The organism is Photobacterium sp. HL06, assembly GCF_059552575.1.
On sequence record NZ_CM183915.1, the window covers coordinates 57,672 to 115,342 of the forward strand.

A 57,671-nucleotide genomic window follows, 5' to 3' on the forward strand; every position below is an offset into this window, starting at 1 on the left:
GCCCTGAATGGCCGGGGCTATTCCCACTGGCGTCAGTCGGAAGATGGCAAAGCCATGATCCTCGCAGCAGCCTATCCTATTTGGCTGGGTGACAATGTCATGGGAGCTGTGATTGCCGAAGAGTCGACAACGGGGATTCAAACCCTGAGAAACCGGGCGCTTGAACAGCTGTTCAATGCCATTTTGGCCATTATTGCTATTGGTACCATCACTTTGTTCTTGTTTGCATCAAAAATCTCGTCCCGTATTCGTCGTTTACGTGATGAAGCCGAGCTGGCCATTGATAGCCAGGGGCGAATCCAACAGCCTATTTCACCCACACAAGATACCGATGAAATTGGTGATCTATCACGTAGTTTAGCCTCCATGGTTGGCCGGTTGGGGCAATACAATCACTACCTGGAAAACCTCTCCTCCCGCCTGTCGCACGAGCTAAGAACGCCAGTTGCTGTCGTTCGGTCATCAATAGAAAACCTATCGATGCAAAATCAAGATGAAGACTCACAGCGCTATATTGCCCGGGCACAGGACGGGGTACAGCGGTTGAGCACTATCCTTTCAAGCATGACTGAGGCAACACGCATCGAGCAAAGCCTGCAGGGGGCAGAGAAAGAACAATTCCCGCTCAATGAACTTGTGGCAGGCTGTATGCAGGGCTACCAAATGGCTTATCCCCATCAGGCTTTTGATGTTAAAACAGGAAAGGCGGATACCTTCATTTACGGTGCCCCCGACTACCTTGCCCAGCTGCTAGACAAACTGATCGCCAATGCAGAAGATTTCAGCAAGGATCAGGATGCTATCGAGGTCTCTTTGAGCCAACATGGCCCATCAGCCATTTTGACGGTAAGTAACTACGGGCCATTACTGCCCGATAACATGTCGGACCAACTCCTCAACTCGATGGTATCGGTTCGAAGCCAGCATAAGCAAACCAAGCCACACCTTGGCCTAGGCTTATTTATAGCCAGGCTGATCACTGAGTATCATCAGGGTAAAATTCAATTAAAAAACCGAGTCGATCGTAAAGGTGTAGAGGTAGTGATTACGCTACCAAGAGAAATTTTAGAAAATTAACCTAATAAAAGAGCACCAACTGGTGCTTTTTTCTTTTATGCCATCACAACTGCCGAAAACAGCCCTATAGCAATCATAATGGCTGCTATTGCTAGCAGCACTTCAAACAGCATGTCTTGCATAAACTATCCAATTTGTAGCCACCAAGATCTCTGCTCAGGGCCACTCATGATCCCACCTCGTGTTATCGTGCTAAGAGCCATACATACCCGGTAAGGGTACATTTTCCGAAGACCTTGAGCCCGCTAACAGCAGCTGGAGAATGTGAATTCGTCGACATACAGTCCCATTATTATCCATTAATTAGTTTGGCCCGGCTCGAGGCACGGCAATACAAGCTACCCGGCTCAACGAGAGCACCTTCAATGCCTGCAGCAGAAGAATGTGTAAAATCCAATTTTTTGCTGAACGCGCGGACTACACTGATTACCGTATAAACACTAACTAAAACAAATAACAAACTAATAATGGTGTCCAATATGCCTTCCTCTATTTAGATTACAGGATTGATACTACCGCTGAAGGCTAAATCCAACCTGAACAACATCCCAGAAGCGTTAATGGCCTTGTAACAATTTGATTTTTATCAGGTAGATCATCTACAGCTACATTTGTTTCACGGTTTTTCTTATTATCACTCGCATTGTTAATCTAATTAACTTGAACAGTAAAAAGTGAAGCGCCATTAATATTCAACTATTTATCACTCATTACCCCTGGAAGAATGAAAGCGTTATTATTACTATTGCCTTTACTCACTACAACCTCTGATACAGGCCACTACCCAACTGATAGTAAAGAGATTAATCTGCCATTCAATCAGTTCAATGCCCTCGAACTATTAGCTGAATGGAAAGTCAGTACCATTGAACTACCGCTCTATTTCGATACAGAGAACAGCAACCTTTACGGTGAAGATATTAACCAAAACCAGGTTAGAGATGACTACGAAAAAGCACTGCTCGAAACGTACCTTAGCCCAGAATATGTTGCGATGGGCTTGCTTGCAGCAAAAAAGTGGGATCGTTTATTAGATATCTATTCAAATAGGGTTGTCGTCGACGATATGAGTCAGGCAAAGGAGCTATTTGTAGATATTGTCGCGATTAACCGCTGCTATGATAATTTGCAGGAAATCGATAGCACAGTGACATCCCCCATATTGAACTATTTCAATACCGAGGAGAGAGGAATTGCCAAGATGAAAGCGGAAGAAAAATTATTATCCGTAATCGGGGGGCAGCAAAACACATTAATAGCTCACAACCAGCCCTGCACAGCCTTTAGTACATGGCTCAATAAGGCCCTAAAACCCAAACCCGTTATTGCACTAGAAAATTAGTACCGCTAAAACCAACATCAAACCAGTACAATCTTACCAACCAACAGTTATTCTATAGTATCGGCCTGATGACTTTGCGGTAATTCTGTTAACCACGCCTTTTCATCTTTACCATTTACCTGTGCCATCAGCTCCTGCTCTTTTTTCTCGATAGCATGATACTGAGATTCACAGACGCTTTTGGTTACCTTATCTTCACCATACGTATTTTGGCAACGATCCATGTATTCTTCGTATGACATTAGCAATGTTTCAGAATACGCCGGTGCCATAACCAGTAAAACAGCACCAGCAGCAAGTAATGCACTTAGTTTCATCATCATTCACTCCAAGGTAGTTTTGCCCTCTTAAGTGAAGTTGATCCCTTGTAACAATGCCAACTTATTAATGAGACACTCAATAAAAAAAGGAGCCAGAGGCTCCTTAAAAAAACAATAGCAGGGAATCAGAATTAATTGTTATGACTAACCACGGTAGTAGTTCTGTGGCACAAACGGCATCTTCTCAACCGTCATAGGTAGTTTCTTACCACGGACTTCAGCAAAGACTTCAGTTCCAATCTTAGCCAGATCTGTCTGAACGTAAGCCATTGCAACCGGTGCACCTTTGGTTGGGCCAAATGTACCGCTGGTTACAATACCAATTTCATTGTCATCGGCATCAAATAGCTTGCTGCCATCTCGAACTGGTGCTTTAGACTGGCCAAGCAAACCAACACGCTTGCGCGAAACATCTTTGGTCTGAATCTGTTCAAGAATTAAATCAGCACCAGGGAAACCACCGGCACGCTCACCGTCAGCACGACGAGGCTTGCTGATACCCCATAGCAGGCTTGCTTCTACAGGCGTTGTCGTTGTGTCGATATCATTACCGTACAAGCACAGGCCACACTCTAGACGTAGAGAGTCACGAGCGCCCAGACCGATCCACTCAACTTCAGTGTTCGCCAGTAGTTCACGTGCTAGTGCATCAGCTTTGTCAGCCGGTACAGAAATTTCGTAACCGTCTTCACCGGTATAGCCCGAACGGCTTACCAGGCACTCAGCGCCAAGCAGTTCAATAGAAACTGCGTCCATGAACAGCATATCGCTTACAGCAGGGTTCAGACGAGCCAGTACTTCAGCCGCTTTAGGCCCCTGCAAGGCAAGCAGTGCACGGTCATCAATCAGCTCCATCTCAACATCTTCAGGTAGGTGCGCTTTGATGTGAGCAATATCTTGATCTTTACATGCTGCATTTACTACAACAAATAGGTGGTCACCAAAGTTGGTAACCATCAGATCATCTAAAATTCCGCCCTGCTCGTTAGTGAAGAATGCATAACGCTGCTTACCTGCTGGCAGATCAATTATATCGACAGGAACTAGGGCTTCCAGAGCTTTCGCTGCATTGGCGCCATGAAGGCGAAGCTGACCCATATGTGAAACATCAAACAAACCTGCTGCTTCACGACAGTGGATATGTTCTTTGCGAACACCTAATGCGTATTGAACAGGCATGTCATAGCCAGCAAAAGGAACCATTTTCGCGCCCATCTCAACATGAAGAGCGTGCAGAGGTGTTACCAGTAATTCTTGGGACATACGTTTATACTCCGTGAACCGCGAGCAATGCGGCTATTATCCATATCACTTGTTGCGACTATGTTAATCTAGGTTTCCTATAGTAAACAAAGTTTCTTCAAGTTCAAACTGCGCTACATCACAGAATTCCACATAGGCGCAAATTATTTTCTCGTGCCTGAGTTTACAGTCATTTCCAGAACCTCTCGCTCGGCGACAGAAGTGTTACCACTTTGCCATTGTTAATAGCCGGTATAGCTCTTTGTCTGTTGTTAGCTGCCCACAGGGCATATCGCTGCAGGCAAAGCAAAACACACCTTTACTCACTACCAAATAATTACCAGCCCCTTAGTGTCACGATGCTGTCACCCAAAGGATGTGGGCATCATCTTTGCTGACAGAGACCAGCATATGGCCCATCGTTGCGTCGTAATATACCGAGTCGCCTTCGCTCAGCTTCACCGGCTCATAGAATTCAGAGAAGAAAGTGATATCCCCAGAGAGCACCAGCAAGAACTCTTCGCCATCATGGCGGATCCAATCTGAATAATCTTCAAACTGGCGAGCCCGTACCCGCGATTTGAACGGCATCATCTTTTTCTTGGTCAGCTGCGTTGCCAGCAACTCGTGCTCATACGTTGTTGTCGGGTGCGGTTTGCCTTCATCCTGTCGGGTAATATCTCTGCGGCCCGTTGCCTTTATTTGCTTTGGTGGTGCAAAAAGCTGTGGAATATCAATTTCTAACCCACCAGCAAGCTTTTGCATCGCCTGGAAAGTCGGAGAAATCTGCTCATTCTCTATCTTAGACAGCGTTGAACGGGCCAGCCCTGTTCGCTTACTGGCTTCTTCCAGTGTCAGCCCGTGGGCCATCCTGATTTCCTTTAATCGTTTGCCGAGTTTCAGCGGCTCGATTTTTTCGTCCTTGTCGGTACCCTGTTCTTTCGCTACCGTCATCGATGGATAGGTATCCAACTGTTGTTCGTCACTCATTACATCCCTCCTTGGTACTACTGATACTTCATTTTGGCATAGCCGATCGGAAACTTAAAAGTCATACCAATAAAAAAGTTTGACCTGTGCATCATATTTGAAACAAAGTTTCCTTTTGGAAACTTTTATTTTTTCGCTGCATTTTTCACCACTCCAAGGGTCAAGAATTGTATTGCAGCACACCCTTTTGTCCAACAATAGCGCGTTTGTGAAATTGTTGCAAAACCCTTACAGCAACTGGGTTTGTTAACTTACTTAACCAATTCGCAACCATGCTCCCCTTCTTAAAAATGACTAAAAAATCGGCCTTAAACTCGAAATCCACATGACAAGACGCAAACGTTTGCTTAGAATGCGTGACACTAAAGTGAACGATGTTACACTATTGGAAATTTCCGTTTGATCGGCTAAAAATAGAAGGGTATGTTACGCAGTTGTTAGGGTCAGTTAGGAAAACACAGTTAAATTTTCGTCTGATTGAGGCAAAAGCTGCAGACATTATCCATAACAACAAAACAGCCAATGGCTCTGGACAATGGAACACCCACTAGGGCGCACTTGAGGATAACGTGAAATGAAAGCTTCATACCAAAACCACGATTTAGAAATGTTCTTCTCCACCAACCTTGCTCAGGTGGACGGAGCAGTCAACGCAGGTATCGCGGCAGAACTAACCCGCCAAAACCAGCAGATCGAACTGATCGCCTCTGAAAACATCGTTTCTAAAGCGGTTATGCAAGCACAAGGAAGCTGTTTAACCAATAAATACGCCGAAGGCTATGCTGGTCGCCGTTACTACGGTGGCTGTGAACATGTCGACGAAGTTGAAAAAATTGCCATTGCTCGTGCCAAACAACTTTTCCAGTGCGAGTACGTGAATGTTCAGCCACACTCTGGCGCCCAGGCAAATGGTGCAGTTATGCTTGCGCTACTTCAGCCAGGCGACACTATCCTAGGCATGTCTCTGGATGCTGGTGGTCACTTAACTCACGGTGCTCGCCCTGCCCTTTCCGGCAAGTGGTTCAATGCGGTTCAATACGGTGTAAGCGAAGAAAATTGCGAAATCGACTACGAGCAAGTTCGTGAGCTTGCTATCGAAAGCCAGCCAAAAATGATCATCGCCGGTGGCTCAGCCATTCCGCGTAAAATTGATTTCGCCAAGTTCCGTGCAATCGCCGATGAAGTAGGCGCATACCTAATGGTTGATATGGCGCACATTGCCGGCCTAATTGCAGCAGGTGAGCACCCTAACCCGATTCCGCATGCTCATGTAGTTACCACTACAACCCACAAAACACTACGTGGTCCACGTGGCGGCATGATCCTGACCAACCACGAAGACATCAACAAGAAAATCAACTCAGCAGTATTCCCTGGCCTTCAGGGTGGTCCGTTGATGCATGTTATTGCTGGTAAAGCCGTTGCTCTGGGTGAAGCCCTAGAGCCAGAATTCAAACTGTACATCAAAAATGTGATCAACAACGCGAAAGTGTTAGCAGAAGTCCTGCAAGCTCGCGGTTGCGATATTGTTACTGATGGTACAGATACTCATCTAATGCTGGTTGACCTTCGTCCTAAGGGCCTGAAAGGCAACCAAACAGAAGAAGCACTGGAGCGTGCAGGTATTACTTGTAACAAGAATGGTATCCCATTCGATCCAGAAAAGCCTATGGTTACTTCAGGCATCCGCCTTGGTACACCGGCTGGTACCAGCCGTGGTTTCGGTGCCGAAGAGTTCAAGCAAATTGGTGAGTGGATTGGTGACGTACTTGACGGTCTTGTTGCCAACCCAGAAGACAACAGTGAAGTTGAGCAGCGTGTGAAACAGCAAGTACAGAAACTGTGCAGCCGTTTCCCGCTATACCAGTAATCCTCTACGATTATTGATTGATACAAACCGAAAATCTGTGGCCCGATGCCTTTTTATACGGGCCTGAAAAATAAACAAAATCTGCGGAAGCATTGCGCAAGGAGTTAAAATGGAAAATACATTGAAGTTCGCTGAAAGCCATGAGTGGGTACGCGACAACGGTGACGGCACTATCACTATGGGTATCTCTAACCACGCTCAGGGTCTACTAGGTGACGTTGTATTCGTTGATCTTCCAGAAGTAGGTGATTCAACAGAAGCTGGTGAGTCTTTCTCTCTAGTAGAATCTGTAAAAGCAGCCTCAGACATCTATGCGCCAGTAACAGGTGAAATTGTTGAAATCAACGAAGAGCTGGAAGACAGCCCTGAGCTGATTAACGAAGAACCGTACGAAGGCGGCTGGATTGCTAAAATCAAAGTTGCAGATGTTGAAGAGCTAAGCAAGCTAATCGACGGCGAGAAATACCTAGCGTCTATCGACGAAGACTAATTGAATATCGGCTTTTAAGTACCGAGATAAATTTCCAGCTTAAAAGCCGTTTTCAACCTACTCTCGATGACTTCCCACTATTGCATCATGCTCAGATGTAATAGGTAGTAACTGTTCAGGAAAGAACCATGACCGACATGACTCTTCTAAATGCATTAAGTGACGATAAGGAATTCGCAGGTCGTCATAATGGCCCGGATTCAGCACAACAAAAAATCATGCTGGAAGCTATCGGCGTTGCAAGCGTTGACCAGCTGATTGAAGAAACCGTCCCGGCAGCAATTCGTCTGCCAGAACCAATGAAGTTAGACCAGCCACAAAGCGAATCAGATATGCTTGCCGCGCTTAAAGCAATCGCAAGCAAAAATATCATCAACCGCAGTTTTATCGGTCAGGGTTACTACAACACCTTTACGCCAAACGTTATTCTGCGTAACGTCCTGGAAAATCCAGGTTGGTACACAGCGTATACCCCTTACCAGCCAGAGATTTCTCAAGGTCGCCTTGAATCACTGCTTAACTATCAGCAGATGATCATGGATCTAACTGGCATGGAGCTAGCGAATGCTTCGCTGCTTGATGAAGCAACGGCTGCAGCAGAAGCCATGACACTGTGTCAGCGTGCTGGTAAGAACAAGAGCAAAGCATTCTTTGTATCGAACGACCTACACCCACAGACAGTAGACGTTGTTCGTACCCGTGCTGGCTACATCGGCATTGAAATCATTACAGGCTCTATCGACGAGCTGGACAACCACGATGTATTCGGCGCCCTAGTCCAGTACCCAGGCACCAGCGGTAAGGTGGTTGACCTAACTGAAACTATCGACAAGGCACACGCGAAGAAAACACTGGTTGCTGTTGCATCAGATCTTCTGGCACTAACGCTACTGAAATCACCTGGCGAAATGGGCGCAGACGTTGTTATCGGTAGTGCCCAGCGCTTTGGTGTCCCAATGGGCTTCGGTGGTCCGCACGCGGGCTTCATGGCGACTAAAGACAAGCACAAGCGTACTATGCCTGGCCGTGTTATCGGTGTATCGAAAGATTCCAAAGATAACCAAGCGCTACGTATGGCAATGCAGACACGTGAGCAGCACATCCGTCGTGAGAAAGCGACATCAAACATCTGTACTGCCCAGGCACTACTGGCAAACATGGCAGCATTCTATGCCCTTTACCACGGCCCTGAAGGCCTACGTAAAATCGGCCGCCGTGTTCACCACCTAACTGCAATTCTTGCTGCAGGCCTGCGCAACTCTGGTATCGAACTGGCTCATGACACCTTCTTCGACACCATCACGCTAAACACTGGCAAGAAAACCAACGAATTCTACAGAAAAGCACTTGATGCCGGTATCAACCTGCGTAAGTACGATGTACAACTAGGTATCAGCGTTGATGAAACCACCAAAGTTGAAGACATCGAAGAGCTGCTAGCCCTATTCAGCGGCGACAAGCTTCAGGCGTCTATGTTTACTGCTGATATCGCGGCTGATGAGTTTGCGGCTATCCCAGAGAGCTGCCGTCGTACCAGCAAGTACCTGACTCACCCAGTCTTCAGTGAGCATCACAGTGAAACGCAGATGATGCGTTACATGAAGAAGCTGGAAAACAAAGACTACTCGCTGACTCACGGCATGATCCCGCTAGGCAGCTGTACCATGAAGCTAAATGCTGCAGCAGAGATGATCCCGGTAACCTGGCCTGAGTTCGGTTCTCTGCACCCATTTGCTCCTGCTGATCAGGCGAAAGGCTATGCTGAGCTTGCCGAGAAGTTCTCTGAAATGCTGTGTTCAGTAACAGGCTACGATGCATTCTCGCTGCAGCCTAACTCAGGTGCCCAGGGTGAATACGCAGGTCTGATTGCGATTCAGCGCTACCACGAGTCTAACGGCGATACGCACCGTAACGTATGTTTGATCCCAAGCTCAGCGCACGGTACTAACCCTGCTTCTGCTGCCATGGTATCAATGAAAGTTGTGGTTGTTGGCTGTGATGACCTAGGTAACATCGACGTTGAAGATCTGAAAGCGAAGATCGAGAAACACCGCGACAACCTGTCGTGCATCATGATCACCTACCCTTCTACCCACGGTGTATATGAAGAAGCCGTTCAGGAAGTGTGTGAGCTGGTACACGAAGCTGGTGGTCAGGTTTACCTGGATGGTGCCAACATGAATGCACAGGTTGGTCTGACTAGCCCAGGCTTCATTGGCTCAGACGTATCACACCTGAACCTGCACAAAACTTTCTGTATCCCACACGGTGGCGGCGGTCCGGGTATGGGTCCTATCGGTGTTAAATCTCACCTGGCACCATTCCTACCAGGCCACACTGAAAGCTCAGAAAGCGACAAGCCTCAGTACGCTGTATCTGCAGCTGAGCTAGGTTCAGCCTCTATCCTACCTATCTCATACGCATACATTGCGCTGATGGGCGAAGAAGGCCTGACTGAAGCAACTAAGCTGGCTATCCTGAACGCGAACTACGTAATGGAGCGTCTACGCCCTCACTACCCGGTACTATACCGCGGTACACACGGCCGTATTGCCCACGAATGTATTATCGACATTCGTCCAGTCAAAGAAGCTTCTGGCATCTCTGAGGAAGACGTAGCGAAGCGTCTGATGGACTATGGCTTCCACGCACCAACAATGTCATTCCCTGTTGCCGGTACACTCATGATCGAGCCAACAGAGTCTGAAGACATTGCAGAGCTGGATCGCTTCTGTGACGCGATGATTGCTATCCGCCACGAGATCGCCCGTGTTCAAGATGGCGAGTGGGATCTGAAAGACAACCCACTAGTCAACGCTCCGCACACTCAGGCAGATCTGATGGAGGTTGAATGGAACCGCAGCTACAGCCGTGAGCTAGGTTGTTTCCCATCAAATCAAACCAAGGACGCCAAGTACTGGCCGACGGTTAACCGGGTTGATAACGTATTTGGTGACCGTAACCTAATATGTTCTTGCCCGGGTATTGAGAACTACATGGAAGACTAAGGTCTATGATCACAGATAACCAAGTTGGAAACTGTGATAACCGAGTTGGAAACCGATAACTAAGTTGGAAACTAACTTGAATAACAAAAGGCGAACCATTTGGTTCGCCTTTTCTATATGCACCATTTCCTCATCCGTCTACTGTTGCTAGATAAAGCCACTATCAGATTTTCAATTATTCATGATTGATCACAGATAACCAAGTTGGAAACTGTGATAACCGAGTTGGAAACCGATAACTAAGTTGGAAACTAACTTGAAAAACAAAAGGCGAACCATTTGGTTCGCCTTTTCTATATCTTCAGCCGATCTGATTCATTTCTATACATCATGCACTGGTGCTCTCGAATAGAACTAAAAGAACATGCTGCCATCAATGTTAAGAGTTACAAATTGCTGTGAAAGGCCTAAAGTGAAGAACAAGTAAGCGCATCCATAGAGGGCATGACCCTGTTCGTGCTACACCCTATGAAATACAAAGAGCTGAGTAACAAGAGAGAATCAGGCATATTTTTCACAGCAGTCTATTGCAGGCTTCACTTCTCAAATATGGTATTAGAGCAAGTAAAGATCACTAAGTTCTTACAACACCGAGTCAACGCTACATAAAAATTCTTGGGGCAATCGAACTTATGGGCATCTAGAATTGCAACAGTATCAAACTCTAACCCTTTCGTAAGCAGGGTGGTACCGATACATTTTCCTTCGGCTTTCCTACCGTTCCTACGAATAAAATTTTTATGTTGAAGCATAGCTTCGTGTACAGTAATACCTTGGCGGCAAGAGCTCTTCAACGACTTTACAATGGAATTAACCAAGTCCATGCGTCTGACAATTCTCAAGCGCAAGTCATATCGAAGGAACTGAAACAAGTTGTAAAATGATTCTGAGTTAGGAGTCTCTAGTAGTGTCGCGATTTTAGCATTTAGTCTGAGAGACAGTTCTTTCTCTACCCCTTGCTTATTTTTGATCTTAAAGTCTTCTTGAGACGAAGAAGATTGCACACTAAACCAATCTCTAAGCCCTTTGTTCTTAGTATTCATAGGGCTAGTCTTGTGAAAAAGACTACACAATATATTGAATATTTTCTTCTTAGGTTTATGGGAACGTTTTACTGACTCGATACAGCTATCGATTTCTGTAGCTAGACGATAAAAAGCCTTATCATCAATCGCTTCAAGCAAATGTACGGACTTAGTTAAGTCGACTTTACTTAAGATATCAAGCCGATCCTTAATACCTCCCCGTTTTATCATGTTTCCATTTTTCTCTTCCATATACTCGGGAGTGATTATCAGGAGATTGTCGAAATCTGGATTAGAGTTTTCATTAGCGATCAAGCCCGAAAGTCGTTTCCTATAATTACTATCTTTTCTATTAAGATCACCTTCATTAACTTTTATGACATAAAAGCCAGCTTTCGTATTCATTTCACAGTTTATGGGTTCTGACTTGGAAAGTGGCACTCTATAGCTCTTAATAATGTCCCCTAGGGCACTATTGTTTCCCTCTTTTCGCCACCGAAATGGAGTCTCAAGTTCAGCAACCGATTCAAAACCTGATAGGTCTTTGTCGAAATCGACCAACTGCTCTTTGAAGCCAAATATTCCCTGTAGTGGGTCTCCCAATAGCCGAGTAGGCATACATTTTGACAGAGATAGAATCACCAAATGCTGCGCTAATGAGCAATCTTGATACTCATCAACAAAAAGTCCATCATAAGATGAACTGAGCACTTTCTGAACTATAGGTAAACCAAAAATTGCATTCGCTTTGTCAATGATGAATGAGTGGTAACCTTGATCTAGTTTACTATTCCCCCCTTGTTGGGGTATTTCGGCACTGAGACAAAATGAATGTACATATCGCTGACAAAAGCTACTTATAGTTTCAACTAAATACCTATCTTTACCAATTTGTAGTTCTGTTAGTTTTTGCTTGATGGAAGCTACGCCAGCATGAAGTGGCATAGTTAATTTGGCCACCTGATTAGAGGTGATATTATGACCTCAATAGTTAACAGGTGATCTAATGACAAAGAAAACACGTCCAACTTTTAGTCCTGAGTTCAGATTAGAAGCTGCCCAATTGGTGGTTGACCAAGGCTACAGCGTAAAAGATGCAGCCGAAGCTATGGGAGTTGGTAAATCGACCATGGATAAATGGGTTCGTCAGCTACGAGATGAACAAAATGGTAAATCTCCGAAAGCCACACCAATGACACCTGAACAACTAAAAATCCGTGAGTTAGAAAAGAAAATTCGACGGATAGAAGAAGAAAATACGATATTAAAAAAGGCTACCGCTCTCTTGATGTCAGACTCCCTGAACAATTCTCGTTGATCGAGAAACTCAAAGAGAGCCATGCAGTTAAGCTAATTTGCAACGTGTTCAGTGTTCATCGGAGTAGTTACAAATATTGGCTAAAACGGCCTAACAGTATTCTGCCTGAGCATGTAAAAGTTCTCAGTGAAGTCCGCACAGCTCACGAGGATAGTAATGGTTCTGCGGGAGCGAGAAGTATTGCGGAAATCGTCACAGCTCGTGGAATACCTTTGAGTCGTTATCGTGCTGGTAAACTGATGAAAAAACTCGAATTGTTCAGTTGCCAGCTACCAAATCATTCATACAGGAAAGCAAACAAAGAGCATGTTGCAATACCAAACATACTCGACAGGCAATTTGCTGTTACAGAGCCGAATCAAATCTGGTGTGGTGATGTGACATATATTTGGACAGGCCATCGTTGGGCATATTTAGCTGTTGTTATGGATTTGTTTGCTAGAAAACCTGTTGGTTGGGCAATGTCGAACTCGCCTGATAGTAACTTGACTAGTAAGGCATTACGCATGGCTTTTGAGTTGCGAGGTAAGCCCAAAGGACTCATGTTCCATTCAGATCAAGGATGCCACTACACTAGCCGTAAATACCGACAGCAGCTTTGGCGTTATCAGATAACTCAGAGTATGAGTCGTCGAGGAAATTGCTGGGATAATAGTCCAATGGAGCGCTTCTTCAGAAGCTTGAAAACTGAATGGGTGCCAAAGTTAGGCTATCGAGGCTTTACCGAAGCTAAACACTCAATCACAGATTATATTGTTGGCTACTACAGCCAAACCAGACCGCATCAGTACAACGGCGGTTTAACCCCAAACGAGTCAGAACGAAGATACTGGCTTGAATACAAAGCCGTGGCCAATTTTAGTTGACCACTTCATTTATTTGACTTAATCGATCGTCCCAAAAATTCTTAACCAGCTCTAATTTGTTATTAAAACTAGGGGCGGTCTGTGTTCGATGTGCAATAGTTAGGTATATCCCAAGCCATAACGGTATCTTAAGAATCTCCTTCTTGACAGAAGGAAGCAGCGAGTACTTCTCAAATGGCGATACAAGCGCATCTACTTTTTCTTCATCTAATAAAGATAAGGTAACTTCATGTAGTGATTCCGAAATATTATCTAGCCAACTTGATAAGGCGATATCTTCATTTAGCTCGAAATCCCTCGAAGCCAAGACGATTGATATGTCAGCCCCCTCTTTACGTAGAGCAATTGTTTGCCTAACTAACTCCTGGCATATGTGCAAAGCTACATTCGAGTGGGCTCCAGTCCATCGGATAGCATCAAGTTGATCTAATATAATCACTACTTTGCTATGTTTTGATAACGCACTTAAACTGAAAGGTGGCGAGTAAGGGAAACCCAATGCTCTCCCATATGCATCTAGGTTACTTTCTGGATTACGTCGATCAAGCCTCACTGGCACGCTGATTGCCCCTATCTCACGAAGATAATTATGAAGTTCGAGGAGTAATGAACTTTTACCAACTCCAGCTTCTGCTCTGAGTAGAGTCACGGGGTTTTCTACTAACGATTCGATGATGTAGTCCAACTCCTTCCGATTAATAAGCTGATTGCATATTAAGAATGGCTGAATTGATTCATCAAACTCTTTGGATAGGTTCTCAATAACTGAAAGTATTCGTTCATCTTCGGGAATCCCCCTAGCAACAAATCCAGCTTTTTTCAGATCATGTAGTAGATGATTCGCAGTAATCTTATTGCGTAGCTTATTGTATTCGACTGGATAATATTTAAGGAACTGGACTAACTTGGTACTGCTACCACTGAACAAAGAAGAAGCCCTATCTTCTAATTCGCTCAGGTTATGCTTATTCAGATCATAACGGATAATCTTAAAGCGCTGCAAAAACAGCATAGCTTTGCCAACATCTTCTTCTGATTCAACACATAAGCCAAGGTATTCACATACTGAGCTGAAGCACTTTTCCCGTTCTTTGCTTTGTTTTACTTGATATTCGAGGAAGTCAAACGGCATTGTATTGCTGTTCAACGCACTTTCACATAAATCGCTAATTATCCGACTCGAAAGTGGTGAAACCAAGTGAAACTCTGTAGCACCTCTATCTATTTGGAAACTAGCATTTTTTAAAATGTTGGAGCTGTGGAGTTTAGATAAATGCCAGTACTCGCTATTGCCAGAGCTTGCTTTGCATTGATGGTGTTCGTATGAGCCATCATTATTACCGATAACCAAGTCGACTCCAACTTCATCATCTCCAATAGGCTCTACAACCACATAATTTATCTTTTCTTGTAACAGCTGTAATAACTGATACGCAATCCAGTTAGCCTCGTACCTGTTACCAAGCTTTTCTGCATACCCACCTGCTTCTAATGCCATATCGTCCGTTCTCAATATAAGCTTACACATCAATAAGATACGGCGTAACTCTACTTTTTACAATTGTTCTTCTATTCTCTTTGACAAATACGAGACAGATTACGATTTAATTCGCTTGTTTAGTAAGAATTGGCAGTTCGTAAAATGCGGTTCGCAAAGTACGGTTCGGGTTTTACGAACTGAGTAATTACTCTAAAAAGAGAGTTCTATGAGGAGCGAGTTTCCAACTTAGTTAACCAAACCTGCTAGCTTCATTTGCCATGAAGCGCTGGAGTTTCCAACTTGGTTATTTTTAATGAGTATTCCAAATGGTTGATTTAGAAAGCTGGTAAGTTTCCATCTTAGTTATCTGTGATCAATGATCGCAACATATCACTTTATGCAAACAGAAAGATCTAACCCTACGTTCTTTAGGAATCTTTTTTGAGAAACAGCCAGATAAGGACGCCGACGAATATAAAAACGTTAACATTAAGTAAGGTATCCACTAATTGCAGCGTCATTTGAAGGTCTCCTTTCGTAGCTCTTTGATAAAACAGACTGCGATCAGCAAAACTATGTAAACGAACGGCAAGGCACCCAATGCGATGATGCTTTTGACGGCAGCGATGCTGTTGGAGAAAATCATCACCAACCCAAGCGCTCCCAGAATCACCCCCCAAACCAGTTTAGTCTTCGTGGATGGATTGAGATCACCACCACTGGAAAACATGGAGAGTACAAACGCCGCACTGACTACGCTCGTCACCACGAAGAGGAAGGCTGCGATAACAGTTGCACCGATTGTCAGATCGGAAAACGGTAACTTATCGAGGACAAAAAATGTGGTGCTATCGATGTGATTGTCAATCACATCCAGGATTGCCACATCCGTTACCAATACCCCATAAAACCCGACACTACCAAAAACGCCGAACCAAAAGATCGAGAAAATTGACGGCACTAGAACCACTCCGAGGATAAATTCCTTGATGGTCCTACCCTTTGAAATACGAGCGATGAATACGCCCACGAACGGCGACCAGGCCAGCCACCACACCATATAGGTGAGGGTCCAGGATTGAAACCAGTTACCCGCAACCTCATCATAAAAGGTCAGAGTATGGAAACCCTGTGTCAGGACTCTTGAGAAATATTCGCCAGCCCCTCCCATGATCCCACCCATAATGTAATGGGTGGGGCCGGCGAGGATGACGAAGAACATCAGACAGCCCGCGATGACCATGGCGGTGTTAGAGAGCACTGCCATCCCCTTGCCAAGGTCAACCGTCAGTGGGCCGAGGTAAGCGATGATCAGCATCCCAAAAATAATCAAGCTGATGGTCATTCCCGATTTTTCCAACCCGAACAGAGACTCCACGCCGGCCTGAACCTGGAAAACGCCAATGGCGATGGAACCGCCCACACCGATGGCGATCGCGGTGATCGCCATGAGGTCACTGAAGCCGCCCACCCACTTCGGCCAGCCTCGATCGCCGAAGACATGCCGGATGGGAGCACTGATAAGATTAGGTGTTCCCTTACGGAAACTGAAATAGGCAATGATAAGGCCAACGGTGGCGTAGATGGCCCAGGCATGGAACCCCCAATGGAAGTCCGTGGCAAAAAGTGCATTCTGTGCCGCGTCTGGTTGGCTCATGTTAGGTAGAAAGGATTTATAGTGGAACAGAGGTTCGGCACTACCAAAATAAAGAAGACCCACTCCCATACCTGCGGCAAAGAGCATCGTCAGCCAGCTCACGGTGGAAAACTCGGGCCTGTCGTCATCCTTGCCCAGCCTTATGCTCCCGTACTTGGAAAAGGCTAACCAGATACACAGGTACACCAGCAGGCAGGCGGTCAGCATGATGAACCAACCTCGACTATTGAACATGATCCCGACCACCGTCGAAGAAAATTCCGTCAAACCAGCCGTGTCAGCAATACCCCACAGTGCGATTCCACCGGTTAAAGACAATGAGAGCAGAAGGATTGGATTCTTGAACATGAGCATTCCTTTCGGTGCTGACCAATTAAAAACGTTACCAGAGCTTCACAGGAGCAAGTATTGCCTTTTGCATCAGGCTAATATCAGGCTTTCTATAACCCATGCTCCACCAATTACTATATGCAAAAAGCGAGAGTTGACCCGTTACTTTTGCTCTTAATCACGCCGCTACTCGCTTAACACGAACTCATAACGACTGTAGCATTGGATGCGGATTTTGCACTCCATTGCCTAAACTGGTTACATATAGCAAAGCACTATGAGGAATTACTGCCTCAGTTTGTTTGCTAACTAACTTTGGGACATAAATGCTTGATTGAACTGCCCTAGCCTACTTCTTAGACAAATATGTATCAGGGATTTTGCTAATTTAGCTTTAAGCAGATTACTTGAGGTATGGGAAGTAGTGCTATTAGTTGGGGTTCACGCTTACCTGATCAACGATGCCTACTGTCTACCTTTGAATAATTGGCGTCTGGTGTGTATTTGGGAGCTAATGACACACACTCGAACGATACCGTTGTGTGTGTCCTCGATGAGTTTCAGGTTCTGCTAGTTAAACAATTCTATTTAGCACCAAAGTAGTCTTATTTTTTGCGCCTTCAGAATATATTTATAAGCCCATCTCGTGGATAAAGACTCATCACCCCTTGACAAAGAGACCACTGGTCACTTAACATGACAACACTAAAGACAACCGGTCTCTTAAGTGTCGTTTGGGGAATAATATGGATTGGCGAAGAGCAACAACTGATAAACAAAAAGACTTAAGAAAAATGGAAATATTTGAAGCTACCTTGCGTCTTTTTAAAAAGCACGGTTATGATAATGTTAGTTTCAACATGATTGCAAAGGAAGCCTGCTTTACTAAATCTAATATGTATAGATATTTCAAATCAAAAGAAGATATTTTTTTGAATATATTTGGAGAAATGTTTAAGACGTGGCAAAAGCATTATATATTGGAGCTAAGAGGACTTAATGAAAACGAATCTTACGCGATATTTGCGAAAACATGGGTAGACTCATATTTAAAGTACCCCAATTTCTTAGACCTGATACCACTTCTTTTTTTATCGTTAGAAAGAAACAGCTCATATGATCAACTATTAAAATTTAAAGCTATGTCTAAGGATTTATTACTTCAAGTAGCTATAGAAATCATAAAGATTTATCCATCCCTAGAACTAAGTAAAGCTTTCCAGTTAATAAATTCTAATTTTGCAATCACATCCAATTTTTGGGCAGCAAACTTTCAAAACGAGTCTATAAAAAAAATATATGAACACGATGATTTTAAAATCATGAAACCCAACTTCGAAGAAGATGTTACTGCCTCAATAGAAATATTTCTTAGAGGTTTGTTAATAGACGACAAAACCATTTAGGGATCATTATATGGAAATTATCAATATTGTAGTTTTAGCGCTATCAGGATTATTATTATGTTATGCGGGATTGAATAGATTGGTTAAACCAATTTCATCATTATGCCTTACAAGATACTCCCAGAATTCTGATGTAAAACTTGAACATAAATCAGATATATACAATGAAATGAGATCCGCAGGATCACAATTATTTCTATCAGGTGTCATTATTCTACTTGGGATATTTATCCCTACTGTAGAGTTTTGGTCATTTGTAATTGCTACTATAACATTCTTAGGTTATGCCTTTGGTAGAGTAGTATCACTTAGAATTGATGGCAAAGTATGTAAAGAGCTGATATCAGGTCTATATTCAGAGATTATATTAGGAACTCTAAATTTCATCTGTATGATAATTATTTTGTTGTCTATATGAATGAACGTTTCAATTTTATGTTCAATAAATAAATTTCGCTACTCTGCATTTTATACTAATACCTGTATAAAATGCAGAGTGCGGATTTGAGACGCAGTTGACTACTTGTGTAGACGTGAGTTTCAATGAACTTTTGCCAGTACTTTGAAACTTTTAGAAAACAGCCTTGCTAAATCTCACTTTTGGACAGAACCTTGTTAACAAATCAGTTGACGTAACTCGCCTTTGGACAATGCTGAGTTAGTGAGCTTGCTAAATTAGCAATTAATGAATTAAATCAAGTATGGAAAAGTCGCTTAGCCTAATGTTTAGTATTGAAGGTGCAGCTCTGGCAGTGGTGGACCGAATTATATGAACATGCAGCAACTTAAGCGTGGTAGAGAGACTCCCTATCACGCTCGTTCCTACCTGTACAGAATGATGCAACGTTGAGTTCTGTTATGAGGTATTAAACCACTTCACCAGCCTCATCCTCTTCAACAATGTCTTTCTCTAAGCTCGCGTCCTCCAACCATTGTTGCAATGAAGCGCTCGCCAAGACCTTTTGTTGATACGCTCTCGCGCCCTCAGACAACTCAATTCCGTAGGTTAGGAAACGCAGCGCGACAGGTGCGTACATGGCATCGGCAATTGACCATTCACCAAACAACCAACCATCTGGGTACTGCTGTGCTTGCTCCGACCAAATAGCGTCGATACGCGTGATATCCTTCAGTGCGCCATCACTTAACTCAACCTTTCTGCGAGCGCGAATATTCATTGGCAGCTCATTTCTTAAATCGAAAAAGCCAGAGTGTATTTCTGCTGCAATGGCACGAGCTTTAGCTCTCTCAGCAGCATCACTTGGCCATGCTTTTCCTTGTAGGTGTTGTTCATTCACGTATTCCAAAATCGCGAGCGAGTCCCATACTGTTACGCCATGATGCACCAAGTTTGGCACTTTGGCTGTTGGTGTGATGCCCTCTAAAGTTTTGTAGAAATCCTCGGTAAATAGCTTCAGCTTGGTCACTTCCACCTTCAAATTGTATTGAGAGAAGATCAGCCACGCGCGAAGTGACCAGCTTGAGTAGTTTTGGTTGCCAATAAACAGTTGCATTGAAGCCTCCATGCAGTTTGTGTTGCGATTAACTAAGGTCTGAAATCACAATATCTGATTGTTTTCTGCCGGACTAACGGATAGTTTTGATGGAATACTTCAACAAAAACGATGGGTGGATTTTTGATATGGATATCGACGCGCTACGCAGCCTTCTCGCCTTTGTGGAAACAGGCAGCTTTACTCGTGCCGCTAAGCAAATCAACCGTACCCAATCTGCGTTTAGCGCCCAAATGCGCAAGTTGGAAGATGAACTCAGCGTTAGCTTGTTTGAAAAAGACGGCCGCAACCTCGTATTGAGTGAGGCCGGATTGGCACTGCGTTCCCATGCCGAGCAGCTAGTCAGCTTACATAATCAAGCACTCAAACAAGTCAAACGATACGAGAACAAACGCCCTTTACGCTTGGGTTGCCCAGAAGATTACAACGACAACATCTTACCTAACGTCATCCGTGTATTACAGCAAACCGAGCCTACGTGTTCCATCCACGTGTTTAGTGAACCCAGCATCAGTCTGAGAGAAAAGCTCGACGAAGGAAAGCTGGACGCTGCCATCGTTACTCGTGCGCCGGGCAGTGAAGAGGGTTACTGGCTCGCCAACGACAAAGGTGTGTGGATCAGCCATCCAGATTTTAAATTAGATGAATCCCAACCTTTGCCTCTCGCCTTGTTTCAAACCGACTGCAAATACCACGCAGCCGCCATTGATTGCTTAACCAAGCGAGGCATGCCTTATCAATTGTTGGCGTGCTGTAATACCGCTTCAGCACAACGTGCCATTGTTCGTTCAGGTATGGCAATTGGTGCAATGGGAGGAATCAGTGTGACTAACGATCTTAAGATCCTCGACGACATGCCACCACTGCCTGCGGTAGATATAGTTTTGATTACCGGCATTGAGCCTCATCCAGTGTTAGATAAGGAATGCTTAGCGCAATTGCTTGAATTGATGCCAGCACAGGACGTTTGATCTCGTCAAAGACTGGTAGCTTAGGCATTTCACCGAGTTCTTATAATGCAAACAGTCGTTTAGTACGTTGAGAACCTAGCACACGCCCCTCGGATAATTTCTGGTATAGCAAAGCGCCAGAGATCTTCATCCATCATCTACGAATGCGCTCTTCTAATACTGTATGAGTGATGATCCGAGTCAATTTCGGTAATTGCTCAAGGCGGTTTCGCAAGTCGTTTAATTCTACTATTCCCTCCGCTTCTGCAAAAATCATCATATCCACTTCCCCAGAAGTACTGTGGCAGCTTCGAATCTCGCGATAAGGCCGAAGAATAGCTTCGACTTCATCACAGCAACTCTGGCTAAAGGATAATTGAAAATAGGCTGCAACCTTGCTTTCAAGTGATTTTAACTCTGCTCGATACCCCAAGATCAGTTGCCGATCTTCCATCTTGTGAATACGTTCCGATACAGCACTGCGAGATAGGCCCACTTTTCGTGCAATTTCCGCATTAGATTGGCGTGCATCATCGCTTAGGCAGGCTAAAATTTTCTGATCAAACTTATCCATAAATCCGCTTAGATCTTAACATCCGAAAATTACTAGAAACAGGCAATATAACATGTCCGTTAGCATGCCTGGCGATTCGTCAGCATAAACAACGAATCGCTGGTTAATGATGGCGACTTGTCTATCTGCATTTTTGTCTTCTTACATTAACTTAGTACTCAAATATTAATCGAACACAATCATGGAGTATATGAGATGAAAATAACTTACGTTGAATCACCAGAGGGGTTGCTACCTGAAGGGAATGAATGGGAAAAGATAAAACAACAGATAGCTTCTGAAAAGCCTGATGTATTAGTGACCAATGAAATGCCTTTTGGAAAATGGTTATCTGTGAGTAGCAACTTTAACGCCCATTGTGCAGAAGAGTCTATTTCCGCTCATGACAGTGGTATAGACGCATTAAAGAAACTTAATATTCCTCTTGTTCTATCCTCCAGACCTGTTAAATGTGAAGGCATGCTAGCAAACGAAGCATTTGCTCTCCTCAGTGGTGAATACCGTTTTGCGCACCAAAAACATTACTTCCCCGAAGAAGCAGGCTTTTATGAGACAGCTTGGTTTCGTACTGGTCAAACAGGTTTCGATGTCATCAAAATCGATGAATTAACGGTGGGTTTTCTTTTGTGTACGGAGCTGATGTTTAATGAATGGGCTCGGTCTTATCGACTCCAAGGCGCTCATTTACTTGTTGTACCAAGAGCTACGGAGCAAGGTGTTGAGCAGTGGAAAACAGCAGCCTCAATGGCAGCCATAATTTCTGGTTGTTATGTTGTCAGTTCTAACCGTGTTGGAAAAGTTAACAGTAATTTGATTTTTGGAGGCAAAGGATTTGCTTTTGCACCAGATGGCTCGTTGATATCAGAAACCTCATCAGATAACCCTGTGGTTTCTTTTGATCTCGATTTCAATTTCGTAGAGAGACAACAAAAACAATATCCGTGTTATGTACGTGAAACAGGGCCTAACCAAGGCTAATCATCCCTAATAACCATGCATTCAGGTCATTTTGCGTAGTGGCTCGCAACTGGGAGGAAGCCAGCATCACTCAATGCATGCTGGCCTGGATGTCTACGCTGAGGGAACTACAGCATAAGGCCACCGCTCGCTTGAACAATTTGGCCAGTGATCCATCCAACGCGATTTCCGGCAAGTAATAATACCGCATTTGCAATTTCTTCAGGTTCACCTGGACGCATGATCCAAAGCTGCTTTTGATGAACCATATGCGGCTGAACCTGGCTCCTAAAGTGGCCGACTTGGGTTCAAATCACCACAAGAATTTATCAATAAATACCTATCGATTTAGTTGCACTTTAAACTTGAAACTAAGTGCATACAACCTACGATGAATTATCAGTATTTTACTCTTTATTGCGTTTAAGACATTCAAAATATGTAATTTAAGCTATATATACACTCAGGCTTGATATCAGGTAATTACATTCAATTATTTACTAGCTAAATATAGTGATATTATTTTTTTTGTTTCAGGTTTTGCCTTCAAACCCCACAGGCACAAACTGGGACTTATTCCTTAAAAATCAACGAATTAGATAGAAACACACATCAACACGATTTATTACTGTATCTCTTGAGCGTTAGGTCCATATTGTCTACAATAGCGCACTTTATATTTACTATAAGTCACGAACATGAACGACACTAAATCGCAACCAGCTTTACCAGATCGCCTTTCGGGTAATCCTCGTAGCCCACACCATGTGGCAGAATGTTTCGAGCACAACATTGGTATTCGACTTAACGGCAAAGAGCGTTTCGATGTCGAGGAATATTGCATTAGTGAAGGTTGGGTAAAAATCCCATCACCTAAAGCGTTGGATCGTCGCGGACAACCTCTTCTGATTACGCTAAAAGGTACTGTTGAGGCCTTTTATAGCTAAGTAGTTTTAATACCACTTACTATCATCACTAAAAAGGGCCTATAAGAAATTTAGGCCCTATGTATTACTAAAATTGACCACTACACAGCAGCAATCTCGTTCCAGATGCATTTGATCAACTTAATAATGTCAGTTTTAGTTGTATATTTTAACTATGCCTGTCCAGTAAAATTATTGTTCGCTTCAGAATCAAGAAACTGGTTAACCAAGTAGCCGTTTTCAGCGTACAATTCAATTCCGTCAAAGCCCGCTTCAATCGCATTTAATGCTGCTTGGCGGTGTTCATTATTGTCTGTTCTTTCCAGCACATTCATACCCAATACAGTGGTATAAAACTCGATCGATTTCTCAAGGCAGTGACTCTTAACATCGTGTGTAAAAATTTCATATATCGCCGTTTGAAACGCGTCACCGCACTTGAAAGTAAATAGGCTGAGTAGTGCGTTTTGATATTGGATTAGCTTCGATGAAGAGAATGTACAGCGAACCGGAGCAAACACAAAATTATCAATTACTATAATCTTGATAACCACCAGTTATGATTTGAGCTCGTAGAATATAATTAACGGAAGCGATAATTTGATATGCAGTAGCCGACTGAGTACACAAAAATGGCATTATCACGAACAAACAGATCTCGACCAGTTTATGCTTTACTAAGTAACTACCCTGTATGAGGGGTGAATTGGCGCTTTCAGAGGTGCCTGTGCCTTGGCAAGGTCATACATGAAAAAGGTGAAGCATGACAAATAAAGATCTAATACAGCAAGCATATGGCTGCTTTAAAAACAATGATTTATCATCACTCCCCCTAATCAAGAGTACGTTTGATAACCCCTTAGGATACAAGGATTCAAATCAGATAGCGCATTTCTTTATTGTCAACATGTACATTAGCATCAACGACGAGCTGGCCAAGTATGACACGCCGACCAAGCTCAACATTGAAATGAAAATGCATGCCGGGTTGATGCGGGGGAAATTTATCGACGACCAGATAAGCGCTACCTGTCATTTCGATGAAAAGGGAACCATTGACTCTTTCACTTCTCACGGCGGCAGACTGAACGTGGACTTTAAGCATGTCGAAGAACATATAAACCAATGGCTGGCACAAGAAGCTGCAAGTAAAAATGCATATTAGGATCAAACACGTAATCCTTGAGGTCTCTGATCCCAAGATAATTTCACCAACTCTATCAAGAACCTCGCCCAAGACTATATGGGCGGGGAATCGTCACAATCAGTTGCTCGCTAATAAATAAGTTCGAAACTGCCTTCAATCTATACAAACCATTGATAAATTGTGCTGTTTTGCAGCAGTCGATACACTTACAGTTCTAATCATCTTGTATCAACTGTAAAGTAACCCAAATACTACCTTCAAAGGCTAACGGCCTGGGTAACAACTGTAATTCAAACAACTTAAAGCCCCCTTTCTATTCAAAATACAATGCTAACGAAGCATCATATACTGTAATAAACGGGTGGATTTGCAAAGAAACATAAGTGAAAGCCATATGAAATTTGATAAAGATGTAATTGACAGCCTTGACGAACTAGAGAATTTTCTACTGTCTGTTGAAAATGGTGGACTGGGTCTCACAAACGTAGCAGGTGTTGCTCTGGCTACCAACAACGCCGATGGCCGCCCTTTCGTTGCAGTCTTAGATGATAAACATCAACTGATTCTAGGCCGTTGGGTGACTCAAGAGGTTTACGAAAATGGTAAAGATCTTGTTCGTCACGGCCCGAAAAAACACATGCACTAAGCCTTTTTTGCATCACACAGCAAAGTGGCAAACAACCTATAGTCCTAGTTTTATCAACGCCACCAGATGCAGCCTGGTGGCGTACTCAACCATGAATATCTATTTCACCACTACAACATTTGGAAGGTAATAATCTGTAGTCATTGATTTTCTTCTTGCTGAGAGAAAATCAACTTTTCACTCTATTGTTGATTAAGCATGCCCCAGCAATCGGAAGTTCCAGTTCTCCACCTCACCGGTTTCAAGTCGCAGCTCGACTTTACTCATCCAGCTTTGCGATAAACGATCTTGCTGCTTTAGCTTGAGGAGTCCTTCTTGGTTCAAAGGATCACCAAAATAATACTCACAGACCTCTTGCACTGTCATGGCGTTTTCCATTCTCTCCACTAGCACCAGAGGTTCATTTACGTTCACCCTACCCGGTTGGATCACCCGATAGAGCCAGCCGCAACGGCTGATGTCCTGCATGTCGACAGAGAAGTTTTCCACGCCCCAACGCTGGTTAAGCTTGAAGCATGGTGAACGAGGTTGGCTGATTTCAATGATGGCCTCACCCCATTGGTAGCGATCACCAAGACAAACATTGTCTTCCGACATACCCTCTGAGCTGAGGTTTTCACCCATTCCCGGCGCTTGCCACTGTGAATCTGATTGGTATTTATTCTTCCAGTAAGCATAATGCTCCACGGGATAATGATGAAGCGCACGCTCAACACCGCCATGGTGTTTCTGATCTGCGCACTCATCACCTTCTAACCCTTCTGCCGAAAGGTAAATATCCTCTTGAACAAGAACCTTATCAATTGCCGTTACCATGCCAAAACGATGAGCCACCTTGCCGCGAAAGACACCTCTTAGAGAATGCTTTTGTGTCATACCAACCTCCTTCTGTTTTTATTTTCGCGATAGGCTACCATCAGTCTGTCCCAATAGTCGCCCAATATTTCGTTCGCACGAAATAACTCTTCCTACATCAAGGCACTCTATGAGAATTTCCGCACCACACCGCAGCAGTTCTGAACAGAGGGGAATCACCAATACCATTAACTCAATGTTGGCTAGCCAAGAAGATGCTGGATAATACACTCGATATATTGCCCTCCAAATTATCCCTAATCATTTAAACTGCGCCTTAATAATATTGCAGTATCTCCCCTACTATTACGCTCGCCCATACATTTTCTCAAAATTGGGGATCTGCTTTTCCCAAATTGGCACATCTTCACCGACGATTGACTTAAGTGTATCAATGAACAGTTTAGTTTTGATGGGTGCATCTCTGTGGGGATACACGGCGTAAAAAATACCGAAATCATCTAAATGAAGCTGCGTCATTATCGGGATGAGCTTGCCTTCCAAGATTTCATTTTCAATCATCTGTGCCGTTACTACAGCTAGCATATTCCCCGCAGTGGCAGTTCTCGTCACCATCTCAACATCATTCACTTTATAAGCAACATTCAATTGAAGGTGCTTGCCTTCTTTATTGTGATCGAAATACGTAAATTTATCGATCAATAGCCCCGGTGCGGAGTAAACAGCAGCAGGCAAAGATTCCAATTGCTCAACAGTTTCTATTTCTCCATGCTTTTTAATAAACTCGGGGGATGCAACAATCAATAACCTATTACGAGCAATCTTTCTGGTGATCAGACTAGAGTTTTTCGGCTTACCGATGCGAAAGCCAATGTCAAATCCTTCGCTTATCATATCCATCATTCGGTCTTCTAAACGTAATTCGACGTCGACTTCTGGATATCTTTTCTGAAAAGCCAGCACGGCTCGTTGAACATACTGCCGACCAAACAAGGTAGAGCTGGTGATCCGCAGTACACCTCTCGGTTCAGCATGATAATTTTGAGCCAGCCGATGAGTATCATTTAACAGGACCCGTAACGATTTTGCTTGGTTCACCATTTCATTGCCAGCCGCGGTTAAAGATAGCGATCGTGTTGTTCGGTTTAGCAAACGTACACCAAGTTCATCCTCTAATCGGCTTATATGTTTCGAGATAACGGATCTATCTACATTTCTCTGCTCGGCCACTTTAGTAAATGAACCAAGTTCCACCACTTCAAGTAGCAGCAATAATCGGCTAGAAAAATCCATACCTCACCTTTTGTTGCATTTTTGGCACCAATGATATGAAGATTTGACCATTTTTCTTCATCGATGACAAATTTATAGTAGCAACACATTGAGGGCGTACACTGATAAAGCCCATTTAGACAAATGAGGAAGGCTTCATGAACAAATTATCGATTACCCACAACAATGGCATTGCAGTCGTTACTATCAACAATCCACCAGTGAATATTTTAACGATTGATCTAATCAACGAAATTAACAAATTTGTTTTGTCACAAGAAGGAGACCGCGATACAAAAGTGGTGGTATTCAAATCACTTCACGAGCAGTTCTTCTTGGCTCATTTAGATCTACATGTAATCAACGGAACTCAGGGTGGCCAAGCTGCATCTATTGAATTTAATCATATGATTGCCAATATCAAGGCAATGAAGCAGTTATCTGTCGCCGTGGTTGACGGCGTCGCACGTGGGGGCGGTAATGAGTTCATAATGTCGTGTGATTTGGCATACGGCACGGAAAACGCCGCATTTGCTCAGCCTGAAATTCACGTAAACATCCCTACTGGTGGCCAAGGTGCGGTGCAGTTCGCGAGAAGACTCGGTAAAGGCAAAGCACTACAAGCGCTGCTGCTTGGTAATGATTTTAGTGCTCAGCAAGCAGAAGCGTTAAATATTATCACTCAATATGTACCTAAAGCGGAAATGGACGACTTCTTATCCCAGACTCTGAGTGTCATTAGCCAATTAGAAGTACGTGATATCCTGATGTACAAAGAGATCATCGAGACTTCAATAAAAGATGAAAGTGCGGGTACTGAGCTAGAGTTGCGCTACTTCCTTGAACGAGCAAAAGAAGAGAAAACCCAGGCTATTATCGGCGCATTCCTAAAACATGGTGGCCAAACGGAGCGCGAAGCAAAAGACATCCAGGGTATCTTTGTAGACACAGCCGCTGAGCTTGCTAAATAAGCGCAATCTTAGCCGCGCTAAGGTAGCCGCAACAAATTGTTCGGCTACCTTTGAGATGAAATCAGATAAAAGCCAAGCCATTAAGCCTGTAACGCTCGTCATCAGAAATTTCCAAGCATAGTCTTCATTGATACCAATCTGGCCATAAAAAAATGGTCATCAATCGTTTAACGGATCTTGTGGCCTAATGACTAGGTTACTTGACACTGGCGACATAACAGTCCCTATTGAAGCTATCATGATGGTTACGATGCCGAGGCATTGAATAGGTGTAAGCACCTCTCCTAATATAATGAAACTAACAATAGCACCAACAACAGGCTCACCACTCGTCAAAACACCATACGTTTTTGTCGGTAAGTCTCTCAAAGCCATCATTTCTAATATCAAAGGGATCGTACTCGATAACAATGCAACAAAAACACTTAAAATGAGTAAATCCATATCAATGAGACTGATAGATAGTGTTTCAATACTGATCGGAAACATAAATACCGAAGCAACAATTAAGCCCAAAGCGGGTGCTTTGCGTCCATGTTGTAGGCCTGCTTTTTTCCCGGCAATAACATAGCCTCCCCAAAAGATGCCTGCAACCAATGCATATAAAACACCGATAGAATCAAGATTAGAAACACTTGTTGAGTTAGGAACTAAAAGGTAAATCCCTAAAGCTGCTAAGACAACCCATAAAAAATCAGATCGTTTTTGTGAAAAAATAACAGAAACGAATAACGGCCCAATTAACTCAATGGCTAGTGCTACCCCAACAGGTATCGTTTTGATGGCTAAATAAAGAAAGAGATTCATCCCAGCGATCGTGATGCCATAGGCAATCACAGATCCTATATTGTTACTGGTTAACTTCACGTCCCAAACACGCAATCCAAAAAAGAGGAGCACGGCAGATATTGTTATTCGCAAAACAGTAACACCTTCGGGACTTAAAGATGAGAACATGGATTTAGCTAGAGATGCCCCTGCGGTTATCGAAATCATTGCCAAAACTATCGCCGATAAAGATATCGCAATCCCATTATGAATAAACTTACGTTCCATGATTTTCTCGCCTTCCACATTTATGATGTACGAGAAAATTTATCATTATGATAAGATTATTATTGACATTATTGAGCGTTTGGTGATAAAAATTATCACAGCTAAGTCAAAAGGATTTTGAACCTATGGACGTTATCGATTACAAAATTTTAGAGCAACTGCAAATAGATGCTAAATCGTCAATGAGCGCCTTAGCCGACAAGGTAGGGCTTTCAGAGCCCGCATGTTATCGCAGGGTAAGGCAATTGCGTAAAAGCGGCTTAATCGAACGAGAAATTGCGATAGTCAAGCCTAAGAGCATGGGTTGGCCACTGAGCATGATGCTATTAGTTACATTAGAAAGAGATCATAGTTCGATAGTTAACCAGTTTTTAACTAGGGTAAATAAAGAGCCTGAAATCATAGACTCTTGGTACGTTACTGGAGACTTTGACTTGGTTTTACAAGTGATAGCAAAAGATATGGAAGCGTTTGATGATTTCACCCAACGGGTATTGCATAAAGATGACAGCGTAAAAAACTTTAAGACGTTAGTCGTGATGAGGCATTCCAAGGTAATTGGCCCTATTCCTTCTTCATTTTAAATTGATGATAAGATACTTATATGTACTGACTTATAAGCAACCTAGCACCTATGACTCAATCTAATCAGACAGTCAATTGAACAAGGGCTGGCAACAAGGACTGGCAACAAGGACTGGCAGTCGCTAACTCGGTAAGGGACAGAAGTGAATGAGAGTTAATGACCTAATGACGACCTTCCTCTTAAGTAAAGTATCTCAAACTAAGCTGTGTCATTCACTACATCAGGCTATATGAGATACATCAAACGCTCGCAAACGGGAAGAAGTAAGTGTCAGTGTTTGTTAGTTAATTTTGAGTCATGTAAAAAATGATGGCTGTGATGCTTAACCGTCAACATCTCTGATGTCACCATCTATCATGCTTCGGGATAAATTATATGCATAAACATTTATCACATCGTATTTTTTGTGAGTGTGATCATAAACTGTTGATGGTGGTATGAGATATGTTTTATTCGCTTTTGTATAAGTTGACTCAGTAATTACGGTTTTCATTATTGGCTTAAGAGGCTTGTAACGCACAGCTTATTGTAGGCGTTAGGTTATTCAATCATTATCACCAATGTTATTGAATAAATATAATTTGATGTAATAGTGCCTAAATATTAAAAGGGTTTAGTATGTGCTTTGACGCAAAATTAATGTCTGCTCATAGTGAATTAGAACGATGTGGTATATGGAAATCAAATTTCAACCCACCATATGTTCGTTGGTTTAGAAAAATGGGCTTCAAGTTACGCCCATTCCACTATAACTCCTTTACAATGAATCTTATGGTTTCATTTTTTGGGTTTGGAGTACCGTGGAGTGTTTTTATGGCACTTGTTGTTTGGATACCATTTGAAATACCTCTGGCTGATATCATAATACCTGTCTTAATCATGACAGTTGGCTATAGCTTTTCTGTCGCAATTTATGCTGAATGGAGTAGGCGTAAAAATAGTATTTCAAAATGGGATGACTTGAATTCTAAAACCCAACAATGATGGTTAAGTAGATTTACAACAGCGGATTTACCATAACACCCGTAATATACACCACGACACGACTTTCAGGCCGCAGAAGCAGCCAAATCTCAGATTGAAACGATTTGGCATACCTAACCAAGATTACCAAATCTAGCCCAAATCACAGTTAACACGATATGAATGAGCTACAGCTCTAACTAAAAATGAGGCAAAACCTTATCAGCCATGTTCAAGCACCTCCTGCTGCAGTTCTAGCGGGAGAGGAGTGTAGTGGTCGAACTCCATGGAGAAGAGAGCACGCCCTTGAGTGACAGAACGTAACTGAGTCGCGTACCCGAACATTTCCCGTAACGGCACATGCCCTCGGATCACTTCAATACCGCCCGAACGGGATGTTAGGCCTTCTATTTCTCCACGTCTGGCGCTCAACTGGCCCAACACGTCGCCAGTGAATTCCTCAGGCGTTGTCACCTCCACCCGGCATATTGGCTCTAGCAGAATAGGCTCCCCCTTACATACTGCAGCGATGAAGGCCTTGGCTCCTGCAGTCCGGAAGGCTTGATCACTAGAGTCCTCTTCGTGAAAGGAACCGTTTTGTAGGGTCACACTGACATCCGTAACGGCATATCCACCAAGAACACCGCAGCGCGCCGCCTCTTCAACCCCTTTTATAACGTCAGGGATAAATTCACGAGGAATAGCGCCACCGCTGATTCGGCTTTCAACAGAGATACCGCTGCCTGGTTCTCCAGGCTCGATATCCAGCACCACGTGGGCATATTGACCTCGGCCACCGGTTTGTTTGACATGGCGCGCCTCGAGTTGGAAGACCGGTTGGCTGATCGTTTCTTTGTAAGCGACTCGGGGGTTGCTGGTTTTGACTTGAATATCGTGTTCCCGTTGTAGGCGATCGACAATAACCTGAAGATGCAACTCCCCCATGCCCTCCAGGATAGTTTGACCGGTATCCTCATCGATGTGCGTCTTGAAAGTGGGGTCCTCTTCCGCCAAATGGTGCAGAGCCAGGCTGAGTTGCTTCACGTCCTCATGGTTTTTGGGCTCTAGGGCAATATTGATCACCGGTTCGGGAAACTGAATCGATTCCAGTAAGATAGGCTCATCCCCGTCACAGAGGGTATCACCTGTATAGGCGGTTTTCATGCCCAGCACTGCATCGATATTACCGGCCGAAATCTGATCCAACGCTTCGCGATGGTCGGCATACATCCGTACTAGGCGGCCGAGCCGTTCGCTCTTTCCCCGAGTAGCGTTGTATACTCGGTCCCCAGGTTGCAGCTTCCCAGAGTAGACCCGCAGATAAGCCAGATGGCCGACATAGGGGTCAGAAACCACCTTGAACACAAGCGCGGCAAGTGAGGTTTCTGAGCTTGGAGCTCGTTCAGAGGACGTCTGGGTTCGAGGATCGATCCCAACGACAGGCCCTATATCCAATGGGGATGGGAGGTAGTCCACCACGGCATCGAGTAACGGCTGGATCCCTTTATTCCGCAATGCGGCGCCACATAAAACCGGAAATAGCTGATTGGCGATAGTGGCCCGGCGTAGTGCGCTCGTCAGTGTTTCAAAATCCAGCTCCTCTCCCTCGAGATAGCGTTCTAGCAATTGGTCATCTGTTTCCACCACCCGTTCTAGCAGCAAGGCGCGCGCCTGCTCTGCCCGTTCCCTCAAGCTAGGTGGGATCTCACCCACGTCGGAAGTGGCCCCTAACTGATCCGGCCAGCGTATCGCTTGCATCCGTAACAGGTCGATCACCCCCTCGAATTCCGTCTCTGCCCCGATAGGGATCTGCAGGACGACGCATCGGGCTCCCAGGCGTTGCTCAATCATATCTACGGCGAAGTCAAAATTTGCACCTAGCCGGTCCATTTTGTTGACAAAACAGATGCGTGGTACACGGTAGCGATCAGCTTGGCGCCACACCGTTTCACTCTGCGGTTCCACGCCATGAACCGCATCGAAAACCACAATTCCACCATCAAGCACCCGTAGTGCCCGCTGGACCTCTGCAGTGAAATCGATATGACCGGGGGTGTCGATCAGGTTGATCTGATGCTCACGCCAGCTGGCTGTGATGACGGCGGAAACAATCGTGATCCCTCGCTCTTTCTCCTGAGCCATCCAATCGGTCACCGTCGTACCGTCGTCCACGGAGCCAAGACGATGGGTTCGTCCAGTGTAGTAAAGTATCCGCTCTGTGGTGGTGGTCTTACCGGCATCGATATGGGCAATGATCCCAATATTGCGCAAGACCTCGAGTTTTGGCGTTTTTTTACCTTTGCCGACATCCTTACGAACCCGCTCAGTGCTCATGGAAACCTCGTAGAGAGCTTCTCTTAGGCCGATTATGTACAAAGGATAGTGCAAACCATAGACATCAGCGCACTAAGGGTTGGTTTTAGTGAACCGGCATAGCATTCAACTTTAACAGCAATCTTAGGCATATTCATTGGCTATAAAGTGAACGAAGATAGGGAATTTAAACGATGCTGTATTACAAGGGAAAGAGTAGACGACTGCAAAAAAGAAATCATCTACCAATTAGTGCTAAGTGAAGCCGTTACATATTTTCAGTTCGTTCATTGATACATTCATACGAACCCATTTCAAACTCTCGGCAAATCCATGGCCGATTTTCGTAGATTGTACACATCAAGGTATCGCGGTCTAAGGCAGAACACCACCCATCGTCTAAACGCGCCATGACCTCCCCTCCCCACACATCAGTTGCAATATGTTCCTCTGGCACACCGGTGTCAGTAATAATCATAACTTCTAAACGACAACAGCAAGCTTGGCAGTTGGCACATGTGACTTCAGGTTCTGGCAGATTTGTTACTTTAATGGTCATAGATAACTACAGTACGCTCAATTACCGACATAGTACTCTAAAACGGCCACTTTCACGAAATCATTTGGACCTATACGCTGGTTGCCCTGCGCCTTCAATAAGTTGTGCCACGCTGAGCCAACAGAGCACACGGAATTACATACCAAAACCGCCAACTGTAATACATTACCTTGATTGCATTGTATGGATAATAAACCTGACTAAAGGTTACATGGTATTGAACAACTTTAACTCAACATTTAGCTTGTATAAGAACATGCAAAGAACCATGTTGAGGGTTCTAGCACAAAAGAAAGGAATATATTGTTATGTCAGCTTTGCTTTTCTAACCAACCTAAAACAAGTGTCCACAACTGACTCGACTTTCGGCTAAAAAACTTCATATGACCAATTTCATCCAAGTTGTACTCTTGGGGGGATAACGTCAGCGTTTCCGCCTTTACATTTTCAAACACTGTCAGCATATCGGCTACGTTAGCATCTATCGCGATATCGTCATCGGTTGCATTAACCCATAAAGAAGGCGTTGTGAGTTTGCTATACAGGTGGTTATTTATAGTTTTGCCAAAAGCTGTTTTTACATAGCCTTGGCCATTACACCACTCACGCCATTGCTGGGCGACGGCTTTAGGCAAAGGCTCCCCCATTCCAACCAACTGCGATTTCGTATAGCCAAAAATCAGGTTACTCATAGGGATAAATAGGTTCATAAAGAAATGAGCCTTCAATAAATAAGGCATTTTCATGTTTCTTAACTGACCGGAAGAGCAAGCATAATTGAAAATTGAACTGAGCTCTTCTGCATTGTGCATTAAACCGACCAGTTGACCACCCGCGCTATGACCAATCAGGTGATAGGTGCTTTCTGGATAGGTCGTTTTGAGAAAGTCGAGTACTGCTGGCATATCCTGCTCTCCCCAACACTGCAATGAGGCCTTATTCGCACTTATATTTCCTGATAAAGATTGTCCAATACCACGGTTATCAAATGTAATAGAGGCGTAGCCATTCTCAGCCAAAAAACACGCAAAGCTGTTATAAAACTGTCTTTTGACACCGGTTGCGGGGCAGACCAATACCGCCCCTTTTACTTCAAGACTCGGTTTATAAAGAGTGGCAGCAAGTTTTTGACCATCTTGACAATAAACATCTATTTCATCCGTGCAAAAAACATTCATTAAATGGCCGCCTCTTGATACATATGCATGGCATTCATATAACATTAAACTCAAGGTCTGACCAGTGATAATCACCTAACCTGTGGCCAAATTCACTACGCCATCACTGCCGTCTATGATCATGGCTTTACCAATGCGCACACAACCTCCGTCAGGGAACTGCATCGATAATCATCACCCAGCGTTGATTTCATTTTTGTGCCATCCAGCAACAACGGTTGCTGCCAAAGGTAACGCATCTTGACGACTTCCCGCATCATCGGGTTGAACCAAGATATGGGGATAAGTGCCCACCAAGGAAACTGTTTAGATTTGACAGGCAATTTGAGCTGTTCAAATGCAGATAGCCACTGTTGATGTGTCGTCACAACACCTGGCTCATGCCATACATTAAAACCACTTTTATCATGGTCAAGAAGGGATACTGCGTTTGCAGCGACATCCGGCAACCAGGCGAAACTGTGCTGATGAGGGCCGGATGAGGGGTTGGCAAGAGTCCAACCCTTTTTTCCACGCACCAACAGGTGGTTAATCGTGGCGCTTTCCGAATTTTTCACGATAAAGTCGCCAATGCGAACCAGCGTAATAGTGGCGCCCCGTTGACTGGCCCGCTCCAGCCGCTGTTCCATACGCTGACGAATAACGCCCTTGTCCGTTACCGGACATTGTTCAGAGGTTTCAGAAATTGTCGGCGTTTTGCTCGGATCAAACCCATAAACGTTGCCGGGAAACAGAACATGCAACGATCGCTTCTCGGCTACCTGTGCCGTGGGTTCTAACATCGCTTCGGCTTTTTCATGCCAATCCGTATAGATCGGATTAGCGCCGTAAACAATCAGGTCAACATCTTCAGCGGCTTTGTCAACATCCTTGATTGATCTGCAATCACCCTCAATAACCTGACTGCAAGCCAGCCAGCTGGGACATTTCCCGGGGGATCGCATCAGGACTTTTATGGTCCAACCGCGATGGAGTAGCTCTTTAGCGACAGCACTTCCAAAGGCTCCGGTGCAACCAATCACCAATGCGGATTTCATCGATGCGGGGAAAGTCTCAGGATTATTGAAGGATGCTTTGCTTTGATAAGTAGTATTCATTGGATAACACCTTTGTTCATTTAAGTTAATGCCAAGTATGGTTATTCCTATTTGTTTATGGAACACTCGTTTTAGCATGGTTGCTATGCAAATATGAATAAGCATTGTGGGTATTAAGGCAATGAACAAATTACAGTGGAATTGGATACAGAGCTTTATCGAAGTGGCTCATTCCGGCAGTCTTTCCAAGGCCGCCCAAACATTGGGAACCTCTCAACCAACGTTAAGTCGGCATATGACAGCCCTTGAAGCGAGTCTCAAGGTGGCATTATTTGATCGAAGCACCCAAGGGCTGAAGCTTACCGAAGCGGGGGCGCAGTTGCTTGAATGTAGTACGCCAATGCAGGAGGCGGCCAACAGCCTTTTGCGCACAGCCTCAGGCGTTAATGTCTCTCTGGCTGGCAATGTTCGCATAAGCGCGAACGAAGTCATCGGGCTTTATTATTTACCGCCATTGATCGCTGAATTTAACGACCTCTATCCAGAAGTACAGGTTGAAATTGAGATTTCCAATAAGGCCACCAGCTTATCAAAACGTGATGCCGACATCGCTTTGCGCATGTTTCGCCCCACCCAGCCAGATTTGGTAGCCAGGCGATTGCCAGACATCCCCCTTCGTTTTTGTGCTAGCAGGCATTATCTCGACAGACATGGGCGTCCCCAATGCGTTGATGACCTCGCATCACACCGTATTTTAGGGTTTGATCGTGACCCGCAAATGATTAGGGAAGCGAAATCCCTGGGAAGGGATATCAAGCCCGAAGATTTCTTGAACAGAACCGACTTTTTACCGCTACATATTGAAATGGCACGTCAGGGTGCAGGCATTTCGATCACTCACTTTTCAATCATCAAACAATTTCCTGAACTCGAAATGTTACTCACGAGCACCCCGATTCCCAACTTGGAATTTTGGCTGGTGTGCCATGCAGATGTACAACACAACCGTAGGATCCGGACTATGGTGGATTTTTTGGCAGATCGATTGTAGCGGTTCCCTGATAGTATCAAGTTCATCAATTTTATCCGGCTATTGACACTTCGCCGAATGAGATTGATGAATTACATTGAATGTGTTGACTAACTAAACAATGTAAGCCTTTGTTAACTGCTTATAATTATCCCAGTCCTATTTAACTGGCCTCCTATATTTCATCCACCAGCTTGCAAAATCACGCAAGTCCAACCAACCTTATTTATGCAACAATTTTTGCAAGTATCGCAAGACAACCATTATGGCATCGTCTAATGATAACAACCCATCCGAGGATCCTTGGAAGCAAGGAACACAATTTCCGAGCAAACTTGGCCGTATCTTTAAAAATCGCTCAGACGCAATGAAACGCTTTTCGCCCTACGCTGATTTGACAGGTGCTGCAACAATGCTATTGCTTGTCATCGCTGTCATTAGCCTTTGGCAAGCCGTCTACACCGTTCCCAGTGATTCTGTTGCCGTCATTCAGCGCTTCGGCAAGTTCCATATAGAAGTACAACCCGGATTACATTTCAAGTTTCCTCTCGGCATCGATATTGCCACCATTGTTCCGGTCAAGCGGCAGTTAAAACAAGAATTTGGCTTCACAACGCCAGGAATTAGTGACCCTTACCAAAGTGCTGGCGACCAAGATGTTGAACTTGAAACGCAAATGGTAACCGGTGATTTAAATGCAGCGCTGGTCGAATGGGTTGTTCAATATCGTATTGCCGAACCCGTTAAGTTCTTGTTCAAGGTGCGTGAACCCAGTGCAACCCTCCGCGATGTTTCAGAATCTGTAATGCGGGAAGTCGTTGGTGATCGTACCGTTGATGAGGTTATTACGATTGGCCGGCAAGAAATTGAATCTCAAGTACTGATTAAAATGCAGACACTTGTCACCAAGTATGCAATGGGGATCAATATTGACCAGGTACAGCTCAAGAATATTAATCCCCCTAAACCCGTTCAGGCCTCGTTTAATGAAGTTAATCAGGCCAAGCAAGAAAAAGAGAAGCTGATTAACGATGCACGCAGAGATTACAACAAAGTGATCCCATTGGCGGAAGGAGAGAAGGATCAGCGTATTCGTGAAGCCGACGGTTATCGGCTTAAAAGAATTAATGAAGCAGAAGGTGATGCGGCCAGGTTCAATGCCTTACTGGCAGAATACAGCAAAGCGCCAGAAGTCACCCGCCAGCGAATATATATCGAAACCATGCAAGCTGTTTTGCCAGCCATACGCTCAAAAATCATCATTGATGAAAAAACACACCGCGTTCTGCCATTTCTAGATCTTAAAGCAGAGTCGAAAATAAAAGGCAAGCTGCCATGAGAAAAGCAAAACCCTTCATTATTTTCGGTATCGTGGCCCTCTTTGCCCTTACTGCGAAAGGGACGCTTTATACCGTGAGTGAAGTCGAGCAAGTCATTATTACCCAGTTTGGCAAACCGGTGGGAGAGCCCGTAACAGAAGCTGGGCTAAAGTTAAAAATTCCTTTTATACAAGACGTTAACACTATTGAGAAACGCATATTGGAATGGGACGGTGCCCCCTCAAATATGCCGACGAAAGATAAGCTGTATATTTCAGTAGACTTGTTTGCACGTTGGCGGATAACGGATCCCTTACAGTATTTTCTCCGCTTACGCGACGAACACAGTGCTCAATCCCGATTAGACGATATTCTTGGCAGCGAAACCCGTAACGCTATTGCGAAACATAAATTGATTGAAATTATCCGCACAACGAAAGATCGGCACCCCTTACGAGATGAGCGCCTGATGGAGACCCGACGCGACTTAAAGATGGGGAATTTAGTGCCAATTCAAAAAGGACGAAAACAGGTTGAAAGAGAAATATTTTCAGCCGCAATAGAAAAAATCCGGGTATTTGGCATCGAACTATTGGATATCCGCTTTAAACGTATCAACTACAACGCCAGTGTAAGGCCAAAAATCTATGACCGTATGATCAGTGAGCGACGCCAAATTGCAGAACGCTTTCTGTCCGAAGGCAAAGGTGAGGCCGCCAGGATCCGGGGAAATCGAGTCCGTGATTTAAATAAGATCCAATCCGAAGCCTATCGTAGGGTTGAAGAAATCCGGGGCAAGGCCGATGCCAAAGCAGCTAAAATATATGCACAGGCATATAACCAAAGCCCACAAGCAGTGAGCTTGTATGAGTTTACTCGTACAATGCAATCGTACCGAACAATCTTGTCGAAAGATTCCACGCTTGTATTGTCCACTGAAAGTGATTTATTCAAGTTTCTAAAGGCAATAAACCCGAAACAAGAGACAAACCAGATGCAGGAAAAACAATGAGCCAATATCTACCTGCCCCTACCCCTTCGCGGCAGGAGGTGTTGAAACCGTCCGCTCACTGCCTTTTGAATGGTCACGGGCAACCAGCATGTAGATCGAGGGGATGACGAAGAGAGTAAAAAGGGTTCCGATCGCCATGCCCCCTACCAATACCAGGCCGATAGAATTACGGGCTGCAGCCCCAGCACCAGTTACCAAGATTAAAGGGAAATGACCAGCGATAGTAGCAGCGCTAGTCATCAGGATCGGTCGAAGCCTGGTCAATGCGGCTTCATGCACCGCATCGATTTTGGAGAGGCCCTGCTCCTGGAGCTTATTGGCAAACTCGACAATCAAAATACCGTTTTTTGACACCAGACCAACCAGGGTGACCAACCCGACCTGGGAATAAATGTTCATCGTGGTGGTCCAGCCCTGGGTCCAGAACGGGATGTTCGGATCAGGCATTTTCAGGAAAGTGAAAGTCAACGCACCGAACATCGCCAGCGGCACCGAGCCAGCGAGAATAACGAAGGGATCGCGGAAACTATTGAACTGAGCCGCAAGAACCAGAAAGATCAGGGTGATAGCCAAGACAAACGCCGGAAGAAATCGATCTCCCTCTGTTCTTAGCTGCCGTGACTCCCCCGTGTAGTCCAGTGCATATCCGTCGGGGAGAATTTTTGCCGCCTCAGCTTCAAGATAGCTCAGCGCCTCATTCAACGGACGTACCGACACTCCGCTGATCTTGACGGAATTGAGCTGCTGGAAACGATTAAGGGATCTGGGCACAGTAGCATTTTCGATGGTCGCGATGGTGGATAGCGACACCAGCCCACCATCGGGTCCGGTAATGTAAATATCCTGCAACTGGGAGGGGTTGAGACGATTAATCCGCTGGATTTGGGGGATCACCTTATAGCTGCGCCCTGCGATGTCAAAGCGGTTAACGAAATCCCCCCCTACCATCACTCCCAAATCGGTCCCGACCTGCTCGAGGCTTAGGCCGAGATCGGCCACCCTGTCGCGGTCAATAATAAATTCGGACTGCGGCTGGTCAATTTTCACATCTATCAGTGGCGGGAAGGCAAACATACCACTTTGCATCGCCTTGAACTGGATTTGCTGGGCAAACTCAAGGATCTGCTCAGTCTCGGCCGTTGAAGCAATAACGAACTCTACCGGGAACTGCCCGCCTCCAGGCAGCGCAGGTGGCGTCACCGGAAACATCTGGATACCGGGGATCGCCTGGAGTTTCTGCTGAATTTCAGGGAGGATCTCAAACACATTGCGATCCCGGTCGTCCCAGGGACGAGCCACCATTCCACCAAAACCAGAAGCTGGCAGAGTGATTTGAAAGGTAAAGTCGGTCTCAGGCACACTATGAAAGGCCTGGTTGGCCGCCGCGGCATAACGGCTGGTCTGATCGAGGGTTGCATTGGCCGAGGCATCGATAATGCCGAAGATAACACCCTGGTCTTCACTCGGAGCTAGCTCCACCGGAGACATCCTAAACATAGGTATAGTGACCAGGCTGATACTGAGCCATACGATATAGACGGCTGGACCGGTATTGAGTGTGACATCGAGCAGACGCCCATAATAGAAGCGGAGACGTTTAAAGCCACCCGCGATCTTACCGGCTAGCCCGTGCTCCTCAAGCCCCGGTTTGAGCAGCTTGGCCGACATCATCGGAGAAAGTGTCAGCGCTACAATACCGGAAATGGTTACTGCACCAGCCAAGGTAAAAGCAAATTCGCGAAAGAGCGCTCCGGTTAGCCCCCCCTGCAACCCAATGGGGGCGTACACAGCGGCCAAAGTGACAGTCATCGCGATGATCGGCCCGACCAACTCTCGCGCACCGAAAATAGCAGCGTCAAAGGGGCTCTTCCCTTCACTGAGGTGACGCTCGACATTTTCGACCACCACGATGGCATCATCGACCACCAAGCCTACCGAGAGGACAACCGCTAGCAGGGTAAGCAAATTAACGGTGAAACCGAACGCCTGCATGAGAAATACCGCACCGATCAACGACAAGGGGATCGCTACCACCGGAACCAGCACCGAGCGGAAAGAGCCAAGAAAGAGAAAGATGATCACCACAACAATGAGCAGGGTATCTCCCAGAGTTTCGAGAACTTCATGGATAGCACTGTCAATATATGCCGTGGCATCGTAGGCTATCCGGGTCTCCATGCCGCTGGGTAGCGCCTTCCGGATATCATCCATCTCTACCCGCACCCGCTTGATAACATCCAGAGAATTGGCGTTGGGCAAGGGCCAGATCCCCATGAAAACAGCCGTCTGTCCTGAAAAGCGCACTTCAGTATCGTAGTCCTCAGCACCCAGCACCACCTCTGCGATATCCTCGATACGCACAATAGCATCGTCCTGCTGGCGAATAACGAGGCGCTTGAACTCTTCCACCGACTTCAGATTAGTATTAGCCGTGAGGTTCACCTGAATTAACGCCCCCTTAGTCTGCCCGAGGGCAGAAAGGAAGTTGTTGGCGGCCAGAGCCTGGTGTACCTGGGCCGGACTAATATTATGGGCAGCCATAAGCTCGGGTTTCAGCCAGATGCGCATGGCGAAAGTACGAGCGCCAAGAATATCGGCTCTCTGTACCCCTTCGATGGCGCTGAGCCGCGGTTGCACCACCCGCACTAGATAATCAGTGATCTCATTCTGTAGAAGAATGTCGGAACTAAAACTCAGATAAGCCGAAGCAAATTCGCTGTCCGCCGACTCGATATTCAGGGTCGGCACTTCAGCTTCCGGTGGAAGATAGTTGCGAACCTGATCCACTTTCGAGCTGATCTCTGCCAGTGCCTTAGTCGCATCATAGTTTAGCTTGAGGCGAACCCTGATAGTCGAAAGACTATAAGCGCTTTGCGACTCGATGTAGTCGATACCGTCGGCAGCAGCGATGACCCGCTCCAGCGGAGTGGTGATAAAACCACGAACCAGGTGGGCACTTGCGCCGATATAAACGGTACTGACGGTGATCGTGGCATTCTCGCTGCGGGGATACTGTCGGACATTAAGCGAACGTACGGCTTGTAGTCCGGCAATGATAATCACAAAGCTGATCACCAGAGCTAGAACGGGACGGCGTATAAAAAGATCAGTAAATTTCATATTGAAGCCGTACCCATGATTATAGGGATGAGACATTCAAGGTTGACCTCTCTCCTACTCCCGGAGAATGCCTCTCCCATCAGTTATTCTCTGGCTTAGGATCGAGCTTGAATTCAGGTAACAGGGTATTATCTACCACGACCGCCTGACCATTACGCAACTTAAATACCCCGCTGCTCACCACAATCTCATCTTCCTGCAGGCCAGACAGGACGGCAACGAAATCACCACGCTTCTCACCGAGACGTACAAACTGCTGACGCAGGATCTGACTGGGCGCATCCATCGCTTCATTCTTGTTATTCTCGATCACAAAGGCCGAATCACTATAGGGAGCATACAAAACAGCAGTCGCTGGAATGGTGAGTACCTCCTTCCTGGCGGATAAGATGACAGCGACATTGACAAACATCCCAGGTATCAGCAGTTCATCTTGATTTGGCACGGTCGCCTGAATCCGGATGTTACGGGATGCAGCGTCAACCTCAGGATTGATAGCCGTAATGGTTCCTTCGATCACCGTATCCGGGCGCGCATCGGTCGTCACCCGCACCGAAGTGCCGATGGTGATCTGTGATATTTGTCGCTGAGGAAGGAGAAAGTTGACAAAAATCGGCCCCAGAGCCTGGAGGGAGACAATCCCATCACCCTCGCTCAGGATCTGCCCTAGGTCGGCTTGGCGAATGCCGAGGCGGCCGGAGAACGGGGCGCGAATAGTTTTCTTAGCAATGACGGTACGTATATTGTCGGTTTCAGCGACCGCCTGGCGAAGATTGGCCCGGGCTGCATCCAATTCAGACTTAGAGACGGCTTTTTGCCTATAGAGATCAAAAATACGATTGTATTTAAGTTTGGCCAGATCGACATTGGCCTCAGACCCCGCAAGCTGGGCCTGCTCCGAAGCAATGTTCTGACGTACTAGCAAGTCCCCTTTTTTGACCCTTGTTCCTGAGTCGAAAGTAATCTGCACCACTTTACCCGGAAGCTCTGCTGCCACAGTCACCCCATGAACAGCTTCCAGTGAACCAACTGCTGTCAGCAACGATTCCCAGTACTCGGAACGCACTTCGGCAGTAGTCACCGTCTCAGGAGGCTCGACAAATTCAGAACCCGTATCGATCATCCGGCGGATCTGAAGCGCCTTTATACCAGCAATGACTCCAATTACCATAATCAGCCCAACAATGGTCAGGATTACTCTCTTCGCCATTGGCTTGTTTTTCCAAGTGGAATATTTCTGCCCAAGTTTTGAGTATAAGCTGAATCTATGACTTTTGACCGAACCATCAAATAGGCGCTTGAATACTCAAAGGTACTTTCAGGTAAGGAAAGCTGATCTGATATCTAGTTGGTTATTGATATAGCAAATGTGTTAACTTTAACTCAACAAACAGGATAATAATAAAAGCATGGATGAAACAAATATACCTACCTAGTCGAATCGTAGTTTGTGGAGCGCTATACCTTCTTATAAGCTCGATTGGCATATATTGGACTCATATGAGCCAGGCGCTGAACGCTCAAGAACATTACCTGCTGCTGAGTGATATCGGTAATGCGCAGGCAAAAGCATTTGAACGCCAACTTTCACAATCATTATCTGCTACACAAATTTTAGCCCTGGAAGTCCAACAACAAGGTGGACTGATTGACGATTTTGAACACTACTCTAAAGAGGTTATGAGGTCGGTAGGCGGGATTTCCAAGCTCCAACTGGCACCGGGTGGGATAATCCAAAAGATACATCCCCTTAAGGGCAATGAGAAAGCTATCGGGCACGACATCCTTAAGGACGATAAACGTAATAAAGAGGCTCACCTTGCTATCAAGGAGCACAAACTAACATTGGCCGGCCCTTTCACGCTGATTCAAGGCGGTGTGGCGGTTATTGGGCGCAATCCGGTATTTTTCAAAGAAGGTAACGAGCAGACGTTCTGGGGGTTTACCTCTGCGTTGATATATTTAGACGATTTGTTAGCGTCAACGGAACTGGATCTATTGCAATCCAAAGGCTATCGCTATCAATTATCTCGTCGCTCCCCTGATACGGGCCAGACAGAAGTAATAACCTCCTCTGAAGAGCCTGTCGTTTATCCCTATCATTCCAGCACTGTCAATGTCCCGAATGCCACCTGGACAATAACCATAAGCCGGCCAATGGACGGCAGCTTATGGCAGTCAGCACTTGGCTACTTAGCTAGCATTACTATCGCTCTGTTCGTATCTTGGGCTATGTGGTTTGTACTTCGACAGCCCGAAAAACTCCAGAAGATCGTTAAACAAAAAACACATGAATTGGAAAAGTTTGCACTTTACGATTACCTAACAGGACTAGCAAACAGACGGCTTTTGAATGAGCGCTTAGGGGGGATCATTCGCCAAACAAAACACGGTGACAAGTCGGCGACTCTACTCTATTTTGACCTAGATGATTTTAAGCGCATCAACGACTCGATGGGACACGAAGCTGGTGATCGCCTGCTACAACAAATTTCGCATCGCTTGAATTCCATTGTCGGCAAAAATGATGTCATCGCCCGCCTTGGAGGGGATGAGTTTGCTGTCCTATTGCTTGATGCCAATTCAATCCGAGATGCCAGTCGCATTGCTGAAAAGCTGATCGACGTTATTTCAGAGCCAATTATCCAAAACAATAAGGAATTAGCCATTTCTGCATCCGTGGGGATCACCATGATCCCTTCAGACGGACACGACTTGACCACTTTACTGAGAAACGCGGATATTGCAATGTATGCAGCAAAGAAAGACGGCAAGAAGTGTTACCGTTTTTTCAACAAGACGCTTCAGAAAAAAGCATTAGAAAAGTTGGCCATTGAAGAAGGTTTAGACACTGCAATCACTGAAAAACAGTTTGTTTTACACTACCAACCAGTAATCAATTTCGATAGCAACCAATTATGTGGCTACGAAGCCTTGATTAGGTGGAACCACCCTGAAAAAGGGCTTGTATATCCCGACAAGTTCATTGGCATTGCGGAAGAGTCCGGAAAAATTCAAGATATTGGCTATTGGGCTATTCGAGAGGTGTGTGAGGTCATTAAAATGCGCCTCTTACATTCTGGTGAATGCTATCGGGTAGCAGTTAACTTATCTCCAAGGCAGTTCACTGATCCGGATTTATTGGATAATATGCGCCAAATCATCCGGAGCGTAGAAATTGATGCGCGTTTTCTTGAAATCGAGATAACTGAGTCGACATTGATGGAAAATGTCGGGTATGCAATACACATCTTAAACCAACTAAAAGAGTTAGGGATTACAATCGCAATTGATGATTTTGGTACGGGTTACTCTTCCTTAGCCATGCTGAAACGCTTACCCGTTGACAAACTGAAGATTGATCGTAGCTTTGTTAAGGAGTTGGATTCTGATAATTCTGATCAGAAAATTGTTCAAGCACTTATTTCCATGGCCCACACACTACAAATTAACGTAGTTGCAGAAGGTATTGAGACCCAGGAGCAACTCAATTTACTTCGACAGTATGGCTGTGATTTCGGCCAAGGCTATCTATTTAGCAAGCCTGTACCTATTGATGAATTAAACCGCGAAGTTACGATGTAACAGCAGGCGCTACCAAAGCAAACACTGCTCTGGTCGCTATACCTTATCGAATAAAGCTAGTCTTAGTTAATTTGGTTATAATGCAGGATTCAGAGTGAGACCAGCGTGCTCAGTTCAAGGAAAATAACGGTAGGAATGGCAATCCCTTTCAACGTTATTTGACACAGAAATGGGTTCGCTGGCTCACTCCCAAAGGGCGAGTTTACTTGGGTATAAGTATCCCAGATACTCTTCCTTCATGTTAGAATGCACATCTATGCTCTTCTGTTAACGCTTCCAGCCTTAACAGTATGTTTATTAATCATATACCTGAGATACCAAATGCCATTCTCCAACCTTGGATTAAGCGATCCGATTTTAAAAGCTGTAACCGAACTAGGCTACAATACCCCTACGCCTATTCAAGAGAAGGCAATTCCAGCCATACTGACAGGTAAGAACCTTATCGCTGCCGCGCAGACAGGCACAGGTAAAACAGCGAGCTTTGTGTTACCAATATTAGAAATGCTGCGTGAAGGTCAAACTCAACGTAAAAAGCGTATTCGCGCCCTTATCCTTGCGCCTACTCGCGAGCTGGCAGTGCAGGTTGAGGACAATATTGCACAATACGGCAAGCATCTAAATCTGACTTCACTGGCGATGTATGGTGGTGTTGACGCCAAGCAGCAGAAGCAACGACTGATTGAAGGTGTCGATATTCTGGTTGCGACCCCAGGTCGACTACTAGATATGTATAGCCAACGCGCCGTGCATTTTGAAGAGTTAGAAATCTTAGTCTTGGATGAAGCCGATAGAATGCTCGACATGGGCTTTATCGAAGACATCAATAAAATTATTGAGCGCTTGCCAGAACAAAGACAAAACCTGCTGTTCTCTGCCACACTATCAAAGCAGGTGCGCATCTTAGCCAAAACGGCCATCGATAACCCGGTTGAAATTTCAGTCTCTCCCGACACCACAACCACCCCACAGATTGACCAATGGCTGATCACCGTCGATAAAGACAAGAAGTCAGCATTGCTGAGCCATTTAATTCAAGAGAATCAGTGGGATCAGGCCCTAATTTTCATCGAAACTAAACATGGTGCAGCAAAGCTGGTCAGCCAACTTGAAAAACGCGGTATTAAAGCCGAAGCCTTTCACAGCGGTAGAAGCCAAGAAGTACGCGCACAGCTATTGGCTGACTTTAAAGCAGGCAAACTTAACCTACTAGTGGCCACGGGTGTTGCGGCACGTGGTATCGATATTGAAGATTTGACACGAGTCATCAACTACGATTTACCTTATCCACCAGAGGATTATGTTCACCGTATTGGTCGTACCGGCCGTGCTGGCGCATCTGGCGAAGCGATTTCGTTCGTGTCTAAAGATAATTTTAAAAATCTTTGCATGATCGAAAGCCGTCTAGGGCATCTAATTACCCGAAAAGAGATTGAAGGGTTTGCACCAAGAAAAGAAGTACCAATTTCTATTTTGAATTACGTGCCAAAGAACAAACGCAACGGTGAGCGTCAAAATTCAAAAAACAAACCAGCGCCTAAAGGTAAAGTCTGATATCAACCTAGATCAGTCGATGATCTAGGGACGATCAAAAAGCGAGTGCGGCAAGTGTACACTCGCTTTTTCTATACCCAAACAACGTTAAGATGGGTTAACACTTCACTTATTTTTTTCTTTCCACGCCTCACGGTCGATATCTAGATCAGGAAAGTCATTGGGATTAAACACAGGGTGCTCAGCCCCGTCTTTAAGTTGCTGCTTGTAATCTTTCAAAATACGGATCAGCGTAGGGAAAAGCATTAAAAGCGCTAACAAGTTAACAATAGCAAGTATGCCCATCATCGGATCCGAGAAGAAAAATACCGAAGTTGCTCCCGGAGCAACAGCGCCCAAAAAAACGATCCCTATCACTATAAAGCGAAGAATATGCACAGAGATTTTATTCTGTGACATAAACGTTAGTGCGTTTTCACCCAAGTAGTAGTTATAGATAATAGAACTAATAGAGAAGAGTAAAATCGCGATTGTTAGAAAATACTGAGACCACGTCCCCACGTGTGAAACCAGAGATTGCTGAGTCAAAACGACACCATCAATGTCTTCTGCGCCGGGGACATAAACATCACCAAGTAAAATAACAAATGCCGTACAGCTACAGATCAGGATTGTATCGATAAATACAGATAAAGACTGTGTGATACCCTGGCTGACTGGATGAGTAACCTCTGCCGTTGCGGCAACATTAGGGGCAGAACCTAGGCCAGCTTCATTAGAGAACAAGCCCCGGCGCAAGCCTTGTGCCATAGCCGCTCCCATACCGCCACCAACCGCTTCCTCCCAGCCAAATGCATTGGCGACAATAGTTCCAATAACCGCAGGGATCTCAGTGATGTTCAGTAAGATGATAATAAGTGCCATCGCGACATAGCCGACAGCCATGATTGGTACAATAACATCCGCAGTTTTGGCGATACGTTTAATACCACCGTAAATAATGAAGCCCGTACCAATAGCTAGCAAAGCGCCAGTCCACATACGGTCAATACCCATGCTGTCTTGGGCTGCCCCAGCAACCGTATTACCTTGAAAAGCATTAAAACCAATCGCAAAGGAAGCAATCAAACAAACAGCATATAGGTAGGCAAGCCACCGATAGTCTTCACCAAGACCATGAATAATTGTGCGAGCCGGGCCACCACGAAATTCATCACCCTCTTTACGTTTATAAAGCTGAGCGAGTGAACATTCCACTAGGCTTGTCGCCATACCAACCAAGGCAATTGCCCACATCCAAAATACAGCACCGGGACCGCCAAGCGTAATTGCAACAGCAACACCGGCAATGTTACCGCCACCGACACGACCACCAACTGATAATAACAACGCTTCACGACCAGAAATCGCCTCTTTGTCAGCGGGTTGGTTTTTGTTTAATAAGACATGGAACATCCGTCCAAAAAATGTAAATTGGACGAAGCCGGTAACAAAAGTAAAGAAAAGACCTAATACAACGAGGAATGGTATCAGTGCCCACCCCCATGTGAGATCACCAATTACGCCAAAGAAACTTTCTAACAATTCCATCTCTACTCCTAATCAGCTTATTCTTTAAGTTTTAGAATGGATAAAGATACTGCTCTGATCATAAACGCTTCGGCTACACAAGACTGAATACGATCCTAGACTGCGTCGCTTACTCGTAGGTATCGACTCATAATGGGCCAATAACTACACGTACTCGCTAACAAGTCCTGAATTGATAATTGAGTGAAGTATAGTCGCTCACAACATCTTTGGTCAGAAATAGGCGTGAGCGAGCGCTGCAAATACAGCACTCGCTTTTTGTTTATTTACAATGTAGCCGATTAATAATACTGAAAAAAAGTGAGCTCGCAGTATCAATTAATACATCAGGAAAGTCATAGTCGGGGTTATGCAGCTCAGGGTGTTCACCACCACTTCCAATACAGAATAATGCCCCAGGCCACTTTATTAGAAACTCAGCGACATCTTCAGACCAACGCATTGGTTCTTCGAGTTCAACCACTAATAAGCCTAATTGCTGCGCTTGCTGGCTGACTATACCGCACTGCCTCGGTGAATTAACAGCAGCATTAAACGACTCTAGCCACTTGACGCTGCTTGTCAGGTCCTCATCCGCAGAGATACACAAAATGGTATCAAGCAAATCCTGCTTCATCGTATTAAGCACTGAACTATTATCACTTCTCAAGGTTGCCAGTATTGTTGCCCTCCCAGGCGAAGTACCAAAGGCCTCTTCACCTAAAGATGCATGGACTACCGTCACTAAGGTGAAAGCAGTCTTGTATTCTTCCGGCATTCGTTGCAGGTGCTGAATAATCTTGAGCATCGCCGTTGTTGGATTGATGCCATTCTCAGGCCTGGCTGCATGTGATGTTTTGCCCTCCAGATCGATAGTGACTCCGGTAGATGCACAAGCAAAAGTATCGGGTTTGATGATAACGGTATGTAGCGGATAGCCAGGAAGATTATGATAGGCAAACACATTATCGACATGCTGAGTTGTTAACCAACTATCGAGTAGCATACTGGCAGCGCCAGTTCCCGTTTCTTCTGCAGGTTGAAACAGTAAAAGTACCTTTCCTGACTTAGGCGGATGTATAGAAAGTTGATGGGCAACGGCCATCAAACTTGCTGTATGTCCATCATGGCCGCAAGCATGCATAACACCGTCATGTTGTGAGCAGTATAAATGACCGCTCCTCTCAGTGATCGGTAGTGCATCAAAATCTGCTCGCAGCAGTGTTGTTTCTCCCTGCTGACCGCTATCAATAGTACAGACAACCCCATGACCTCCCAGACCAACTCTTGGGTTAAAGCCAAAAGCTTGTAACTGTTCGGCGATCAAACTTGCCGTGTTTCTCTCAAATAGTGATAACTCTGGATATTGATGAAGATGATGACGAAACTGGATGGCATCGAATTTAGGTAAACAAGCGAATTCTTTGTTCATAAGCGCTAGATAAGTTTGATATCGAATTAAGAGGTTACAGCTCTTCGATTAATTGAGGTGTGATATCAATCTCAACTTGGTCAAGGTACTACGGGAAAGCGAGGGCCCAACTTTATGTTGAGCCCCAAATGTACCGCTGTCATTCTTAAGTCTGGCAATGAATAAAACAGGTTATCTAGATCAACGCTGAGAGCATTCAATCAGCTTAACCGCATTTCCTAGAACGTGTAGGCAGGTAAGTCGGCCTACCCCTCCAGGTACTGGTGTAATTGCGGCAGCAGATAAGATCCCATCATGATGCTTAATATCCCCCACTAGCCTGCCGTCAACGCGATTAATCCCCACATCAATGATCAGCTGCCCTTCAATAAACTGGCTGTTGTCCAAGATACCGTGAGCACCGGTTGCCACCACAATGACATCATATTTATTCCAATTTACAGCAGCGAGATCTGAACGACTGTTAAAGCTCGCTACCGTACTTTGACGGTTGATCAGCTCTATAGCCAAGGGCTTACCAACGATATTGCTACGCCCTACCACAGCCACTTTCAGCCCAGCAAAGTTAAACTCGCCGCAATGCGCTGAAATAATATCTATCGTGGCTTGTACAGTACAAGGAAGGACTGCGTTCTGGCCTAACACCAGTTGCCCTAAAGACTCAGAACCAAACCCATCTACATCAATAGTCGCTGGCAGATCCGGTGCGATTAGCCCGTTTGGCAAAGGGAGTTGAAACAAGATGGGATGATCGGCTTTTTCTGCAAGCGCATCGAGATCCGTTTGTGTCGTTGTCTCTTCAGCAAGGATGATGTGCTGGCAATCAAGACCAAGCTGATCAAAAAGGCGGATTTTATTGCGCACATAGACTTTACTTGCCGGATCATCACCGACAGTAACAATAGTGAGCTGAACCGGAGCGCTGATAGTCGCTATTTTGTCTTTTAACGCAGCTAGCTTTGATTCATAAATTGTGTTTATAACTGATTTCATTTTTCTTAGCATTTGTGACTTGTCCTTGATTTATAACCCACTGATTTTGCTCACACATTGCGTTAGAGCAATGAAAGTGTTTTTGGCGCTCCATATCAGCTACTTATTAATTACTTAGCATAGTGCATCATCTTGTTACTGGTTAGCCCAAACATTAGGTAGACAAACCTGCATGAAACTGAGTTTTGATGTTATTGTCGGTTTCATACCACGTTTAGATGAAACCATGATCGCACGGTTTAGCAATGGCATTAATACTGAAGTCGGCGAGCAGGGCTGGCGCAAGCCGTCGTACTCCTACACCGTGATGTCCAGAACAGTTCAGGAATAATACAAACTCAGCAATATCTGTCAGGAAGTCCGCCTCCGTCATGGGGATACTAACAACCATTCAGAAAGCGAATGGGTAGATACCCTGTGAATGTCAGAAAAGGTCGTATAGTGCAAATGAGCAGAAGTTATCAAAGAAGAATGAATGAAGTGTGTGATTACATATACACGCACCTTGATGACGAGTTAACCGTTGAAGAATTGAGTAGAGTCGCTAACTTCTCAAAGTATCACTTTCATCGGCAGTTCAGTCACTATATGGGTATTGGCGTATTCAAATTTATTCAACAGCTAAGGCTCAAGCGGGCTGCCTATCAGCTGTTTTTCCACCAAAATACTCGCATTATTGATATTGCGCTCGATGCAAAATTTGAATACCCAGAGTCTTTTTCTCGTGCATTTAAAAAGGAATTCAACCAGTCACCTTCTGAATTTCGAAACCAGCCTAACTGGTTACATTGGAATCAACAGTATCACCATCGAGCAAAAGCATTGGAGAACAACATGAAGGTCGACATTAAAAGCTTCGAAGAAACAAAAATTGCAGTAAAAGAGCACAGGGCGGCGCCTGAATTGGTCAATGAGTCTGCAAGCCAATTTATTGAGTGGCGTAAAACAACAGGGCTCTCCCCTATTACCACCAGCAGAACCTTTGGCATCATTTATGATGATCCGAAAGCCACGGCCCCGGAGGACTTTAGATTTGATATTTGCGGTGAAGTGAAACAAGCGATTGATGTGAATGCATTTGGAATCGTGAACAAAACCATACCAGCCGGTCGCTGCGCGGTGATCAGGCACTGTGGTTCTCACGATGACTTGGATGCAAAGGTTCATTATTTATATGGTCAATGGCTTCCAGAAAGCGGAGAAGAACTACGCGACTTCCCATGCTTCTTCCATTACATGAATTTCTTTCCTGAAGTGGCAGAGCATGAGTTGATCACAGATATCTATTTACCGTTAAAGTAAGTTTACCGTTAAAGTAGTGGTTAAAAAGCGTTAGTTTCTGTAGAAATGAACTCTAAGAAAGGCCGATACTGACTTTCAGCATCGGCCCATGTACATTAAAGGGTATAGCGACTACTGGAGGCCAATCCGTGAGAAAAATTCTATTTTCACTATTTCGCTTTTTTTCTTTAATTGCGCTTTCTTTTTCAGTCCTTACTTGTGCCTTTGCCAAGCAGCCTGCACATGACGGCCTAAACTTGCAATCATTGAATTATGGTGGTTTGCAACGAACCTACTATCTGCACTTACCGCCCAACTATCAGTCAGCCACTAAATTACCCCTTGTTTTGGCCCTCCATGGCGGAGGCAGAGCAGATGGTGATGATCTAGCGGAAAGAACGGGGTACAACAGGCTTGCAGACCAAGAAGGATTTATTGCAGTTTACCCCAATGGTATTGACGCCCAATGGAACGACGGACGGGGTAGAACAGCCCGGAAATCTGAGAAAATAGTCAACATTGATGATGTCGGTTTTCTTTCCTCCCTTATTGATCTTCTTATCCAAGACTACAAAGTCGATCCTCTCCGAGTTTATGTTACAGGCCTTTCAAACGGTGGCATGATGACACTGAGAATGGGGTGTGAAGTAGGGTCGAAGCTTGCGGCTATTGCGCCTGTCATTGCCAATATGCCCGCTAACATCGTTAACACTTGCCGACCCGGTTCACCACTCCCTCTCTTGTTGATGAATGGTACCCAAGATCCTATGGTGCCGTGGCTAGGTGGTCCTGTCCGCTTTTTTTGGAAGAAGATGGGAATTGTCTTATCGACAGAGGAAACCATTCAGTTTTGGATTAGAAATAATCAATGCCAGACTGCTCCAAAGATTACCATGCTACCGGATCGTGATAATCACGATGGCTCCACGGTAAGAGTCGTAACCTACAACTGCCTAAAAAATGGCGCTGATGTCCTTCTGTATACTATCGAAGGAGGCGGACATAACTTTCCAGGTAGCCACACTCCTGATCTACCTCGTGTTTTAGGCAACAAGAATAATGATATTAATGGTCCAGAGGTTATTTGGCAGTTTTTTGTGCAACACTCAAAATAAGCGACATGTTAATAGGCAATAATATCTTTAGAGCAAAATCCAACCAATCAATCTGGATATTTTTTATTCGTTCTGGTTTGACAAAACTAGAGTAAGTTATTAATGATACAGAGATATAACACAAGGCTATCCACATATCAGTGCCCATACATACACACCTGTCGCTGATTCAGGAGCCACGAATAATTCCCATATATCGCTGAGCGCACTCTCAGGTGATACATAAAAAAACCGCCACACAAAGTGACGGCTTGAAGTTTGCCATTACAACATTATTGTGCAATCAATTACTTTAGTTTGAATTGCTTCACGATCGAGACCAACTGCTCATTGCTGCTCGCAAGGTTATGTGTACTATCCATGGTTTGTGCACCATTATTGGTAAGCTGACCAACCATCTCCCGTATTGCCATCATGTTGCGGTTAATTTCTTCAGTAACGGTGCTTTGTTGCTCGGCCGCAGCAGCGATCTGGATACCGAGATCATTGATTTTCACAACCGATGTCGTCATTGAATCCAGGCTCTCGGTAACATTCGATGTTGTATCTGCTGTTTGTAAGCAGCTACTCTTGGTAACATCCATCGCCGAAACAACTGAACTTGCCCCATTGCGTAAGTTTGTCAGCATTTCGTTAATTTCAGAAGTACTCTGCTGGGTTCTTGCAGCTAGTGCCCTTACTTCATCGGCTACGACAGCAAATCCTCGACCGTGCTCACCAGCTCGCGCAGCCTCGATAGCAGCATTCAATGCCAGTAAGTTGGTCTGATCGGCAATCTCACCAATAACACCAAGAACAGAACCAATTTTTTGGGTATCCTCATTCATGGTTTGGATGCTCAACGCCATCGCATCAACTTCATCAATCAAAGCAGCGACACTGGTTACCGCACCATCAACCACACGTTTGGACTGTTCGGCTTCTTCACTGGTACTTTGGGTAAATGCGGCCGACTGAGACGCACTTTGCGAGACACTTTCAGCCGTTGAGCTCATTTCATTGACTGCAGTTACCACTTGTTCCGTTTCTGAAGAGTGTGCAGTTAATACATTATTATTAAGCTCTGTTTGTGTTTTAAGCTGCTTGATCCCCTCGGAAATATGGTCGGTTGACTGAGACACTTCCAGCATCATTGCCTGCAAGTTAGCGATAAAGGTATTAACTGCTTCTGCGATTTGCCCCAAATCATCATTGGTATATACATCAAGACGACGAGTGAGATCGCCATTACCTTGTGAAAGCTCGACGATTGTCGTTTTCAACTCCAGGATTGGACGATAAATACGGTTTAGAACCACCAAAATGATCACAATCGCGAAGATAATCAATAAACCCGCGGTAAATAAAGAAGTGTCCAACGCCTCATCCACTTCAGTGTAAGCTACAGACTTATCGATACCAACGATCAAATGCCAGCGAGCATCTTCACCAAGATCAACTGCCTTAAAGTAAGCGATTTTCTCGACTCCATTTAAGGTGTAGTTAAAGATACCCTTTTCACTCGTCATAACCTCGCGCTCAAGCTCGGCAAGATCTTGAAAATCAGACAGTTTAGTTTTACCAGGTTCATCGACTTCACCCGTTGAGGCAATCGTTGTTCCTTGGCTGTCATACAGGCCTGTCATTGCTCCCGGGAAAGGAGACTGGTTAACGACATCGGCGAGCAGGTCCAACTCGATATCAGCCAGTAAGACACCACGGAACTTATCCTGATAGAAGAAAGGTTCTGCAACACTCACCATCAGCTTGCCTGACGACGCGCCTTTATAGATACCCGTTATAATTGTGCTGCGTTTTTGCTTAGCTGACTTGTACCAACCACGGGTACGCGGATCGTATATATATACGCTACGCATACCACTCTTGGCACCATAAGAACGGCCATCCTCAAACCCCACTATGATATCTGAGGCTTTAGAAGCACTTGCAATTTGCTTCACCATTAAGGTAAGTTGCATATCACTTCTGTCTGTGGCGAAATCAGGTGCTGTAGCAATTACGCCTTCTTTAATGGTCTGAAACCAATCCGTAATTTTATCGGATGAACTATCAATTTTCAGCATTGAATATTCATCAATGTTCCTCAAGATTGAGGTAGACAGTTGCTTATAGGAAAGAAAGGTCGAAATAGCTAGCGAGGCTATTAATAGTAAGACTGCGACCGTTATAATCCGGCCTTTAAAACTCGATAATATCTTCACGTTACATCCACTACTCTTCAAATACGTCTAATAAAAAAACAATTACCCAGAGTTATGATTGCACACGGTTGCATTGATTAACCTTACCTGTGTCACAAAAACATCTACAAAAGTGCTCTATATGCCTAGAAATCTGGGTTCTGCTTCAAATTGGTTCGGTTGTTTGTATGCATGTGATCATAGCGTTATAACTTTCACATCATAGATTGGCTCGCTGCTACTCCTCTACTACTTAGGTGTTTAATATCGGAGTTTCAGCAACAGTATCAATTACTGAAGGTACGCCAGCCTGTTATAAATCAAATTAGCTACTCTGAACGTTATAGATGTCCATATCAACATCAACCTATTGATATAGAATATGATCTTCATGGAAAACTAATAGTCACTCATTGTATTAACTTCATTAATTTATATTCACACCCACAAATTAGAACTAATTCACTATTTTACTATTTCATGCCTTAAAAAAACTTTAGCGAATTTAATTGAATCAACTTCACATGATTAATAAAAACACCAAAAGGCATATAATTGACACCAAATAAACCACATCAAGAAAATCGTCACCTCTAATGTCATTCTTATTGTTCATTCGATTATTGCTCATAACCATTTGAAATCAATAATCTTTAATTACCACCCAAAAATAAAAATTAATTTTATCAACCAGTTACACCAAAACAGAACTTACCACTAATATTTGAGCCACTAATTTGGAGTAGATAATCTAATTTGTTGGCTTTATAACCAAACATATCAAAAGCGACAATTTTTTGACTGGTGTCTGATGTGATTATGAGTATAAAAACGTCAAATTTATTTCCATAAACGACTATTCGCACAATATTTGAATTTTAATAAAACTTCTCTGTGAATTTATTATTCACCATGACTATAATGACTTCGTCGAACATATATTAATAAAATGGATTTCATATCATTACATAGTAAATGAATTACTTTTCTTATTTGGCAACAACTTATTAAAACAAGGGAGCTTGGTTATATTAAACCGAGCGAATACTTGACGTGTATTATAAGGGACATATCAATGAAGTTAATTAAGCACCTATTATGCCTAGTCACTTTAAGCTTTGCACTAACTGCATGTAATAGCGGGAGTTCAAGCTCGAGTGCTAGCGAAGCCTCCCAAGATATTAGTGGAATTAGCACCCCGTCAACAGTCAGTGTCGTTAACTAAAAATAATTATAAAAGGATTTGATATGAATAAGTTATCGTTAGCGGCAGCCATTACCACCGCCCTTTTCTCGGCTTCAAGCACGGCGAACTTTAGTGATGCTGGCACTGATTACTCAAACACAATTACAGACAGTTACGTTGGTGAACAAGCTGCTGAACCACTGAACATGGCTAACATGCTGCTCTGTATTATGAAGGCTACCGGCGCTGAGCATTTTGCTAATGCAGATTACCGGGCATTAGTTGACTCAGCCCAGTGTGAGGGTCAAGAAGGTGATGACAGCTCACAGGCAGCCAATAAAATTTCTTTTGCTGAGGTTGTTGTTAGCTCGACACGTGCAGATAATCAGAGCCCTCAGAATGTGACTGTCTGGTTCCAGGACTCAGAAGAGCAAGATGGTCAGTACATTGTTAACACCAGTGTTTCAGC

The 57,671-nt window shown here is 44.6% G+C and carries 47 protein-coding genes and 1 pseudogene (2 of these 48 cut by a window edge); 25 read left to right on the top strand and 23 right to left on the bottom strand.

Annotated elements, in window-relative coordinates:
* Together pdsS and AC51G0_RS18830 are read left to right on the top strand one after the other, a co-directional pair.
* Positions 1-1,077: the 3' portion of a proteobacterial dedicated sortase system histidine kinase gene (pdsS, locus tag AC51G0_RS18825; RefSeq protein ID WP_496303183.1), read on the top strand. It extends 1,098 nt beyond the left edge of the window; 1,077 of the gene's 2,175 nt are visible here — the last part of the coding sequence; its start codon lies beyond the left edge, outside the window; the stop codon is at positions 1,075-1,077.
* 724 nt (positions 1,078-1,801) lie between these two features.
* On the top strand, positions 1,802-2,419 hold the full coding sequence (locus AC51G0_RS18830; protein WP_496303184.1) for a hypothetical protein: 618 nt from the start codon (positions 1,802-1,804) through the stop codon (positions 2,417-2,419).
* A 47-nt stretch (positions 2,420-2,466) separates the two neighbouring features.
* On the opposite strand, the gene AC51G0_RS18835 is transcribed toward AC51G0_RS18830, so the two are convergent.
* The 3 genes from AC51G0_RS18835 to AC51G0_RS18845 all read right to left on the bottom strand — a co-directional run bounded on the left by AC51G0_RS18835 (position 2,467) and on the right by AC51G0_RS18845 (position 4,971).
* The gene (locus AC51G0_RS18835; protein ID WP_496303185.1) at positions 2,467-2,742 is read right to left on the bottom strand and encodes a hypothetical protein; all 276 of its coding nucleotides are present in this window, start codon (positions 2,740-2,742) and stop codon (positions 2,467-2,469) included.
* Between the two features lie 141 nt (positions 2,743-2,883).
* Positions 2,884-4,002 carry a glycine cleavage system aminomethyltransferase GcvT gene (gene gcvT, locus AC51G0_RS18840; protein ID WP_496303186.1) on the bottom strand — a complete coding sequence of 373 codons (1,119 nt, stop codon included), beginning with the start codon at positions 4,000-4,002 and terminating at the stop codon, positions 2,884-2,886.
* 333 nt (positions 4,003-4,335) lie between these two features.
* A complete protein-coding gene (locus AC51G0_RS18845; RefSeq protein ID WP_496303187.1) occupies positions 4,336-4,971 on the bottom strand; it encodes a helix-turn-helix domain-containing protein in 636 nt (211 codons plus the stop codon).
* Between the two features lie 574 nt (positions 4,972-5,545).
* Between AC51G0_RS18845 and AC51G0_RS18850 the strand changes: the two genes are divergently transcribed.
* From AC51G0_RS18850 to gcvP, 3 genes are all read left to right on the top strand, one after another.
* Positions 5,546-6,841 (top strand): serine hydroxymethyltransferase, encoded by a 1,296-nt coding sequence (locus AC51G0_RS18850; RefSeq protein ID WP_496303188.1) that lies wholly within the window; start codon positions 5,546-5,548, stop codon positions 6,839-6,841.
* Between the two features lie 109 nt (positions 6,842-6,950).
* Positions 6,951-7,331: a glycine cleavage system protein GcvH gene (gcvH, locus tag AC51G0_RS18855; RefSeq protein WP_075767617.1), complete on the top strand. Its 381-nt coding sequence runs from the start codon at positions 6,951-6,953 to the stop codon at positions 7,329-7,331.
* Positions 7,332-7,459: 128 nt separating this feature from the next.
* Positions 7,460-10,339 carry an aminomethyl-transferring glycine dehydrogenase gene (gene gcvP, locus AC51G0_RS18860; protein ID WP_496303189.1) on the top strand — a complete coding sequence of 960 codons (2,880 nt, stop codon included), beginning with the start codon at positions 7,460-7,462 and terminating at the stop codon, positions 10,337-10,339.
* Between the two features lie 536 nt (positions 10,340-10,875).
* On the opposite strand, the gene AC51G0_RS18865 is transcribed toward gcvP, so the two are convergent.
* On the bottom strand, positions 10,876-12,309 hold the full coding sequence (locus AC51G0_RS18865; protein WP_496303190.1) for a UvrD-helicase domain-containing protein: 1,434 nt from the start codon (positions 12,307-12,309) through the stop codon (positions 10,876-10,878).
* Between the two features lie 61 nt (positions 12,310-12,370).
* Here AC51G0_RS18865 and AC51G0_RS18870 point away from each other — a divergent pair.
* Positions 12,371-13,548 (top strand): IS3 family transposase gene (locus tag AC51G0_RS18870; RefSeq protein ID WP_496303191.1). Its coding sequence is split into 2 segments (ribosomal slippage): positions 12,371-12,629 and positions 12,629-13,548, totalling 1,179 coding nucleotides; the frame shifts between segments, so codons are not numbered across the junction.
* On the opposite strand, the gene AC51G0_RS18875 is transcribed toward AC51G0_RS18870, so the two are convergent.
* Together AC51G0_RS18875 and AC51G0_RS18880 are read right to left on the bottom strand one after the other, a co-directional pair.
* Positions 13,541-15,046, bottom strand: coding sequence for a hypothetical protein (locus AC51G0_RS18875; RefSeq protein WP_496303192.1), 1,506 nt, complete (start codon positions 15,044-15,046; stop codon positions 13,541-13,543). The genes AC51G0_RS18870 and AC51G0_RS18875 overlap by 8 nt on opposite strands.
* Positions 15,047-15,545: 499 nt before the next feature.
* Positions 15,546-17,033 carry a BCCT family transporter gene (locus AC51G0_RS18880; protein WP_496303193.1) on the bottom strand — a complete coding sequence of 496 codons (1,488 nt, stop codon included), beginning with the start codon at positions 17,031-17,033 and terminating at the stop codon, positions 15,546-15,548.
* 728 nt (positions 17,034-17,761) lie between these two features.
* Between AC51G0_RS18880 and AC51G0_RS18885 the strand changes: the two genes are divergently transcribed.
* Positions 17,762-18,421: a TetR/AcrR family transcriptional regulator gene (locus AC51G0_RS18885; protein ID WP_496303194.1), complete on the top strand. Its 660-nt coding sequence runs from the start codon at positions 17,762-17,764 to the stop codon at positions 18,419-18,421.
* A gap of 10 nt (positions 18,422-18,431) precedes the next feature.
* Positions 18,432-18,839, top strand: coding sequence for a DUF4345 family protein (locus tag AC51G0_RS18890; protein WP_496303195.1), 408 nt, complete (start codon positions 18,432-18,434; stop codon positions 18,837-18,839).
* A gap of 448 nt (positions 18,840-19,287) precedes the next feature.
* Here AC51G0_RS18890 and AC51G0_RS18895 read toward each other — a convergent pair whose 3' ends face one another.
* A complete protein-coding gene (locus AC51G0_RS18895) occupies positions 19,288-19,935 on the bottom strand; it encodes a glutathione S-transferase family protein (protein WP_496303196.1) in 648 nt (215 codons plus the stop codon).
* A gap of 128 nt (positions 19,936-20,063) precedes the next feature.
* Here AC51G0_RS18895 and AC51G0_RS18900 point away from each other — a divergent pair, with 128 nt between their 5' ends.
* Positions 20,064-20,906: a LysR family transcriptional regulator gene (locus AC51G0_RS18900; RefSeq protein ID WP_496304252.1), complete on the top strand. Its 843-nt coding sequence runs from the start codon at positions 20,064-20,066 to the stop codon at positions 20,904-20,906.
* Positions 20,907-21,039: 133 nt separating this feature from the next.
* Here the strand turns inward: AC51G0_RS18900 and AC51G0_RS18905 are convergent, their stop codons facing one another.
* The gene (locus AC51G0_RS18905; RefSeq protein WP_496303197.1) at positions 21,040-21,459 is read right to left on the bottom strand and encodes an Lrp/AsnC family transcriptional regulator; all 420 of its coding nucleotides are present in this window, start codon (positions 21,457-21,459) and stop codon (positions 21,040-21,042) included.
* Positions 21,460-21,654: 195 nt separating this feature from the next.
* Between AC51G0_RS18905 and AC51G0_RS18910 the strand changes: the two genes are divergently transcribed.
* Positions 21,655-22,437 carry a carbon-nitrogen hydrolase family protein gene (locus AC51G0_RS18910; RefSeq protein WP_496303198.1) on the top strand — a complete coding sequence of 261 codons (783 nt, stop codon included), beginning with the start codon at positions 21,655-21,657 and terminating at the stop codon, positions 22,435-22,437.
* Between the two features lie 107 nt (positions 22,438-22,544).
* On the opposite strand, the gene AC51G0_RS18915 is transcribed toward AC51G0_RS18910, so the two are convergent.
* The gene (locus tag AC51G0_RS18915; protein WP_496303199.1) at positions 22,545-22,658 is read right to left on the bottom strand and encodes a hypothetical protein; all 114 of its coding nucleotides are present in this window, start codon (positions 22,656-22,658) and stop codon (positions 22,545-22,547) included.
* 456 nt (positions 22,659-23,114) lie between these two features.
* On the opposite strand from AC51G0_RS18915, the gene AC51G0_RS18920 reads away from it, so the two are divergent.
* On the top strand, positions 23,115-23,363 hold the full coding sequence (locus tag AC51G0_RS18920) for a DUF3297 family protein (protein WP_496303200.1): 249 nt from the start codon (positions 23,115-23,117) through the stop codon (positions 23,361-23,363).
* Between the two features lie 173 nt (positions 23,364-23,536).
* Here AC51G0_RS18920 and AC51G0_RS18925 read toward each other — a convergent pair.
* Positions 23,537-23,677: pseudogene (locus AC51G0_RS18925) on the bottom strand (oxidoreductase); the annotation flags it as partial.
* Between the two features lie 428 nt (positions 23,678-24,105).
* Here AC51G0_RS18925 and AC51G0_RS18930 point away from each other — a divergent pair.
* Both AC51G0_RS18930 and AC51G0_RS18935 read left to right on the top strand, forming a co-directional pair.
* Positions 24,106-24,507, top strand: a complete 402-nt coding sequence (locus tag AC51G0_RS18930; protein ID WP_496303201.1) for a hypothetical protein — start codon at positions 24,106-24,108, stop codon at positions 24,505-24,507.
* 376 nt (positions 24,508-24,883) lie between these two features.
* Positions 24,884-25,135 (top strand): hypothetical protein, encoded by a 252-nt coding sequence (locus AC51G0_RS18935; RefSeq protein WP_496303202.1) that lies wholly within the window; start codon positions 24,884-24,886, stop codon positions 25,133-25,135.
* 192 nt (positions 25,136-25,327) lie between these two features.
* Here the strand turns inward: AC51G0_RS18935 and AC51G0_RS18940 are convergent, their stop codons facing one another.
* Positions 25,328-26,011 carry an MOSC domain-containing protein gene (locus AC51G0_RS18940; protein ID WP_496303203.1) on the bottom strand — a complete coding sequence of 228 codons (684 nt, stop codon included), beginning with the start codon at positions 26,009-26,011 and terminating at the stop codon, positions 25,328-25,330.
* 285 nt (positions 26,012-26,296) lie between these two features.
* Positions 26,297-27,244, bottom strand: coding sequence for a LysR family transcriptional regulator (locus AC51G0_RS18945; RefSeq protein ID WP_496303204.1), 948 nt, complete (start codon positions 27,242-27,244; stop codon positions 26,297-26,299).
* Between the two features lie 137 nt (positions 27,245-27,381).
* Between AC51G0_RS18945 and AC51G0_RS18950 the strand changes: the two genes are divergently transcribed.
* Positions 27,382-28,194: an enoyl-CoA hydratase/isomerase family protein gene (locus AC51G0_RS18950; protein ID WP_496303205.1), complete on the top strand. Its 813-nt coding sequence runs from the start codon at positions 27,382-27,384 to the stop codon at positions 28,192-28,194.
* A 159-nt stretch (positions 28,195-28,353) separates the two neighbouring features.
* On the opposite strand, the gene AC51G0_RS18955 is transcribed toward AC51G0_RS18950, so the two are convergent.
* The gene (locus tag AC51G0_RS18955; RefSeq protein WP_496303206.1) at positions 28,354-29,250 is read right to left on the bottom strand and encodes an EamA family transporter; all 897 of its coding nucleotides are present in this window, start codon (positions 29,248-29,250) and stop codon (positions 28,354-28,356) included.
* Positions 29,251-29,375: 125 nt separating this feature from the next.
* Between AC51G0_RS18955 and AC51G0_RS18960 the strand changes: the two genes are divergently transcribed.
* Positions 29,376-29,834, top strand: a complete 459-nt coding sequence (locus tag AC51G0_RS18960) for an Lrp/AsnC family transcriptional regulator (RefSeq protein WP_496303207.1) — start codon at positions 29,376-29,378, stop codon at positions 29,832-29,834.
* Between the two features lie 620 nt (positions 29,835-30,454).
* Positions 30,455-30,820 (top strand): DUF6404 family protein, encoded by a 366-nt coding sequence (locus tag AC51G0_RS18965; RefSeq protein WP_496303208.1) that lies wholly within the window; start codon positions 30,455-30,457, stop codon positions 30,818-30,820.
* 201 nt (positions 30,821-31,021) lie between these two features.
* Here AC51G0_RS18965 and fusA read toward each other — a convergent pair whose 3' ends face one another.
* From fusA to AC51G0_RS18985, 4 genes are all read right to left on the bottom strand, one after another.
* A complete protein-coding gene (gene fusA, locus AC51G0_RS18970) occupies positions 31,022-33,133 on the bottom strand; it encodes an elongation factor G (RefSeq protein WP_496303209.1) in 2,112 nt (703 codons plus the stop codon).
* Between the two features lie 247 nt (positions 33,134-33,380).
* Entirely contained in the window at positions 33,381-33,671 is a 291-nt protein-coding gene (locus AC51G0_RS18975) for a YkgJ family cysteine cluster protein (RefSeq protein WP_496303210.1), read from the bottom strand.
* 311 nt (positions 33,672-33,982) lie between these two features.
* Positions 33,983-34,849: an alpha/beta hydrolase family protein gene (locus tag AC51G0_RS18980; protein ID WP_496303211.1), complete on the bottom strand. Its 867-nt coding sequence runs from the start codon at positions 34,847-34,849 to the stop codon at positions 33,983-33,985.
* A 119-nt stretch (positions 34,850-34,968) separates the two neighbouring features.
* Positions 34,969-35,946, bottom strand: coding sequence for an NAD(P)H-binding protein (locus tag AC51G0_RS18985; protein ID WP_496303212.1), 978 nt, complete (start codon positions 35,944-35,946; stop codon positions 34,969-34,971).
* Positions 35,947-36,067: 121 nt separating this feature from the next.
* Between AC51G0_RS18985 and AC51G0_RS18990 the strand changes: the two genes are divergently transcribed.
* From AC51G0_RS18990 to hflC, 3 genes are all read left to right on the top strand, one after another.
* Entirely contained in the window at positions 36,068-36,937 is an 870-nt protein-coding gene (locus tag AC51G0_RS18990; protein ID WP_496303213.1) for a LysR family transcriptional regulator, read from the top strand.
* Between the two features lie 244 nt (positions 36,938-37,181).
* Positions 37,182-38,255, top strand: coding sequence for an FtsH protease activity modulator HflK (gene hflK, locus AC51G0_RS18995; protein ID WP_496303214.1), 1,074 nt, complete (start codon positions 37,182-37,184; stop codon positions 38,253-38,255).
* Entirely contained in the window at positions 38,252-39,247 is a 996-nt protein-coding gene (gene hflC, locus AC51G0_RS19000; protein ID WP_496303215.1) for a protease modulator HflC, read from the top strand. Before hflK ends, hflC begins: the two co-directional genes overlap by 4 nt.
* Before the next feature lie 18 nt (positions 39,248-39,265).
* Here the strand turns inward: hflC and AC51G0_RS19005 are convergent, their stop codons facing one another.
* The gene (locus tag AC51G0_RS19005) at positions 39,266-42,367 is read right to left on the bottom strand and encodes an efflux RND transporter permease subunit (protein WP_496303216.1); all 3,102 of its coding nucleotides are present in this window, start codon (positions 42,365-42,367) and stop codon (positions 39,266-39,268) included.
* Between the two features lie 79 nt (positions 42,368-42,446).
* Positions 42,447-43,577 (bottom strand): efflux RND transporter periplasmic adaptor subunit, encoded by a 1,131-nt coding sequence (locus AC51G0_RS19010; protein ID WP_496303217.1) that lies wholly within the window; start codon positions 43,575-43,577, stop codon positions 42,447-42,449.
* A gap of 290 nt (positions 43,578-43,867) precedes the next feature.
* Here AC51G0_RS19010 and AC51G0_RS19015 point away from each other — a divergent pair, with 290 nt between their 5' ends.
* Positions 43,868-45,952 (top strand): bifunctional diguanylate cyclase/phosphodiesterase, encoded by a 2,085-nt coding sequence (locus AC51G0_RS19015; protein WP_496303218.1) that lies wholly within the window; start codon positions 43,868-43,870, stop codon positions 45,950-45,952.
* A 321-nt stretch (positions 45,953-46,273) separates the two neighbouring features.
* Positions 46,274-47,506, top strand: coding sequence for a DEAD/DEAH box helicase (locus tag AC51G0_RS19020; RefSeq protein ID WP_496303219.1), 1,233 nt, complete (start codon positions 46,274-46,276; stop codon positions 47,504-47,506).
* Positions 47,507-47,611: 105 nt separating this feature from the next.
* Here AC51G0_RS19020 and AC51G0_RS19025 read toward each other — a convergent pair whose 3' ends face one another.
* From AC51G0_RS19025 to AC51G0_RS19035, 3 genes are all read right to left on the bottom strand, one after another.
* Complete coding sequence (locus AC51G0_RS19025; RefSeq protein WP_496303220.1) at positions 47,612-49,036, bottom strand: alanine/glycine:cation symporter family protein; 1,425 nt, start codon at positions 49,034-49,036, stop codon at positions 47,612-47,614.
* A 262-nt stretch (positions 49,037-49,298) separates the two neighbouring features.
* Complete coding sequence (locus AC51G0_RS19030; RefSeq protein WP_496303221.1) at positions 49,299-50,447, bottom strand: amidohydrolase; 1,149 nt, start codon at positions 50,445-50,447, stop codon at positions 49,299-49,301.
* A gap of 180 nt (positions 50,448-50,627) precedes the next feature.
* Complete coding sequence (locus AC51G0_RS19035; protein WP_496303222.1) at positions 50,628-51,440, bottom strand: tetrahydrofolate dehydrogenase/cyclohydrolase catalytic domain-containing protein; 813 nt, start codon at positions 51,438-51,440, stop codon at positions 50,628-50,630.
* A gap of 172 nt (positions 51,441-51,612) precedes the next feature.
* On the opposite strand from AC51G0_RS19035, the gene AC51G0_RS19040 reads away from it, so the two are divergent.
* The 3 genes from AC51G0_RS19040 to AC51G0_RS19050 all read left to right on the top strand — a co-directional run bounded on the left by AC51G0_RS19040 (position 51,613) and on the right by AC51G0_RS19050 (position 53,836).
* Positions 51,613-51,771, top strand: a complete 159-nt coding sequence (locus tag AC51G0_RS19040; protein ID WP_496303223.1) for a hypothetical protein — start codon at positions 51,613-51,615, stop codon at positions 51,769-51,771.
* Between the two features lie 116 nt (positions 51,772-51,887).
* Positions 51,888-52,742, top strand: coding sequence for an AraC family transcriptional regulator (locus tag AC51G0_RS19045; protein ID WP_496303224.1), 855 nt, complete (start codon positions 51,888-51,890; stop codon positions 52,740-52,742).
* Between the two features lie 128 nt (positions 52,743-52,870).
* Positions 52,871-53,836, top strand: coding sequence for a CE1 family esterase (locus tag AC51G0_RS19050; protein WP_496303225.1), 966 nt, complete (start codon positions 52,871-52,873; stop codon positions 53,834-53,836).
* Between the two features lie 287 nt (positions 53,837-54,123).
* Here AC51G0_RS19050 and AC51G0_RS19055 read toward each other — a convergent pair whose 3' ends face one another.
* On the bottom strand, positions 54,124-55,899 hold the full coding sequence (locus AC51G0_RS19055; protein WP_496303226.1) for a methyl-accepting chemotaxis protein: 1,776 nt from the start codon (positions 55,897-55,899) through the stop codon (positions 54,124-54,126).
* A 1,365-nt stretch (positions 55,900-57,264) separates the two neighbouring features.
* Between AC51G0_RS19055 and AC51G0_RS19060 the strand changes: the two genes are divergently transcribed.
* Positions 57,265-57,671, top strand: the beginning of a protein-coding gene (locus AC51G0_RS19060) for a hypothetical protein (protein ID WP_496303227.1). The gene runs 1,678 nt beyond the window's last position; the window shows 407 of its 2,085 coding nt (coding positions 1-407); its start codon is at positions 57,265-57,267; its stop codon lies off the right edge, out of view.

What these genes read in the sequence shown, in the direction of transcription:
- AC51G0_RS18830 (WP_496303184.1), top strand. Translation starts at nt 1,802, where the DNA reads ATGAAAGCGTTATTATTACTATTGCCTTTACTCACTACAACCTCTGAT.
- AC51G0_RS18920 (WP_496303200.1), top strand. Translation starts at nt 23,115, where the DNA reads ATGAACGACACTAAATCGCAACCAGCTTTACCAGATCGCCTTTCGGGT.
- AC51G0_RS18980 (WP_496303211.1), bottom strand. Translation starts at nt 34,849, where the DNA reads ATGAATGTTTTTTGCACGGATGAAATAGATGTTTATTGTCAAGATGGT.
- AC51G0_RS19040 (WP_496303223.1), top strand. Translation starts at nt 51,613, where the DNA reads ATGAAACTGAGTTTTGATGTTATTGTCGGTTTCATACCACGTTTAGAT.
- AC51G0_RS19025 (WP_496303220.1), bottom strand. Translation starts at nt 49,036, where the DNA reads ATGGAATTGTTAGAAAGTTTCTTTGGCGTAATTGGTGATCTCACATGG.
- hflC (WP_496303215.1), top strand. Translation starts at nt 38,252, where the DNA reads ATGAGAAAAGCAAAACCCTTCATTATTTTCGGTATCGTGGCCCTCTTT.
- hflK (WP_496303214.1), top strand. Translation starts at nt 37,182, where the DNA reads ATGGCATCGTCTAATGATAACAACCCATCCGAGGATCCTTGGAAGCAA.
- AC51G0_RS18850 (WP_496303188.1), top strand. Translation starts at nt 5,546, where the DNA reads ATGAAAGCTTCATACCAAAACCACGATTTAGAAATGTTCTTCTCCACC.
- AC51G0_RS18985 (WP_496303212.1), bottom strand. Translation starts at nt 35,946, where the DNA reads ATGAATACTACTTATCAAAGCAAAGCATCCTTCAATAATCCTGAGACT.
- AC51G0_RS18845 (WP_496303187.1), bottom strand. Translation starts at nt 4,971, where the DNA reads ATGAGTGACGAACAACAGTTGGATACCTATCCATCGATGACGGTAGCG.
- AC51G0_RS19015 (WP_496303218.1), top strand. Translation starts at nt 43,868, where the DNA reads ATGAGCCAGGCGCTGAACGCTCAAGAACATTACCTGCTGCTGAGTGAT.
- AC51G0_RS18955 (WP_496303206.1), bottom strand. Translation starts at nt 29,250, where the DNA reads ATGGAACGTAAGTTTATTCATAATGGGATTGCGATATCTTTATCGGCG.
- AC51G0_RS18885 (WP_496303194.1), top strand. Translation starts at nt 17,762, where the DNA reads ATGGATTGGCGAAGAGCAACAACTGATAAACAAAAAGACTTAAGAAAA.
- gcvT (WP_496303186.1), bottom strand. Translation starts at nt 4,002, where the DNA reads ATGTCCCAAGAATTACTGGTAACACCTCTGCACGCTCTTCATGTTGAG.
- AC51G0_RS18875 (WP_496303192.1), bottom strand. Translation starts at nt 15,046, where the DNA reads ATGGCATTAGAAGCAGGTGGGTATGCAGAAAAGCTTGGTAACAGGTAC.
- AC51G0_RS18905 (WP_496303197.1), bottom strand. Translation starts at nt 21,459, where the DNA reads ATGGATAAGTTTGATCAGAAAATTTTAGCCTGCCTAAGCGATGATGCA.
- AC51G0_RS18960 (WP_496303207.1), top strand. Translation starts at nt 29,376, where the DNA reads ATGGACGTTATCGATTACAAAATTTTAGAGCAACTGCAAATAGATGCT.
- gcvH (WP_075767617.1), top strand. Translation starts at nt 6,951, where the DNA reads ATGGAAAATACATTGAAGTTCGCTGAAAGCCATGAGTGGGTACGCGAC.
- AC51G0_RS18890 (WP_496303195.1), top strand. Translation starts at nt 18,432, where the DNA reads ATGGAAATTATCAATATTGTAGTTTTAGCGCTATCAGGATTATTATTA.
- AC51G0_RS18865 (WP_496303190.1), bottom strand. Translation starts at nt 12,309, where the DNA reads ATGCCACTTCATGCTGGCGTAGCTTCCATCAAGCAAAAACTAACAGAA.
- AC51G0_RS19055 (WP_496303226.1), bottom strand. Translation starts at nt 55,899, where the DNA reads ATGCTGAAAATTGATAGTTCATCCGATAAAATTACGGATTGGTTTCAG.
- AC51G0_RS18910 (WP_496303198.1), top strand. Translation starts at nt 21,655, where the DNA reads ATGAAAATAACTTACGTTGAATCACCAGAGGGGTTGCTACCTGAAGGG.
- AC51G0_RS18945 (WP_496303204.1), bottom strand. Translation starts at nt 27,244, where the DNA reads ATGGATTTTTCTAGCCGATTATTGCTGCTACTTGAAGTGGTGGAACTT.
- AC51G0_RS18930 (WP_496303201.1), top strand. Translation starts at nt 24,106, where the DNA reads ATGACAAATAAAGATCTAATACAGCAAGCATATGGCTGCTTTAAAAAC.
- AC51G0_RS18880 (WP_496303193.1), bottom strand. Translation starts at nt 17,033, where the DNA reads ATGTTCAAGAATCCAATCCTTCTGCTCTCATTGTCTTTAACCGGTGGA.
- AC51G0_RS18940 (WP_496303203.1), bottom strand. Translation starts at nt 26,011, where the DNA reads ATGACACAAAAGCATTCTCTAAGAGGTGTCTTTCGCGGCAAGGTGGCT.
- AC51G0_RS19020 (WP_496303219.1), top strand. Translation starts at nt 46,274, where the DNA reads ATGCCATTCTCCAACCTTGGATTAAGCGATCCGATTTTAAAAGCTGTA.
- AC51G0_RS18900 (WP_496304252.1), top strand. Translation starts at nt 20,064, where the DNA reads ATGGATATCGACGCGCTACGCAGCCTTCTCGCCTTTGTGGAAACAGGC.
- AC51G0_RS19035 (WP_496303222.1), bottom strand. Translation starts at nt 51,440, where the DNA reads ATGAAATCAGTTATAAACACAATTTATGAATCAAAGCTAGCTGCGTTA.
- AC51G0_RS18915 (WP_496303199.1), bottom strand. Translation starts at nt 22,658, where the DNA reads ATGCGTCCAGGTGAACCTGAAGAAATTGCAAATGCGGTATTATTACTT.
- fusA (WP_496303209.1), bottom strand. Translation starts at nt 33,133, where the DNA reads ATGAGCACTGAGCGGGTTCGTAAGGATGTCGGCAAAGGTAAAAAAACG.
- AC51G0_RS19010 (WP_496303217.1), bottom strand. Translation starts at nt 43,577, where the DNA reads ATGGCGAAGAGAGTAATCCTGACCATTGTTGGGCTGATTATGGTAATT.
- AC51G0_RS19030 (WP_496303221.1), bottom strand. Translation starts at nt 50,447, where the DNA reads ATGAACAAAGAATTCGCTTGTTTACCTAAATTCGATGCCATCCAGTTT.
- AC51G0_RS19005 (WP_496303216.1), bottom strand. Translation starts at nt 42,367, where the DNA reads ATGAAATTTACTGATCTTTTTATACGCCGTCCCGTTCTAGCTCTGGTG.
- gcvP (WP_496303189.1), top strand. Translation starts at nt 7,460, where the DNA reads ATGACCGACATGACTCTTCTAAATGCATTAAGTGACGATAAGGAATTC.
- AC51G0_RS18990 (WP_496303213.1), top strand. Translation starts at nt 36,068, where the DNA reads ATGAACAAATTACAGTGGAATTGGATACAGAGCTTTATCGAAGTGGCT.
- AC51G0_RS19045 (WP_496303224.1), top strand. Translation starts at nt 51,888, where the DNA reads ATGAGCAGAAGTTATCAAAGAAGAATGAATGAAGTGTGTGATTACATA.
- AC51G0_RS18975 (WP_496303210.1), bottom strand. Translation starts at nt 33,671, where the DNA reads ATGACCATTAAAGTAACAAATCTGCCAGAACCTGAAGTCACATGTGCC.
- AC51G0_RS18895 (WP_496303196.1), bottom strand. Translation starts at nt 19,935, where the DNA reads ATGCAACTGTTTATTGGCAACCAAAACTACTCAAGCTGGTCACTTCGC.
- AC51G0_RS18965 (WP_496303208.1), top strand. Translation starts at nt 30,455, where the DNA reads ATGTGCTTTGACGCAAAATTAATGTCTGCTCATAGTGAATTAGAACGA.
- AC51G0_RS18835 (WP_496303185.1), bottom strand. Translation starts at nt 2,742, where the DNA reads ATGATGATGAAACTAAGTGCATTACTTGCTGCTGGTGCTGTTTTACTG.
- AC51G0_RS18935 (WP_496303202.1), top strand. Translation starts at nt 24,884, where the DNA reads ATGAAATTTGATAAAGATGTAATTGACAGCCTTGACGAACTAGAGAAT.
- AC51G0_RS18950 (WP_496303205.1), top strand. Translation starts at nt 27,382, where the DNA reads ATGAACAAATTATCGATTACCCACAACAATGGCATTGCAGTCGTTACT.